At 73.7% G+C, this 55,580-nt stretch carries 54 protein-coding genes, 1 tRNA gene and 2 pseudogenes (1 of these 57 running past the window's edge); 24 read left to right on the top strand and 33 right to left on the bottom strand.

The window, feature by feature from the left end:
• From ACEQ2X_RS06320 to ACEQ2X_RS06300, 5 genes are all read left to right on the top strand, one after another.
• Positions 1-508: the 3' portion of a M23 family metallopeptidase gene (locus ACEQ2X_RS06320; RefSeq protein WP_370324946.1), read on the top strand. The gene continues 575 nt to the left of window position 1, outside the view; only the last 508 of its 1,083 coding nucleotides appear in the window; its start codon lies beyond the left edge, outside the window; the stop codon is at positions 506-508.
• A gap of 86 nt (positions 509-594) precedes the next feature.
• Positions 595-1,935 (top strand): sensor histidine kinase, encoded by a 1,341-nt coding sequence (locus tag ACEQ2X_RS06315; protein ID WP_370324945.1) that lies wholly within the window; start codon positions 595-597, stop codon positions 1,933-1,935.
• Positions 1,932-2,609, top strand: coding sequence for a response regulator (locus ACEQ2X_RS06310; RefSeq protein WP_370324944.1), 678 nt, complete (start codon positions 1,932-1,934; stop codon positions 2,607-2,609). The genes ACEQ2X_RS06315 and ACEQ2X_RS06310 overlap by 4 nt, the downstream gene beginning before the upstream one ends.
• Positions 2,610-2,686: 77 nt before the next feature.
• The gene (locus tag ACEQ2X_RS06305; protein ID WP_370324943.1) at positions 2,687-3,874 is read left to right on the top strand and encodes a YbhN family protein; all 1,188 of its coding nucleotides are present in this window, start codon (positions 2,687-2,689) and stop codon (positions 3,872-3,874) included.
• Positions 3,871-4,617, top strand: coding sequence for a Type 1 glutamine amidotransferase-like domain-containing protein (locus ACEQ2X_RS06300; RefSeq protein WP_370324942.1), 747 nt, complete (start codon positions 3,871-3,873; stop codon positions 4,615-4,617). The genes ACEQ2X_RS06305 and ACEQ2X_RS06300 overlap by 4 nt, the downstream gene beginning before the upstream one ends.
• Positions 4,618-4,642: 25 nt before the next feature.
• Here ACEQ2X_RS06300 and ACEQ2X_RS06295 read toward each other — a convergent pair whose 3' ends face one another.
• From ACEQ2X_RS06295 to ACEQ2X_RS06265, 7 genes are all read right to left on the bottom strand, one after another.
• The gene (locus ACEQ2X_RS06295) at positions 4,643-9,586 is read right to left on the bottom strand and encodes a diguanylate cyclase domain-containing protein (protein WP_370324941.1); all 4,944 of its coding nucleotides are present in this window, start codon (positions 9,584-9,586) and stop codon (positions 4,643-4,645) included.
• A complete protein-coding gene (locus tag ACEQ2X_RS06290) occupies positions 9,579-11,762 on the bottom strand; it encodes an NAD(P)-binding protein (RefSeq protein WP_370324940.1) in 2,184 nt (727 codons plus the stop codon). The genes ACEQ2X_RS06295 and ACEQ2X_RS06290 overlap by 8 nt, the downstream gene beginning before the upstream one ends.
• A 72-nt stretch (positions 11,763-11,834) precedes the next feature.
• Positions 11,835-12,239, bottom strand: a complete 405-nt coding sequence (locus tag ACEQ2X_RS06285) for a heat shock protein transcriptional repressor HspR (RefSeq protein ID WP_370324939.1) — start codon at positions 12,237-12,239, stop codon at positions 11,835-11,837.
• Complete coding sequence (gene dnaJ, locus ACEQ2X_RS06280) at positions 12,239-13,426, bottom strand: molecular chaperone DnaJ (RefSeq protein ID WP_370324938.1); 1,188 nt, start codon at positions 13,424-13,426, stop codon at positions 12,239-12,241. The genes ACEQ2X_RS06285 and dnaJ overlap by 1 nt, the downstream gene beginning before the upstream one ends.
• A 51-nt stretch (positions 13,427-13,477) precedes the next feature.
• On the bottom strand, positions 13,478-14,134 hold the full coding sequence (locus ACEQ2X_RS06275) for a nucleotide exchange factor GrpE (RefSeq protein ID WP_370324937.1): 657 nt from the start codon (positions 14,132-14,134) through the stop codon (positions 13,478-13,480).
• 3 nt (positions 14,135-14,137) lie between these two features.
• Entirely contained in the window at positions 14,138-15,979 is a 1,842-nt protein-coding gene (gene dnaK / locus ACEQ2X_RS06270) for a molecular chaperone DnaK (protein ID WP_370324936.1), read from the bottom strand.
• 143 nt (positions 15,980-16,122) lie between these two features.
• A complete protein-coding gene (locus tag ACEQ2X_RS06265; protein WP_370324935.1) occupies positions 16,123-16,278 on the bottom strand; it encodes a hypothetical protein in 156 nt (51 codons plus the stop codon).
• A gap of 66 nt (positions 16,279-16,344) precedes the next feature.
• Between ACEQ2X_RS06265 and ACEQ2X_RS06260 the strand changes: the two genes are divergently transcribed.
• From ACEQ2X_RS06260 to ACEQ2X_RS06240, 5 genes and pseudogenes are all read left to right on the top strand, one after another.
• Positions 16,345-18,897 carry a M36 family metallopeptidase gene (locus tag ACEQ2X_RS06260; protein ID WP_370324934.1) on the top strand — a complete coding sequence of 851 codons (2,553 nt, stop codon included), beginning with the start codon at positions 16,345-16,347 and terminating at the stop codon, positions 18,895-18,897.
• 97 nt (positions 18,898-18,994) lie between these two features.
• Entirely contained in the window at positions 18,995-20,332 is a 1,338-nt protein-coding gene (locus tag ACEQ2X_RS06255) for a hypothetical protein (RefSeq protein ID WP_370324933.1), read from the top strand.
• A 128-nt stretch (positions 20,333-20,460) separates the two neighbouring features.
• Positions 20,461-21,474, top strand: coding sequence for a glutamine synthetase GlnII (gene glnII, locus ACEQ2X_RS06250; protein ID WP_370324932.1), 1,014 nt, complete (start codon positions 20,461-20,463; stop codon positions 21,472-21,474).
• A 119-nt stretch (positions 21,475-21,593) separates the two neighbouring features.
• Positions 21,594-22,796, top strand: a complete 1,203-nt coding sequence (locus ACEQ2X_RS06245; RefSeq protein ID WP_370324931.1) for an ABC transporter substrate-binding protein — start codon at positions 21,594-21,596, stop codon at positions 22,794-22,796.
• Positions 22,797-23,023: 227 nt separating this feature from the next.
• Positions 23,024-24,421, top strand: a pseudogene (locus tag ACEQ2X_RS06240) (HAMP domain-containing protein); the annotation flags it as partial.
• 18 nt (positions 24,422-24,439) lie between these two features.
• Here ACEQ2X_RS06240 and ACEQ2X_RS06235 read toward each other — a convergent pair.
• On the bottom strand, positions 24,440-25,105 hold the full coding sequence (locus tag ACEQ2X_RS06235) for a response regulator (protein ID WP_370324930.1): 666 nt from the start codon (positions 25,103-25,105) through the stop codon (positions 24,440-24,442).
• 323 nt (positions 25,106-25,428) lie between these two features.
• Here ACEQ2X_RS06235 and ACEQ2X_RS06230 point away from each other — a divergent pair, with 323 nt between their 5' ends.
• Positions 25,429-27,648 (top strand): (Fe-S)-binding protein, encoded by a 2,220-nt coding sequence (locus ACEQ2X_RS06230; RefSeq protein ID WP_370324929.1) that lies wholly within the window; start codon positions 25,429-25,431, stop codon positions 27,646-27,648.
• 11 nt (positions 27,649-27,659) lie between these two features.
• Positions 27,660-28,136 carry a pyridoxamine 5'-phosphate oxidase family protein gene (locus ACEQ2X_RS06225; RefSeq protein ID WP_370324928.1) on the top strand — a complete coding sequence of 159 codons (477 nt, stop codon included), beginning with the start codon at positions 27,660-27,662 and terminating at the stop codon, positions 28,134-28,136.
• A 209-nt stretch (positions 28,137-28,345) separates the two neighbouring features.
• On the opposite strand, the gene dcd is transcribed toward ACEQ2X_RS06225, so the two are convergent.
• Positions 28,346-28,930 carry a dCTP deaminase gene (gene dcd, locus ACEQ2X_RS06220; RefSeq protein ID WP_370324927.1) on the bottom strand — a complete coding sequence of 195 codons (585 nt, stop codon included), beginning with the start codon at positions 28,928-28,930 and terminating at the stop codon, positions 28,346-28,348.
• Between the two features lie 113 nt (positions 28,931-29,043).
• Between dcd and ACEQ2X_RS06215 the strand changes: the two genes are divergently transcribed.
• Positions 29,044-29,117: transfer RNA gene (locus ACEQ2X_RS06215), tRNA-Gly, on the top strand.
• 115 nt (positions 29,118-29,232) lie between these two features.
• On the top strand, positions 29,233-30,357 hold the full coding sequence (locus tag ACEQ2X_RS06210; RefSeq protein WP_370324926.1) for a tyrosine-type recombinase/integrase: 1,125 nt from the start codon (positions 29,233-29,235) through the stop codon (positions 30,355-30,357).
• 8 nt (positions 30,358-30,365) lie between these two features.
• Here ACEQ2X_RS06210 and ACEQ2X_RS06205 read toward each other — a convergent pair whose 3' ends face one another.
• From ACEQ2X_RS06205 to ACEQ2X_RS06195, 3 genes are all read right to left on the bottom strand, one after another.
• Positions 30,366-30,752 (bottom strand): hypothetical protein, encoded by a 387-nt coding sequence (locus tag ACEQ2X_RS06205; RefSeq protein ID WP_370324925.1) that lies wholly within the window; start codon positions 30,750-30,752, stop codon positions 30,366-30,368.
• 11 nt (positions 30,753-30,763) lie between these two features.
• Positions 30,764-31,489, bottom strand: a complete 726-nt coding sequence (locus tag ACEQ2X_RS06200) for a DUF433 domain-containing protein (protein ID WP_370324924.1) — start codon at positions 31,487-31,489, stop codon at positions 30,764-30,766.
• A 426-nt stretch (positions 31,490-31,915) separates the two neighbouring features.
• The gene (locus tag ACEQ2X_RS06195) at positions 31,916-32,476 is read right to left on the bottom strand and encodes a hypothetical protein (RefSeq protein ID WP_370324923.1); all 561 of its coding nucleotides are present in this window, start codon (positions 32,474-32,476) and stop codon (positions 31,916-31,918) included.
• 284 nt (positions 32,477-32,760) lie between these two features.
• On the opposite strand from ACEQ2X_RS06195, the pseudogene ACEQ2X_RS06190 reads away from it, so the two are divergent.
• The 3 genes and pseudogenes from ACEQ2X_RS06190 to ACEQ2X_RS06180 all read left to right on the top strand — a co-directional run bounded on the left by ACEQ2X_RS06190 (position 32,761) and on the right by ACEQ2X_RS06180 (position 33,661).
• Positions 32,761-32,990: pseudogene (locus tag ACEQ2X_RS06190) on the top strand (DUF433 domain-containing protein).
• A gap of 124 nt (positions 32,991-33,114) precedes the next feature.
• The gene (locus tag ACEQ2X_RS06185; RefSeq protein WP_370324922.1) at positions 33,115-33,366 is read left to right on the top strand and encodes a ribbon-helix-helix protein, CopG family; all 252 of its coding nucleotides are present in this window, start codon (positions 33,115-33,117) and stop codon (positions 33,364-33,366) included.
• The gene (locus ACEQ2X_RS06180) at positions 33,353-33,661 is read left to right on the top strand and encodes a type II toxin-antitoxin system PemK/MazF family toxin (RefSeq protein ID WP_370324921.1); all 309 of its coding nucleotides are present in this window, start codon (positions 33,353-33,355) and stop codon (positions 33,659-33,661) included. Before ACEQ2X_RS06185 ends, ACEQ2X_RS06180 begins: the two co-directional genes overlap by 14 nt.
• A gap of 234 nt (positions 33,662-33,895) precedes the next feature.
• On the opposite strand, the gene ACEQ2X_RS06175 is transcribed toward ACEQ2X_RS06180, so the two are convergent.
• The 4 genes from ACEQ2X_RS06175 to ACEQ2X_RS06160 all read right to left on the bottom strand — a co-directional run bounded on the left by ACEQ2X_RS06175 (position 33,896) and on the right by ACEQ2X_RS06160 (position 35,674).
• Positions 33,896-34,387, bottom strand: coding sequence for a VanZ family protein (locus ACEQ2X_RS06175; RefSeq protein ID WP_370324920.1), 492 nt, complete (start codon positions 34,385-34,387; stop codon positions 33,896-33,898).
• 54 nt (positions 34,388-34,441) lie between these two features.
• Positions 34,442-34,903 carry a hypothetical protein gene (locus ACEQ2X_RS06170; protein ID WP_370324919.1) on the bottom strand — a complete coding sequence of 154 codons (462 nt, stop codon included), beginning with the start codon at positions 34,901-34,903 and terminating at the stop codon, positions 34,442-34,444.
• A gap of 340 nt (positions 34,904-35,243) precedes the next feature.
• Positions 35,244-35,420: a hypothetical protein gene (locus ACEQ2X_RS06165; protein ID WP_370324918.1), complete on the bottom strand. Its 177-nt coding sequence runs from the start codon at positions 35,418-35,420 to the stop codon at positions 35,244-35,246.
• Positions 35,420-35,674, bottom strand: a complete 255-nt coding sequence (locus tag ACEQ2X_RS06160) for a helix-turn-helix domain-containing protein (protein WP_370324917.1) — start codon at positions 35,672-35,674, stop codon at positions 35,420-35,422. Before ACEQ2X_RS06160 ends, ACEQ2X_RS06165 begins: the two co-directional genes overlap by 1 nt.
• Before the next feature lie 235 nt (positions 35,675-35,909).
• Here ACEQ2X_RS06160 and ACEQ2X_RS06155 point away from each other — a divergent pair, with 235 nt between their 5' ends.
• Positions 35,910-36,017 (top strand): hypothetical protein, encoded by a 108-nt coding sequence (locus tag ACEQ2X_RS06155; RefSeq protein WP_372530544.1) that lies wholly within the window; start codon positions 35,910-35,912, stop codon positions 36,015-36,017.
• 165 nt (positions 36,018-36,182) lie between these two features.
• Here ACEQ2X_RS06155 and ACEQ2X_RS06150 read toward each other — a convergent pair whose 3' ends face one another.
• Positions 36,183-37,766, bottom strand: coding sequence for a serine/threonine-protein kinase (locus ACEQ2X_RS06150; protein ID WP_370324915.1), 1,584 nt, complete (start codon positions 37,764-37,766; stop codon positions 36,183-36,185).
• A 70-nt stretch (positions 37,767-37,836) separates the two neighbouring features.
• Between ACEQ2X_RS06150 and ACEQ2X_RS06145 the strand changes: the two genes are divergently transcribed.
• Positions 37,837-38,421, top strand: a complete 585-nt coding sequence (locus ACEQ2X_RS06145) for a DUF3105 domain-containing protein (protein WP_370324914.1) — start codon at positions 37,837-37,839, stop codon at positions 38,419-38,421.
• A gap of 11 nt (positions 38,422-38,432) precedes the next feature.
• On the opposite strand, the gene ACEQ2X_RS06140 is transcribed toward ACEQ2X_RS06145, so the two are convergent.
• Complete coding sequence (locus tag ACEQ2X_RS06140) at positions 38,433-39,662, bottom strand: EAL domain-containing protein (RefSeq protein WP_370324913.1); 1,230 nt, start codon at positions 39,660-39,662, stop codon at positions 38,433-38,435.
• Between the two features lie 174 nt (positions 39,663-39,836).
• Here ACEQ2X_RS06140 and ACEQ2X_RS06135 point away from each other — a divergent pair, with 174 nt between their 5' ends.
• The gene (locus ACEQ2X_RS06135; RefSeq protein WP_370324912.1) at positions 39,837-40,706 is read left to right on the top strand and encodes a serine protease; all 870 of its coding nucleotides are present in this window, start codon (positions 39,837-39,839) and stop codon (positions 40,704-40,706) included.
• 72 nt (positions 40,707-40,778) lie between these two features.
• On the opposite strand, the gene ACEQ2X_RS06130 is transcribed toward ACEQ2X_RS06135, so the two are convergent.
• From ACEQ2X_RS06130 to ACEQ2X_RS06075, 12 genes are all read right to left on the bottom strand, one after another.
• The gene (locus tag ACEQ2X_RS06130) at positions 40,779-41,033 is read right to left on the bottom strand and encodes a hypothetical protein (RefSeq protein WP_370324911.1); all 255 of its coding nucleotides are present in this window, start codon (positions 41,031-41,033) and stop codon (positions 40,779-40,781) included.
• Between the two features lie 9 nt (positions 41,034-41,042).
• Positions 41,043-42,119 carry a DUF4349 domain-containing protein gene (locus tag ACEQ2X_RS06125; RefSeq protein WP_370324910.1) on the bottom strand — a complete coding sequence of 359 codons (1,077 nt, stop codon included), beginning with the start codon at positions 42,117-42,119 and terminating at the stop codon, positions 41,043-41,045.
• Positions 42,120-42,192: 73 nt separating this feature from the next.
• Complete coding sequence (dnaB, locus tag ACEQ2X_RS06120; RefSeq protein ID WP_370324909.1) at positions 42,193-43,656, bottom strand: replicative DNA helicase; 1,464 nt, start codon at positions 43,654-43,656, stop codon at positions 42,193-42,195.
• Between the two features lie 356 nt (positions 43,657-44,012).
• A complete protein-coding gene (gene rplI, locus ACEQ2X_RS06115) occupies positions 44,013-44,570 on the bottom strand; it encodes a 50S ribosomal protein L9 (RefSeq protein WP_370324908.1) in 558 nt (185 codons plus the stop codon).
• 15 nt (positions 44,571-44,585) lie between these two features.
• Positions 44,586-44,828: a 30S ribosomal protein S18 gene (gene rpsR, locus ACEQ2X_RS06110; RefSeq protein WP_370324907.1), complete on the bottom strand. Its 243-nt coding sequence runs from the start codon at positions 44,826-44,828 to the stop codon at positions 44,586-44,588.
• A 33-nt stretch (positions 44,829-44,861) separates the two neighbouring features.
• Positions 44,862-45,311, bottom strand: coding sequence for a single-stranded DNA-binding protein (ssb, locus tag ACEQ2X_RS06105; RefSeq protein ID WP_370324906.1), 450 nt, complete (start codon positions 45,309-45,311; stop codon positions 44,862-44,864).
• A 63-nt stretch (positions 45,312-45,374) separates the two neighbouring features.
• On the bottom strand, positions 45,375-45,677 hold the full coding sequence (gene rpsF, locus ACEQ2X_RS06100; protein ID WP_370324905.1) for a 30S ribosomal protein S6: 303 nt from the start codon (positions 45,675-45,677) through the stop codon (positions 45,375-45,377).
• Between the two features lie 155 nt (positions 45,678-45,832).
• Positions 45,833-46,297 (bottom strand): single-stranded DNA-binding protein, encoded by a 465-nt coding sequence (locus ACEQ2X_RS06095; RefSeq protein WP_370324904.1) that lies wholly within the window; start codon positions 46,295-46,297, stop codon positions 45,833-45,835.
• 366 nt (positions 46,298-46,663) lie between these two features.
• A complete protein-coding gene (locus tag ACEQ2X_RS06090) occupies positions 46,664-47,059 on the bottom strand; it encodes a hypothetical protein (protein ID WP_370324903.1) in 396 nt (131 codons plus the stop codon).
• The gene (locus tag ACEQ2X_RS06085) at positions 47,052-47,843 is read right to left on the bottom strand and encodes a class I SAM-dependent methyltransferase (protein WP_370324902.1); all 792 of its coding nucleotides are present in this window, start codon (positions 47,841-47,843) and stop codon (positions 47,052-47,054) included. The genes ACEQ2X_RS06090 and ACEQ2X_RS06085 overlap by 8 nt, the downstream gene beginning before the upstream one ends.
• A gap of 54 nt (positions 47,844-47,897) precedes the next feature.
• Positions 47,898-49,529, bottom strand: a complete 1,632-nt coding sequence (locus ACEQ2X_RS06080; protein WP_370324901.1) for a S8 family serine peptidase — start codon at positions 49,527-49,529, stop codon at positions 47,898-47,900.
• Entirely contained in the window at positions 49,517-50,134 is a 618-nt protein-coding gene (locus tag ACEQ2X_RS06075) for a S8 family serine peptidase (protein ID WP_370324900.1), read from the bottom strand. The genes ACEQ2X_RS06080 and ACEQ2X_RS06075 overlap by 13 nt, the downstream gene beginning before the upstream one ends.
• Positions 50,135-50,495: 361 nt before the next feature.
• Here ACEQ2X_RS06075 and ACEQ2X_RS06070 point away from each other — a divergent pair, with 361 nt between their 5' ends.
• Positions 50,496-51,029, top strand: coding sequence for a hypothetical protein (locus ACEQ2X_RS06070; protein ID WP_370324899.1), 534 nt, complete (start codon positions 50,496-50,498; stop codon positions 51,027-51,029).
• Between the two features lie 20 nt (positions 51,030-51,049).
• Here ACEQ2X_RS06070 and ACEQ2X_RS06065 read toward each other — a convergent pair whose 3' ends face one another.
• Both ACEQ2X_RS06065 and ACEQ2X_RS06060 read right to left on the bottom strand, forming a co-directional pair.
• The gene (locus ACEQ2X_RS06065; protein ID WP_370324898.1) at positions 51,050-52,330 is read right to left on the bottom strand and encodes an ABC transporter permease; all 1,281 of its coding nucleotides are present in this window, start codon (positions 52,328-52,330) and stop codon (positions 51,050-51,052) included.
• A complete protein-coding gene (locus ACEQ2X_RS06060) occupies positions 52,323-53,339 on the bottom strand; it encodes an ATP-binding cassette domain-containing protein (protein ID WP_370324897.1) in 1,017 nt (338 codons plus the stop codon). Before ACEQ2X_RS06060 ends, ACEQ2X_RS06065 begins: the two co-directional genes overlap by 8 nt.
• A gap of 38 nt (positions 53,340-53,377) precedes the next feature.
• Here ACEQ2X_RS06060 and ACEQ2X_RS06055 point away from each other — a divergent pair, with 38 nt between their 5' ends.
• On the top strand, positions 53,378-54,283 hold the full coding sequence (locus tag ACEQ2X_RS06055) for a hypothetical protein (RefSeq protein ID WP_370324896.1): 906 nt from the start codon (positions 53,378-53,380) through the stop codon (positions 54,281-54,283).
• Here ACEQ2X_RS06055 and ACEQ2X_RS06050 read toward each other — a convergent pair.
• Positions 54,222-54,455: a helix-turn-helix domain-containing protein gene (locus ACEQ2X_RS06050; protein ID WP_370324895.1), complete on the bottom strand. Its 234-nt coding sequence runs from the start codon at positions 54,453-54,455 to the stop codon at positions 54,222-54,224. The two genes, ACEQ2X_RS06055 and ACEQ2X_RS06050, sit on opposite strands and share 62 nt — an antisense overlap.
• Positions 54,456-54,628: 173 nt before the next feature.
• Here ACEQ2X_RS06050 and ACEQ2X_RS06045 point away from each other — a divergent pair, with 173 nt between their 5' ends.
• Together ACEQ2X_RS06045 and ACEQ2X_RS06040 are read left to right on the top strand one after the other, a co-directional pair.
• Positions 54,629-55,294, top strand: coding sequence for an RcpC/CpaB family pilus assembly protein (locus ACEQ2X_RS06045; protein WP_370324894.1), 666 nt, complete (start codon positions 54,629-54,631; stop codon positions 55,292-55,294).
• Positions 55,291-55,580 (top strand): hypothetical protein (locus ACEQ2X_RS06040; RefSeq protein WP_370324893.1); only part of this gene is annotated, 290 nt, incomplete at its 3' end. The genes ACEQ2X_RS06045 and ACEQ2X_RS06040, both read left to right, overlap by 4 nt.

The raw sequence follows: 55,580 nt of genomic DNA, 5'->3' as shown, positions 1-55,580 counted from the left end.
CTACGTCACGGCGGTGCTCACCTGGGCCGACCGCTACGCGGCGGAGGCCGCCCCCGCGACCGTGCGCGGCGACCACGGGCCGCTCGCCTGCCCGGTCGTGCCCCCCGTCCACTTCATCGACTCCTGGCACTTCCCCCGATCGGGGGGCCGGGTCCACCTCGGCCAGGACCTGTTCGCCCCCGAGGGCACGCCGCTCCTCGCCGTCGAGGACGGCACGATCGCCGCCGTCCGCACCGGCGCAGGCCTGGGCGGCAACGTCATCTGGCTGGAGGGGAGGGGTGGGCACCACTGGTACTACGCGCACCTGCGGTCCTTCGCGCCCGGCCTCGCCGTCGGCGACCACGTGGTCCGGGGCCAGGTCATCGGCACCGTCGGTCGCACCGGCAACGCCGCCACCACCCCTCCTCACCTGCACATCCAGTGGCGACCCGACGGGCGTCGCGCCGACGACGTCAACCCCTACGCCCTGCTGTCGGCGGCCTGCCCCGGCCACCTCGACCCGCGGTGACCCCGACCCCCTACGGGCGTAGGGGGTCGGAGGATCACTCCGCGGACCGACGCCCGGTCACCCCCGCCGGGCCTACCCTCCGGGCAGTGCCCGACGAGACCGCCCAGGACCGACGGCGCGCGCCCGACCTGCTGCGCGCGGCGGGCGCGCGCGTCGCACGCGCGGCGCGGGTGGTCGCCGGTCAGGTGGCCGATGCCGCGGTGATCGCCGTGGCCGGGCCGCCTCCGCCGACGCGCAGGCGGGAGGGTCGGGTCGGCCGGCTCGTCCACGGGGCCGTCGAGGCGACCCCGGTCGCGGTGGCGTTGCTGCTGCTCCTGATCTCCACCGTCGAGCTGAACTCCCGCAACGATCCGCCGGGACCCGACGTCGGCGGGCCGGTGATCTTCCTGGCCGCCGTCCTGGCCGCCGCACCCGTCGCGCTGGTCCGTCGGGCGCCCCTGTGGGCGTTCCGCGCGGGGCTCGCGGGCGGGGTCCTCGCCGCGGGCCTGGTCGCACCGCTGCTCGACGACCTGCCGATGCTGGCGGCGAGCGCCATCGGGGTTCCCCTGACCGTGTACGCGGCGGTGTCCCGGACCCGGCAGGACATCGCCTACGGGACGGTGGCCTGCGCGGCGGTCGCCCTGGCGATCCTGGGCAGCACCGCGTCCGTCGACCACCCCGACGTGGTCTGGGTCTGGAGCGTCCTCACCGTCGCGGCGGCGGCGACCTACGGCGCGACCGTGCGCGGCCGCCGGCAGGCCCAGGGTGCGCTCCTCGCGGAGGAGGCGCGGTCGGCCGAGCAGCGCGCCGCCCGGGCGGTGCTCGAGGAGCGGACCCGCATCGCCCGGGAGCTCCACGACGTCGTCGCCCACCACATGTCCGCGATCGCGATCCAGGCGGAGGCCGCCCCGCTGACCCACGGCCACGACCCCGATGCGCTGCGCGGCGACCTCGCCCAGATCCGGGCCACGGCCCTCGACAGCCTGGCGGAGATGCGGCGGATCCTGGGGGTCCTCCGCGATCCCTCCACCGGGGCGGCTCTGTCACCCACCCCGGGCCTCGACGACCTGGACGGCCTGCTGACCACCGCCCGCGCAGCCGGCCTGGCGGTCACCGTCGAGGTGCTCGGGACCCCCACCCGCCTGGCGACCGGCGTGGACGTGTCGGCCTACCGGATCCTCCAGGAGGCGCTGTCGAACGTCATGCGCCACGCCCCCGGGTCGGCCGTCGCCATCACCATCGCCCACCGGATCGACCCGCCGGTGCTGTCCCTCGAGGTCCACAACGGCCCCGGCGAGGGCGGACCGCCGGTCGAGGTCGGCAGCACGCCCCACGGGGTGGTCGGCATGCGCGAGCGCGCCGCCGCCCTGGGCGGCGACCTGCACGCCGGCCCGGCCGCCGACGGCGGGTTCCTCGTCCAGGCCCGGCTCCCCCTGGTCCCGGCGTGACGGACCCCATCCGCGTGCTCATCGTCGACGACCAGGGCATGGTCCGCACCGGCTTCGCCGCGTTCCTGTCCGGCCAGGCCGACATCGAGGTGGTCGGCGAGGCCGCCGACGGCCGCCAGGCCATCGAGCGGGCCGCGTCCCTCGCCCCGCACGTCATCCTCATGGACGTGCGCATGCCCGGCCTCGACGGGCTGGCGGCCACCCGCGCCATCCTGTCCGGCGACCCCCCTCCGGGCGGGCACCCGCGCGTCGTGGTGCTGACCACGTTCGACCTCGACGAGTACGTCTACGACGCGCTCAAGGCCGGGGCCAGCGGGTTCCTCCTGAAGGACGCCTCAGCGGTCGAGCTGGCCGACGCCGTCCGGGTGGTCGCCCGCGGCGACGCGGTGATCGCGCCGGCCATCACCCGCCGTCTGATCGCCGACTTCGCCGCCGCCGGGGGCCGTCGGGCGGCGACCCCGGCCAGGGTCGCCGAGCTGACCGACCGCGAGTCCGAGGTGCTGGTCCTGGTCGCCCACGGCATGTCCAACGGCGAGATCGCCGGCGAGCTCGTCCTGGCCGAGCAGACGGTGAAGACCCACGTCAGCCGCATCCTGATGAAGCTCGACCTCCGCGACCGGGCGCAGGCGATCGTGTTCGCCTACGAGTCCGGCCTGGTCGAGCCGGGCCGCTGACCCTACGGCCGTAGGGGGTCCGAGGACCCCTCCGGCGGGGGACGCCGACCACAGCCGGGGCGGTGGACGCTCGACCCATGCACGCACCAACCGCGAACCCGGTCCGCCCCTCCCCCGCGCGCCACCCCTCGCCCGTCCCCCCGTCGAGGCGGACGCGCCGACCACCCCGCTGGCTGCGGCGCACCGCCAAGCTGGCCGGCGCGGGCGCGCTCGCGGCGCTCGCGGTCAGGACCGGCGGCCTGGGCCGCGACGAGCTCGTCCGCGCCTGGCAGCTGCTGACCGGTCTGCCACCACTCGCCGTCGTCGGGCTCGTGACCCTCCAGATCGCCTGGTGCGTCGCGCTGGCCCAGGTCCTGCGGACCGCCGCTGCAGCCGCCGGCGGCCGGATCGGCCACCTGGCCGCGCAGCGGACCTCGATGGCCGCCTTCACCACGAGCCGGGTGGTCCCCGGCGGCGGCTACGCCGGCGGGGTGCTCAGCGGCACCGAGCTGGTCCGCCACGGCAGCTCCCCCGGGGTCGCCGCGGCCGCGATGGTCCTGTCCTGGGCCGTCACCACCCTCACGCTGTCGGTCCTGCTGGTCGGCGGCATCGCGGTGGCCGCGGCGTCGGGAGGCCTGCCGGACGCCGCCATCGGCCTGCTGGCCGCGACCATCCCGCTGGGGGTCGCTGCGCTGATCGCCCTGCTGGGGACGCGCAGCCCGGCCGTCCGCGATCGGCTGGCACGCCTCGCCCGGCGGCTGCCGGGCCGCGTGCGGGACGCCGCGGTGCAGGCGGTCGGGGGACTCGCCGGCGCCAGCGCCCGGACGCCGGCGCGCCGGTCGCTGTGGAGGTGCGCGGCGTGGTCGCTGGCGGCCTGGTCGGTGGACGCCGCCGCGCTCGCGCTCGTCTTCGCGGCCCTCGGCCACCCGCTCGGGCTGCCCGCCCTCGCCATCGGCTACGCCACGATCAACGTGGTCAACACCGCACCCGAGCTGACCCCCGGGTGGATCGGCGTCTTCGAGGCCACCGTCGCGGCGGCGTTCACCGCGCTCGGGGTGCCGGCGGGCGTCGCGATCGCCGGCGTCCTGATCTACCGGCTCGCATCGTTCTGGCTGCCCGTCGCCGCGGGGGTGGTGCCCGCGATCGCGGTGCTCGTCCGCCGCCGGGTCGAGCCGGTGCCCGCGCCGACCGTGCCGCCGGAGGCGGACGGGGTGCCCGACGGCCTGGTACCCGCTGACGTGGCCGCTGGCCTGCCCGCGGACGACCGAGAGCTGGTGGCGGCGTGACCGCCCCGGGGCCCCTGGCGCTGCTCGGCGGCGGTGAGCACCGCGAGCCCTGCCGCCCCGTCGACCGCTGGCTGCTCGAGCGGACCGGCGTCGCCCGCCCCCGCGTGGTCGTCGTGCCGGCCGCGTCGCTGCCCGGCACCCGCCCGGCCACGATCGCCCTGGCCCGGACCTGGTGGGCATCTCTCGGCGCCCGCGCCACCGCGGTCGCGCCGGAGGACGTCACCGCCGCCGTCGACGCGGTCGCCGCCGCCGACGTGGTCGTGCTGACCGGCGGGGTCCCCGCCGCCCTGGTCCGCCGGCTGGGCGCGTCGCCGGTGTGGGACGCGATCGTGGAGCGGTGGCGCGCCGGCGCCGCGCTGTCCGGCTCCTCCGCCGGGGCGATGGCGATGATGGCGTGGCGGCTCCGGCTGGTCCCGCCGTCCCCGTTCGGGCTGACCCCCGGCCTCGGACCGCTCGAGGGGTACGTCGTGGTCCCCCACTTCGACCGGCTCGTCGCCCGCTCCTCGGTCATGCGGCGCGTCGCCGTCCGGCGGCAGCGCAGCTACGACGGCCTCGCCGTCCTCGGCATCGACGAGGGGACCGGCGTGGTCAGCCACGGCGGCGAGCACCTGGTCCTGGGCGCCGGCGCCGCCACCACGATCGACGCCGACGGGTGGCACCAGCACCCCTCCGGCTCGGCCACGCCGGCCCTTCTGGGCCCGCCGGCGCTCGCCGGACCCCTCACCCCCGTCCGAGCGGCCTGACCGGGTCGGGCGCCCCGGCCACCCGTCACGCCCCCGGCGGCGGGTCCTCGGCGCGGCGGGCCCGCACACGGCGTTCGTCGTCGACCACCACCCGGCCGCCGCCCGCGACCTTCGCGGCGTACATCGCCGCGTCGGCCCGTGCGAGCAGGGCCGCGGTGGTCTCGCCGGTGTGGGGCCGGGCGGCGCCGACCGAGACGCCGACACCGATCCCGCCATCCGCCGACGGGACGGTGTGGGTGCACGCCTCCTCGATGGCCTCGGCCAGCGCGGTCAGCTCCTCGGGACCGGGATCGGCCGCCACCAGCACGACGAACTCGTCGCCGCCCACGCGCGCGACCACGTCGTCGGGTCCGACCACGGCGGCCATCCGCCGTGCGAGGTCGATGAGGACCGCGTCGCCCGCCTGGTGCCCGAGCGTGTCGTTCACGGCCTTGAACCCGTCGAGGTCGCAGAACAGCACGGCGGGGGCGGACGTCCCGTCCGCTGCGGCAGCCAGCGCCTCCCCCAGGCGCGCCTCGAGCAGGTGGCGGTTCGGCAGCCCGGTGAGGGGATCGGTCAGGGCCTGCTCGGCCAGGCGGTTGGCGGCCTCCCGGACGTCCTGCAGGTCCCGGCTGAGCCGTTCGGTGTCGGTCGTCAGCCGGTGGTTCTCCACGGCGATCGCCGCCTGGACGCTCAGGACGCGCAGGGCCTCGAGCCGCTCGGCGTCGAAGGCGTGGGTGGTGAGCTCGTTGACCAGGTGGAGCACGCCGGTGAGCCCCGTCGGGGTGGTCAGCGGCAGGCACAGCAGCGACCGCGCGCCGCTCGCGGCGAGGCCCGGGTCGAGCCGGGGTGCCCGGTCCGCGGCGACGTCGTCGATCTGCACCGGCCGTCGGGTCCGGGCGACGTAGCGGACCGTCGCGGTGCTGAGCCCCCGGTGGGCGTCCAGGTCGCCGGCCGGGTCGGGCTCGACGACCACGTCCGCCCCGTCCACGTGGGCGGCAGCCGCCACCGCGAGGCCGCCGTCGGCGGGGAGGACCAGGAAGCCGCGGGTGGCGCCGGAGCGCTCGACCAGCACCTCGATGAGCCGACCCAGCAGCGCCCCGGCGGTCTGGCCGGCCCCCCGGGTCACGCCGCCGTCGGCGAGGCCGGCCTCGCCCCGGCCCCCGCTCGCGATCGCGCGGTCCGCCGCCACCACGTCGGGCCACCGGGCCTCCACCGCGGCGACGAGGGCGTCGGCTCGCCACGACCGGTGGGCGGCCAGGGCCCGCTGCGCGTAGTGCCGAGCCAGCTGGTCCTGCCCGGCCGCTGCGTGGAACGACGCGGCGCGATCGCAGATCACACCGAGATCCGACAGCCAGCCGTGCTGGGCGGCGAGCGCGGCCGCCCGCTCGAACCCGGCCATCGCCTGCGGCCGCCGTCCGGTCGCCGCCGCGATCTCCGCGGTGACCCAGGCCACCCGGTGGGCGTGGTTGGCCGGCGCGTGCGCGCGCCAGCGGCGCAGTCGGGCCAGCGCCGCCGTCGCGCGGGCCAGCCGACGTGCCCGCTCGGCGCGCGCTGCGCCCCGCGACGTGGCGGCCCACACCACCCCCTCGTTGAGGGCCTGCAGGGCGACGACCGCCTGCCCGGGAGCGGTGCGGGACAGGCCGTGCCCGCCCTCGACGGCCGCGAGCGCGTCGTCGAGGCGGCCGTGGCGGAGCGCGACGAAGCCGCGCAGCGCGTGGATCCACAGGCGCAGGTCGGTGGGTCGCGGGTGGTCCTCCAGCCACCGGGTGGAGGAGAACGACGCGCCGTCGACCAGCACGTCCCCGGGCGCGTCGACGAGCTCCTCGGCGACCTGGCGGACGACGACGAGCCGTTCGAGGTTCGCGCCGAGCTGCAGCTCGGCGGTCAGGGCGATGTGCTCGTCGAGGTCCGCGATCACCGTGTCGAGCGGGCGGCCGACCAGCAGGGCGTGGAGGTCGTGCCAGAACAGCCCGGCCACCGGGTAGCCGATGTCCCCTGCGGCCAGCCCGCGGCGGAACGACGCCTCGAGCGGCTCCAGGGTCTCCGCGAGCGGGCGGACCCAGTGCGCGACCATCCCCTGGTGGACGAACGTGGTGCCGCCGAGCGCGGCCGAGCGCGGATCGCGGGACAGCTCGACGCCGACGCGACCGAAGTCGTACCCGGACCGGAGGCGCCCGAGCACCCCCGCCAGCACCATGCCGTACACGGCCACCGCGTATCCGGAATCCGCGGCCACGCCGCGCTCGAGGGTCTGCCTGGTCCCCCGCATCGCGAGGACCGCCAGCGTGAGCGGCTCGTGGACGTAGGCGGCGTTCGACGCGGCGAGTGCCACCCGCATCACCGTGTTCAGGGTGGGGTCCTCGCTCGGGGGCAGGGCGAGGAGGTCCTCCGCCCGCCGTCCGCGGAGGGCGCGCGCGGTGGCCGCGAGCTCGGTGACCACGTCGGTGAGCGAGGTGCGCTCGGGGATCGGCTGGCCGAGCTCCTCGAGGGTGCGGCGCAGCGCCTTCAGCATCTCCCGCGGCAGGTTCTGCTGCCACCACAGGTGGAGCAGCAGCACGTGGACCCGGGCACGGGCGGACGGGTCGGAGGTGACGGCGAGCGCACGGTCGCAGAGGTGCTGGACGAGCTCGGGCTCACCGGCCAGGAGGGCGTTGTGCGCGGCCAGCCTGAGCAGCTGGTCGCCCGCCGGCTCGGGCCCGTGGGCGTCGTGGAGCGCGATCGCGGTCTGCTGCAGCTCGAGGGCGGTGTCGTACCCGCCGGCGCGGTGGGCGCGCGCGGCGGCGACCTCGCAGAGGTCGCGCAGGTCGAGGATCTCCTCGCGGTCGTCGATCAGGTCGACGGCCCGCCGCAGCTGGCCCACCGCGCCGAACAGCGTCGTCGCCCGGACGCGCGCCGGATCGTCGATGCGGGCGCGCAGCTGGCGGCCGATCCGCAGGTGCATGGCGGCCCGGTCGACCTCGGGCACCCGCGCGAGGACGACCTCGCGGATCCGGTCGTGGGCGAAGTGGTGGGTGTGGTCCCGCGGCTCCCGACGCACCAACCCGGAGTCGACCGCGGCCTCGACCAGCGCCGCGACCACCGCCTCGTCGATGCCGAGCACGTCGGCGAGCAGGGGCAGGTCCAGGCTCCCTCCCGCGTGGGCGGCGGTCTCGAGCAGCTCGGCGACCCCCGGCCCGGCACGCTCGACCCGCTCGGCGATGAGGTCCGGTGCCGACGCCGCCAGCAGGTGCCGATCCACCTCCTCGAGGTCCCAGCGCCACCGATCCCGCTGCTCGTCGTAGGTGACCGTCCCGCGTTGGTGCAGCTCGTCGAGGTAGACGCGGGTCAGCAGCGGGTTGCCGCCGGACCGGTCGACGACGGCGTCCGCCAGCGGCCGGGCCACGTCGACGTCGGTACCGGTCGCCTTGGCGACCAGCTCGGCGACGGCGTCCGCCGAGATGGGTGCCAGCGGCACCTGCGTGACCGCGTCGGTGGCCTCCCACCGGGCGAGCGCCTCGTCGAGGCGTGCCCGCACGGCTGCATCCTCGACGTCGCGGGCGGTGGCGATCAGCAGGAGCGGCCCGAGCTCGGGCGCGGTGAGCAGCTGGCCGATCAGCTGGAGGGTCCCCGCGTCGGCGCGCGGGAGGTCGTCGAGGACCACGGCGAGGTCGAGCCCGGCGTCGAGGAACGCCCGCAGCGTCGCGACCACGGCGCGGACGGCGCGGCGGCGCTGGCTCCCGAAGCTGGCGCCGCGGTGCTCACCGTCCTCCGACCCGTCTGCCGGGGCCGGTCCGGTCAGGTCCACGAGCCGGGGCATGAGCGTCGCGGCCAGGGCGTGGTCGTCCCGCAGGTGGCCGAGCACGGCCGACCGCACGCCCTCGAGGACCTCGTCGGGCTCGCCGAGGACGTGGTCGACGACCTCGGCGACGGCCTGGGCGACGGCGGTGAACGGCGTCGCGCCGACCTCGAGCAGGTCGAAGGCGGCGACGCCCGACACGACCCCGGCGGCCGACAGCGCCCGCACGGCCTCGGCCACCAGGGCGGACTTGCCGACGCCCGACTCGCCGCGCACGACCACCAGCCGCGGGGTGCCCGTCGCGCGCGCCTGCCGCCACGCCTGCAGCAGCGCGGAGACCTCGTCGTCGCGACCGACCAGGCGGCCCGACAGGTCGAACCGGGTGGGGACCCGCGGGTCGGCGGCCACCGGCCCGTCGGCTGCCCCGCCCCCGCCGCAGGCCGCGAGGGCGCGACGCAGCGCGGTCCACCCCTGGTACCGCCGGGCCGGGTCGACGGCGATCATGCGGTCGACCACGTCGGACAGCGTGGGGTCTGCCGCTGGGTTGACCTCCCGTGCGGTCGGTGGCCGTCGGGCGACCTGGGAGCCCTCGAGTTCCGGCCCGGCGTGGTCGGCGTGGGGCGCCCGGCCGGTCAGGCACGCGTACACGAGGGCCCCGAGGCCGTACTGGTCGGTCCGGCTGTCGACGTCGAGGCGCAGCCACCCCGACCGCTCCGGCGCCCGGCCGGGGTGGTGCGCCCCGACCGGGTCGGGGAGGGGACCCTCGGCGGGCGCGGCGGCCCCCGTCGAGATGAGCACCGGACCGGCGCCGGTGATCAGGACGTCGGTCGGGTGCAGGTCCAGGTGCCAGCGGCCGGCGGCGTGCAGGGCCTGCAACGCCGCGGCGACGCCGTCCGCCAACGCCACCGCGCGCTCTGCGACCCCGTCCCCCCCGGGATCGAGCAGCACGCCGCCGGGGTCGGTCAGGACGACGGCGACCCGCTGCGGCTCGTCGATGAGTGCCCGGACCCGGGCGACCCCCGGGTGGTCGACGGCGCCGTGGGCGAGGTGCTGGCGGCGGAGCCGGTCCCGGTGCGCCGGGGTGGGCGGCACCTCGGCGTGGGTCCGGACCACGACGGGTGCGCCGTCGTCGCGACGCGTGCCGCGGAGGACCACGTCGACGCCGTCGTCGGCGACGGGGGTCAGCTCGAAGGCGTCGAGCGGATCACGCATCGGGTGGGGGCAGCAGCGGCGGCGGAGGGGTGGGCAGGCGGCGCAGGAACCCGTAGCCGGGGATGTCGTCGAGCGCGGGCTTCCCGGCGACGGCCAGGCTGGCGAGGGCGCCCGACATCACGGCCGCCTCGAAGCTCGGGACGTTCCAGCCGGTGAAGATCCAGTCGCCGGCGAGCGCGAGGCCGCCGATGCCCGACTCCCACGCCTGCGGGCGCACCGCCGCCGATCCGGGCGGAGCCTGGTGGTAGCGCTCGTTCGGGTCGATGTTGGCGCGCCAGTACTGGGCGTCCAGGCGTTGCTCGCCGACCGGTTCCCCGGCCTCGGGCGGGCACCACAGGTGGGCCAGGTCGAACGCGCCGCCCTGGGTGGGGATGCCGCCGGCGTCCGGCAGCACCGCGACGGCGCTCCGCAGCCACTGGAGGAGGATCCCGCGCACCGCGGCGTCCGCCTGGCCGGGGAACGCGTGGTCGTCGAACGGCGGCCAGGTGCCGTGCCGGGCGAAGGTGCCGCAGAGGTACAGCAGCCCGGCGGGTCCGTCGGGTCCCCAGGCCTCCCAGGGGAGGGACTGGGTGAAGTCGGCCACACCCATGGGAGCGACCCCGCCGGTGGCGATCACCCGCTGGGTGCCGTCCAGCTCCGGCCACCCGAGCGCCGACGGCGGCTCGTCCAGCCACAGCTGCGCGGCGAGGGTCGCGACCGCGGGCAGGGCGGCGTCCCAGCTGGCGAACGCCTCCACGTCCGGCGCGACGAGGGGGAGGACGGGGAGCGGCAGGGCGCTGATCACCACGTCGACGTCCTCGCCGACGACGAGCCTGGTCCGGGCCGGTGCCGTCCAGTCGGCCCACCACGACTCGAGGTCGACGTCGCGGGCGGCCAGCTCCTCCCCCTGCACGAGCTGGTCGTAGATCGGCCGGTCGGGCCAGGTCAGCTGACCGCCCTGGACCCCCACGAGGGGGTCGTAGTCCCCCTCGACGGTCTCCGCCTGGACGTCGATGTCCACGCCGACCAGCCGGCCGTCGGCGACCTCGAGCCCGGTGACCTCGTGGAAGAACGCGAACCGGACGCCGCGCTGGAGGAGGGTCCGGTACACGGGTGCGATGACGGTCTCACCGGTCGAGGTCGCGAAGTAGTACGACGCGTGGCCGCGGGCGGTGACCTGTCGGAGGATGAAGGCGAGGTAGGCCGACGCGGACATGGTCGGCGGGGCGGACGTGTCGCCGTCGGCGAAGGCGAAGCACACCAGGACGGGGAGCTGCACGACGTTCGAGTCGAGCGTCATCGCGGTCATGCCGTGCCGGGTGAACCAGTGGCGGTAGTCCTCGTCGTCGACGACGTCGATCCCGTCGACGAGGACGCCGTCCGCCAGCGCGCCGATCAGCAGGCGCCCGTAGAACTCGAGCTGGGTGAACACCGACCTGATGTGGGCGTACCCGTCGTCGTCGGGCGCGACGTGGCCGGCCGCCGCCTCGAGCAGCGCGGCGATCGCGTCGACCAGCCCGTCGACGTCCGCCAGCGGGTCGTGGCCGTGGCGCGCCCGCAGGTGCTCGACGGCCTGGACCAGCCCCGCCTCCGCCAGCCGCTCCCGCCAGCTCCGCCGCGCGGTGTGCGCCTCGGCGTGCACGCCCGCCTGCGCGGCGGCGGGCGGCTCGTGCCGGCCGGTGAGGATCTCCTCCATGGTGACCAGCAGCTCACGGACGATCGTGGCCGGGTCGGCGTAGACCTCCCCGGGGTCCCACGGGTGCTCGGGGTTCGCCGGCAGCCACGCCGGTGACAGGTGCCACCCGCGGCTCCACCAGTCCACCAGCTGGATGTAGTCGCTCGGCAGGAGCGACTCCTCGATCGTGGTGACCGGCGCGTCCGGCGGCCACTCCACCTCCTCGCAGGCCCGCTGCAGCATCCGGGTGGAGTTGACGTACATGTTCCCGAACAGGTGGATGCCGTGCTCCTCGATGCGGGCGTCGCCCTCGAGGTCCCAACCGCCGCCCGGACGGGGCACGGGCGTCCCCCGGCGGCCGGTCGCGCCCTTCCCGCCGAGGCGCCAGCCCATCTGGTGGACGGTGATCTCGAACCGCTCCGCCGCGTCGGGGAACAGGGTCGGGTCGGTCAGGTGGAAGGCGGCCGACAACCCGGCGGGACCGCCGCCGAGGATCGCGATCCGCTGACGCTCGGTGGTCATCCGCTCCGTGCCTCCGGTCGCAGTGCGATCGGCAGGTTACCCCGTGCAGTCCGTCATCGGTGGCGGCGGGTGTCAGCGCCGCCGACCGCGGCCGGAGCGGTGCCGCTCGATCTCCGGCGTCCGGTACAGCACGATCTCGTGGCGACTCGCCGCCTTGACCTCGCGGAGCGCCTCCCGCGCCTCGGCCTTCACCTGCTCGACCTCGTCACGGGCCCGGTCGAGGCGCTCGGACATCTCGTCCAGGCGGTCCTGCAGGTCGAGGATGCGCAGGACGCCGGCCAGGTTGATCCCGTCGCCCTGGGTGAGCTCCTGGATGAGCTGGACCCGCTCGACGTCCTTCGGCGAGTACCGGCGGGTGCCGCCGGAGGTGCGCGCCGGCTTGATCAGCCCCCGCCGCTCGTAGGTGCGGAGGGTCTGGGGGTGCACGCCGGCGAGCTCGGCCGCCACCGAGATGATGTAGACGGCGCGCTCCCGCATCACCGCGCACCCCCACCGGCGAGCAGGCCCTCGAGGTGGGCCCGCGGGTTCGAGTCGTCCATGGCGGCGAAGTCCTCGACCAGCTTCTGCTGGGTCTTGGTCAGCTTCGCGGGCACCGCGACCTGGACGGTGACGAGCAGGTCGCCGTGCCCCTTCCCGCCCGAGCGGGGCGCACCGCGTCCCCGGACCCGCAGGGTGCGGCCCGACTCGGTGCCGGCGGGGACCTTGAGCGTCACCGAGCCCTCGACGGTCGGCACCGTGATGTTCGCCCCGAGCGCAGCCTCGGCGAAGGTGACGGGGACGGTCATCGCCAGGTCGTCGCCGCGCCGGCGCAGGACCGGGTGCTCGTCGACGTGGACCTTGACGAAGAGGTCGCCGGGCTTGCCGCCGCCCTGGCCCGGGCTGCCCTTGCCCTTCAGCCGGACCGTCTGGCCGTCGGCGACCCCGGAGGGCAGCCGTGCCTTGATCGTCCGGGGGCGCTCCTCGACCCCGCTGCCCGCGCAGGTGGGGCACGGGTCGGTGATGACCTCACCGCGGCCGGCGCACTGGGGGCAGGGCTGGGAGAAGCTGAACATCCCCTGGTTCTCGTTGATCACGCCCGCCCCGCTGCACCGCGGGCACCGCTCGGGCATCGTGCCGGGCCGCGCGCCGACGCCGCGGCAGGTGCTGCACACCGCGCTGCCGGTGAGGCGGAGGGTCACGGTCACCCCCGCGAGGGCGTCCTCGAAGGACAGGGTGACCTCCGCGTTGAGGTCGTCACCGCGCCGGGCCCCACCCGCCCGCCGCCGCGCGCCGGCCGCCCCCTGGCCGCCGAAGGTCTGCCCGAAGCCCTGTCCGGCACCCTGCTCGCCGAACAGGTTGCCGAGCAGGTCGTTCAGGTCGAACGCCTGGCCGGCCCCACCGGGGGCACGGCCCTGCCCGAAGCCGCGGAAGCCGCCCAGCCCGCCGCTGGCGGCCAGCTGGCGGATCTGGTCGTACTCCTTGCGCTTGGCGGGGTCGCTGAGGATCCCGTAGGCCTCGCTGATCGCCTTGAACCGCTCCTCGGCCCGCGGGTCGTCCGGGTTGGCGTCCGGGTGGTTCTCCCGCGCCAGGGTCCGGTAGGCCTTGCGGATGTCGTCGGCCGAGGCGTCGGCGGGCACGCCGAGGGCGGCGTAGAAGTCCTTCTCGAGCCAGTCGGCTTGTGACAACGCCGCCTCCTCTCGTGCGCGGGTGGTCGCGGGCTGGTGGGTCCGGTGGGGCTACTCGACCACGCGGACGGACGCGGGGCGGAGCAGCTGGGACTTGAAGCGGTAGCCGGTCCGCAGGACCTCGGCGACCTCGGGCTCGTCGCGGCCGCCGTCGTCGTCGCGCTCGGAGACCAGGGCCTCGTGGTGGGCGGGGTCGAACACCGCGCCCTCGCCCGGCACCGGCGCGAGCCCCGCCTGCTCGAGGACGCCGATCAGCTGGTCGTGCACGAGCTGGACGCCCTTGGCGAGCTGGGTGTCCTCCGACGCCTCGGCGGCCTGCAGCGCGAAGCCGAAGTTGTCGAGGACCTCGAGGAGCGCCTCGACGACCGCGGCAGCGCCCCGGTCACGGGCCTCGGCGACCTCCTTGTGGCGTCGCTTGTTGAGGTTCTCGTAGTCCGCGCGGGCGCGCAGCAGCTGGTCGAGGTAGCTGTCGCGCTCGGCGCGCAGCTCGGCCAGGGGATCGGGGTCGCCGTCGGCGTCCGGGGTGCCGGCGTCCTCGGGGTCGGGGCCGTCGAGGCCGGCGCCGTCGTCGGGCGTCGGACCGCTGACCGGCGCCCCCTCCTCCTCGGGCGGGACGGCCCCGAGGGCGGGGCCGTCCGATGCCTGGGCGGCGTCTGCCGGCGCGTCGGTCCGCGGGTCCGGCTGGGGGGTGTCGTCGGGGTCGGCCACGGGCTACGCAGCCCCCGGCTCGTCGTCCTCGTCCACGACCTCGGCGTCGACGATGTCGTCGTCGTCGTCCGGAGCGGGCCCGCCGGCGGCGGGGCCGGCGTCGGCCTGGGCGGAGGCGGCGTAGAGGGCCTGGCCGATCTCCTGGCTGACGCGCATCAGGGCCTCGGAGGCGTCCTTGACCGCCTCGGTGTCGTCGCCCTTCAGCGCCTCGCGCAGGTCGGTCTGGGCCTGCTCCAGCTTGGCCTTCTGGTCGGCCTCGATCTGCTCGCCGTTGTCCTTCAGCAGCTGCTCGGTCTGGAAGAGCAGGTTGTCGGCGGAGTTGCGGACCTCCGCGGCCTCGCGGGCCCGGCGGTCCTCCTCGGCGTACTGCTCGGCGTCGCGGATCATCTTGTCGATGTCCTCGCGCGGCAGCGCGGACTGCCCCGTGATGGTCATCGACTGCTCCTTGTTCGTGGCCTTGTCCTTCGCCGAGACGCTGACGATGCCGTTCGCGTCGATGTCGAAGGTGACCTCGATCTGGGGCACGCCGCGCGGCGCCGGCGGGATCCCGGTCAGCTGGAACTTGCCGAGGGAGTTGTTGTACGCGGCCATCTCGCGCTCGCCCTGCAGGACGTGGATCTCCACCTGCGGCTGGTTGTCCGCTGCGGTGGTGAACGTCTCGGACTTGCGGGTCGGGATGGTCGTGTTCCGCTCGATCAGCGTGGTCATCACGCCGCCCTTGGTCTCGATGCCGAGGCTCAGCGGGGTCACGTCGAGCAGCAGGACGTCCTTGACCTCGCCCCGCAGCACGCCGGCCTGGAGGGCCGCGCCGACCGCGACGACCTCGTCGGGGTTCACGCCCTTCGACGGCTCCTTGCCGCCGGACAGCTCCTTGACCAGGTCGACGACGGCGGGCATCCGGGTCGAGCCGCCGACCAGGATCACGTTGTCGATGTCGCCCTTGGCGATGCCGGCGTCCTTGATCGCCTGCTCGAACGGCGCCTTGGTCCGGTTCAGCAGGTCCGCGGTCATGTTCTGGAACTGCGCCCGGGTCAGGGTCAGCTCCATGTGGAGGGGCTGGCCGTCCCGCGCGGTGATGAACGGCAGGTTGATCTGGGTGTCCTGCGCCGTGGACAGCTCCTTCTTGGCCTTCTCCGCGGCCTCCTTCAGGCGCTGGCGGGCCATCTTGTCCTGCGCGAGGTCGACGCCCTCGGTGTCCTTGAAGGACTTCACCATCCAGTCGATGACGGCCTGGTCCCAGTCGTCGCCACCCAGCTGGGTGTCGCCGCTGGTGGACTTCACGTCGAACACGCCGTCGGCGATCTCGAGGACCGAGACGTCGAAGGTGCCGCCGCCGAGGTCGTAGACCAGGACGGTCTGCTCGTCCTCCTTGTCGAGGCCGTAGGCCAGCGCGGCCGCGGTCGGCTCGTTGACGATCCGGAGGACGTTGAGGCCGGCGATCTCACCCGCCTCCTTGGTGGCCTGCCGCTCGGCGTCGCCGAAGTAGGCGGGCACGGTGATGACCGCGTCGGTGACGTCCTCGCCCAGGTAGGCCTCGGCGTCGCGCTTCAGCTTCATCAGGATCCGCGCCGAGATCTCCTGCGCGGTGTAGCCCTTGCCGTCGACCTCGGTCTTCCAGTCCGTGCCCATGTGGCGCTTCACGCTGATGATCGTGCGGTCCGGGTTGGTGACGGCCTGCCGCTTGGCGACCTCACCGACCAGGGCCTCGCCGGACTTGGAGAAGCCGACCACCGAGGGGGTGGTGCGGGCGCCCTCGGCGTTGGCGATGACGGTGGGTTCGCCACCCTCGAGGACGGAGACGACGGAGTTGGTCGTCCCCAGGTCGATACCGACTGCCTTGGCCATCGTCTTCGTACCTCCAGAGTCGAAGTCGGGGGAGGGCAGGCACAGCGCCTGCAGGTTCGTGCGTCGGCCACGATCATAGCGGCGCGCAGCGACTGCGCACGAAAACCTGAGTCTGAGAGGCTAAGGTTCTATGGGTGGGGGCCCTACCGGGGCGGGACCAGGTTGCGTCCCCGCCAGCGCCGGCTGACCCGGCGTCCGCGCGCGTCGGCCTGGTTGGTCCCGTGCGTCGCGTACCCGATCACGAACGGGAGGAGGACGATGGCGATGCCGATGACCCACATCACGACCGGGGGGAGCATGTCGGACTCCTTACGCGCGTACTCTTCGCTGGCTCACGTGACCTTACCCGCCACAGGATGGGATGGATGACACACCGCAGTCGGGCGCTCCTCGCGCTCTTCGTCCTCGCACTCGTCGCCGCCGCGTGCACCGGTGCGGAGGACACCCCCACGACGGAGGGGTCCGACAGCCCGGCCGATCCCACCGAGGACGTGGCCGTCGACGGCGCCGGCACCGATGACGGCGACGGCGCCACCTCCACCGAGGTGGCCATCGCCCCCGGCGCGGACGTGGACGTGGAGCCGGAGGTCCTCGACGCCGTCGGCACCTGGATCGCCGAGGAGTCCGGCCTGACCGAGATGCTCCGCGAGGAGATCTTCCTCGAGCGGGTCACCCGCACGCGCGACGTCCTGCACCTGACGTTCGTGCAGCAGCACGACGAGGTCAGCGTCCGCGGCGCGCAGTTCATCGTCCACGTGCGCGAGACCGGTGAGGTGATCGGCGCCAGCCAGTCGCTGACCGAGACCCTCCCCGGCGACGGCATCTCCGAGGAGCTCGGCCCGGAGGAGGCGATCGAGACGGCCGAGAAGGCCGTCCCCGGTCCCGTCGTCGGCGAGCCGACGGTGACCTCCACCTGGCTCGAGGTCGGCACCGAGCTGCGCCTCGGCTGGGAGGTGCACGTCACCACCTCGAACCCGCCGTCGGCCTACGCCGTCGTGGTGGACGCCACCGACGGGACGGTCCTGAGCGTCGACAGCCTGGCCACCAGCCGCGGCGCGACCAGCACCCCGGGGAGCCGCACGCAGGTCGCCCAGGGCGGCTCGACCGCGTGCGACGCCCCGCCCGCGCCCAGCGCCTGCATCTTCGTCGTCGACCCGATCTACGCGAGCGGCAGCCCGACGATCACGCCGGAGCAGGCCAACCAGGTGCTGGTGGGCGTCCCCCTCCCCAACCTCCTCGACCCCGGCAGCGGCGACCTGGTCGGCCGCTACGCCCAGATCGCCGCCCCGATCGCCGACGACTACGCCGATCCGGACGGGGTCTTCGGCCAGCAGGGCCGCGGCGGCCAGGACATCACGTTCGAGGCCGGGATGACCTACTACTGGATCGACTACACCCAGCAGGTCGTCCAGGAGCTCGGCTACGACTACCACGCCGACGACCCCGTCGACTTCGTGCCGATCGAGCCGGAGTTCCCCGACAACGCCTTCTACCTGTTCACCGAGGACCGCATCCACATGGGGCAGGGCCAGGACGGGGTCAACGAGGCCGAGGACGCCCAGGGCATCATCCACGAGTACGGCCACGCGCTGCTGCAGTCCGCGGTGCCGAACATCGTGAGCGAGGAGGGCGGGGCCTTCCACGAGGGGTTCGCCGACCTCGTCAGCGCGTTCACCACGATCGAGTTCCGCAACGGCGACATCGGCTGCCTCTTCCACTGGGCCGAGCGCGGCGACTGCATCCGGCGGCTCGACACCGACCTCGTCTACCCCGACGACCTCCGCTTCGAGGTCCACCTGGACGGCGAGATCTTCACCGGCGCGGTGTGGGACGTCTTCGAGGCGGTCCTCGCCGCGGACACCGGCCTGACGCTCGAGGACTGCCAGGACCGCGCGACCCTCCCCTGCGACGAGACGCGGGACGTCGTGTACGGGACGCTCCTCGGCAGCCTGCCGTTCCTCACCCCCGGCCTGACCCTCAACGACGCCGCGACCGCGTTCGCCGTCAGCGACCAGACCTTCTACGGCGGCGCGAACGCCGACATCATCGCCGAGGTGTTCGCCGCGCACGGGCTCGACGCGACCGGCAGCCCCGCGGTGCAGGTGGAGGGGCTGACCGGCTCGGACCGCAGCGACGCGATCGCGTCGGTCAAGATCTCCCACTCCTACCGCGGGGATCTCGCGCTCCGGCTGGACGTCCTGGACGCGTCGGGGGGCTCGCTGTGCGCCGCGGAGCTGCTCAGCCCCGACGGCGAGGACGACGGCGACAACATCACCGGCCGCTTCCAGCTCGCCGGCACCCCCTGCGAGGAGTTCCTCCCGCCGGGGCCCGACCAGATCTGGGCGCTCACGGCCACCGACAACTTCGCCCAGGACGAGGGGACGCTGTTCCAGTTCGCGATCGGCCACGACGGGCGGCGCTTCCTCGCCACCGGGTTGCCGGCCGTGATCCCCGACGCCGACCCGATCGGCGTCACGGCGACCATCGGCGGGCCCGCCCCCGAGACGATGCCGGGCGGTGACCAGTCGCCGCCCACCCCCGAGCCGGTCGCCGACGGCACGGTCACCGGTGACATCCAGATCGCGCACACCTGGCGCGGCGACCTGCTGGTCCAGGTGGTCGTGGCCGACTCGGCGGACGGGTCGATCCTGTGCCGGGTCGACGTGCTCGAACCGGTGCCGGACGACGACGCCGACGACGTCGCGGTGCAGGCCGACCTGAGCGAGTGCGGCGCCCTGTACCCCCCGAGCCCCTCCCAGGCCTGGGTGCTCCGGGTGGCCGACGTGGCCGCCCAGGACACCGGCGAGATCACCGGGTTCTCGATCACCGGCCCCGACGGGGCGGTCCACGCCGCCGACGTGCCGGTGGCGATCCCGGACGCCGACCAGAGCGGCGTCCTGGCGCCCATCGTCGGGTAGGGGACCCGCGGCGGGTACGATGCGCGACCGTCGGCCCGCCCTGGTCGGCCCGGTGCGGGCTGGCGCACCGCGCAGCTCGCTACCCTGACGGGGGAGGATGAAGGTCGAGTCCGCAGAGGTCGAGCTGGCGTACACCTACGCGTGGTGGCTGACCGGCGATGAGCAGGCAGCGCGGGCCGCGGTCCTGCAGGCGGTGGCGCGACCGGACGTCCAGGGGGCCGACGCGGACCTGCGGACCGAGGTGCTGCTCCGCCGGGTGCGGGCGGCCGCGGTCTCGGCGCCGACGATGTGCCCGGCGGCGGAGCTGGCCCTGCTGCACGATGCCATGGGCGTCGGGCTCGACTCGGCCGCCGGCCTGGCCAGCATCGACGCCCGCGACGCGCGGACCGAGCTGGCGCACGGGCGGTTGGAGGCCCTCGGCCCCGGTGAGCGCTTCGAGATCACCCACCCCGAGCGGCTGGGCGGCCTCGCCGTGGGCAACCCCGCCGACGTGGCGGCGAGCCGGCAGAGCCCCGAGCTCGCCCAGCTGCGGGACCTGATCGCCAGGGGGCGTGATGAGCTGGTCGCGCTGTCGTCCGTCGAGGTCCCCCCGGACCTGATCGCCCAGGCGACCGCCGCCGCCCCGCCGCCCGACGCGATCAGCTTCGACGACATCCCCACGGTCGACCCGCTGTCGGACGACCCCGACGCCGAGATCGCCCCCGCGCCCCGCCGGCCGGAGCCGACCGCCGCCCCCGAGGCGGAGGGGGAGGGGGACGCCACCGGTGCTGCCACCGCGGAAGTCGACGACGAGATCGACCTGAGCGAGGAGGTCGCGGCTGAGCCCGCCGCCTCCGGTCCCCGCCGGCGGACCTGGTGGCCGTGGGTGGTCGCCGCCCTGGTCGTGGCCGGCGCGGTGGCCGCGATCGCCGGCATGGGCGGTGACGACGGCGACGGTGCGGACGACGCCGCGGAGACCGAGGTCGCCGCTCCGGCCGCAGACCCCTCCCCCGCCGACCCCACGCCGACCGGCGAGCCCACCCCGACCGGCGGGGCGACGCCGACCAGCGAGCCCACGCCGACCAGCGAGCCCACCCCGACCGACTCGCCGGCCGAGCCGGAGGCGTTCGCGTTCGGTCGCGCCGGCGTCGCGGTCGGGATCGGCGGCGACCCGGACTTCGACAACCCCGTCGCCACCCCCTTCGAGCCGGTGTCGATCACCGTCGAGTACGACGGCGGGCAGGACGGCGACGCGCTGCTGGCCGACTGGGTCGTCGACGGCCAGCCCTTCGACGTCGAGCGGGCCGACCTCAGCCCCCTGCTCGACAGCACCCGCTTCACCAAGCAGGTCCCCGAGGACGGCTGGCCCGTCGGCCAGCACGTGCTGACCTTCACCCTCGAGCGCACCGGTGAGGTCGTCGGCGAGGCGCGGTTCCAGGTCGTCGCCGAGGGCTGACCCCGCCCGGCGGCGGGATGACGTCCGGTTCGCGATTTTGCGCCGCCGACGTCGAGGGGTAACACCGCCGAAACACCCTGCGGGTTCTCTCTGGGGTTCCGAGTTCCCACCCAACAGGAGCGACCCACATGGCCTATCGGGCTGAGTACCTCTGGATCGACGGCACGGAGCCGACCGCCGAGATCCGGTCGAAGACCAAGATCCTCGCGGACGGCGCGGAGCCGGGGATCTGGGGCTACGACGGTTCGTCGACCAACCAGGCCACGGGCGACAACTCCGACGTCGTCCTGCAGCCGGTCTTCACCTGCCCGGACCCGATCCGCGGCGGTGACGACGTGATCGTGATGTGCGAGACCCTGCTCACCAAGGACCTCTCGCCCCACCCCACCAACACCCGGGCGCGGGCCCGGGCGGTCTATGAGACCTACGCCGACCAGGAGCCGCTCTTCGGGCTCGAGCAGGAGTACACGATGCTCGACCTGACCGGCTGGCCGGCGGGCTTCCCGTCCAACGGGTTCCCCGGCCCCCAGGGCCCCTACTACTGCGGCGTGGGTGCGTTGAAGATCCACGGGCGCGAGATCGTCGAGCAGCACACCACGATGTGCATCGAGGCAGGCCTCGCCATCTCCGGCACCAACGCCGAGGTCATGCCCGGGCAGTGGGAGTTCCAGATCGGCCCGGCCGACACCCTGGCCGTCGCCGACCACCTCTGGGTCGCCCGCTACCTGCTCTTCCGCCTGGGAGAGGCCCACGACATCGAGATTTCGCTGGCCGCCAAGCCCATGAAGGGCGACTGGAACGGCGCGGGGATGCACACGAACTTCTCCACCAACGCGATGCGTGAGGGGTACGACGCGATCATCGCGGCATGTGACGCGCTCGGGCAGCCCGAGGCGGTCGAGGCGCACCTGGCCGGCTACGGCGTGGGCATCGAGGACCGGCTGACCGGTCAGCACGAGACCCAGCGCTACGACCAGTTCAGCTACGGGGTGTCGGACCGCGGCGCGTCCATCCGCATCCCCTGGCAGGTGGAGCAGGACAAGAAGGGCTACATCGAGGACCGGCGCCCGAACGCCAACGCGGACCCCTACGTCATCACGGCCCTGATGACCGAGACGGTCTGCTCGGCGCTGGCGGACTGACCACCGCTGCACCGCGTCCACGTCCGTGACGACGGCCCCCGCCCCCTCGGGCGGGGGCCGTCCCACGTGGAACCGCCGCGGCGGTTCCGACGCGCCGGTGCGCCGTGCACACTGGTGACGTGCGAGGCGTCCTGGCCCTGATCGCCGTGGCGGTGGTGACCGCGGCCTGCGGCGCCGACGTGTCCGGCGCCCCGACCACGCTGCGGGTCCTCATGGCCGACGACTGGGCCGGCACCCAGGCGGTGGTCGACGTCGTGCGGACCTTCGAGGCCGACAACCCCGGGGTCACCGTCCAGGTCGTCGGACGGCCGTTCCACCAGATCCTCGACGGCCTCCGCGAGTCGATCGCCGGCGGCAGGCCGCCGGACGTGGTGCACCACCACGCCTTCGCGGCAGGTGCGACGGGCCTCGCCGAGCCCATCGACGACGCGTGGGGTCCGGACGGGCGCTTCGACGCCGACTCCTACGTCGCGGGAGCGCTCGAGGACGTGCGGTGGGGCGACGCCGTCTACGGGGTGCCACTCGACGTCAACGCCCTGTTCATGGTCGTCGACGCCGATCTCGGCGAGGTGCCGGAGACCTTCGCCGACGTGCGCCGGCTCGCGGCCCTCGCCACGGCCGGGGGACGTCGCGGCCTGACGGTGTCCTCGAACTCCTGGGAGGTCTACGGCTGGATCCGCGCGAACGGCGGCGAGCTCGTCGAGGTCGCCGCCGACGGGACCCCCACGTTCACCCTGGACAGCCCCCGGGTCGTCGAGGCCGTCGACTTCCTCGCGGGGCTGGTGGTCGACGGGATCGCGCACGGCCCGGTGAGCCGGAACCTCTCCCTCGACGCCGTCGAGCTCTTCCGCGCCGGCGACACCGCCATGCTGACCACCGGCACCTGGACCGTGGCGGAGCTGGAGCGGAGCCAGTCGTCACCGGCGCACCTCCTCGCGCCGCTCCCCGTCGGGCGGGAGGGGGATGCGCCCGGGTCGGTGCTGGGCGGCTCCAGCCTGTTCGTCGCCCGCGGGTCCGAGAACGGCGACCTCGCCCTCGACTTCATCGCCGCGTTGACCGACGACGAGGTCGCGGTGCGCCTCGCACTCGAGGAGGGACGGTTCCCCCCGCGTCCCGCGCTGTACGACGCGCTCGCCGAGGCCCCGGGCGCCGAGGTGCTGGCCGCGCAGCTGCCGTCCGCGCACCCGATGCGGCTGATCGCGTTCCCCGAGGCCGACACGGCGTTCCTCGCCGCCCTCGACCGGGTGCTGACCGGCCGGGCCGACGCGGCCACCGCGCTGGCGGACGCACAGGCGCACGTCGAGGAGGTGGTGGGGCGCTGACCGCACCCGCCGCGACGCCCCGCCGCCGCTGGCGGCCGACCAGCCTGCGGGTCAAGGCGTTCCTCGGGCTGGTGGCCGTCCTGGCGGTCGCGACCGGGGTCGGCGTCGTCATCGACGTGCGCACCACGGGCGACCGGCTGGACGAGCAGGCGGAGGCGCTGCTGGCCGACAACCTGCGCGTGGCGACCGCGCTGGTGGTCGACGAGCGGGACCAGCTGCGGACGGCGATGCGCTTCAACGTCCAGAACCTGCAGCTCCGCACCGCGGGCGGCATCGAGGTCGACGCCGAGCTGCGGCGCCAGATCAGCCTCGTCCAGCGGAACCTCGGCACCGACGGGATGGCCCTCGTCGACCGCGACGGCGCCGTGCTGGCCGCCGCCGGCCGCGCCCCGGCGGACGGCGCGTTCCGCGGTGACCCGCAGGACCCCGCCGCGGTGACGCTCGGCCGCACCCCGACCGGCACGCCGGCCGAGCTGGTCGGGGTGCCCCTCGACGCGGGCGCCTGGCTGGTCGCGGTGACCACCACGACCGACGCACGGGCCTTCGACCTGCGCCGGAAGCTAGTCGGCAACGAGGTCGTGCTCGTCCAGGACGGCATGATCCTCGGGTCCACCGCCGCCGACCCGGCGGTCCTGGCCGACGCGGCGCAGCGCCCCGAGGCCATCCACCCGCTGACCATCGACTCCCAGCCCGCGCTGCTGGGCTTCGCCCCGCTCGGCGACGACAGCTGGATCGGGGTCGCCACACCGCGCCTGCTGAGCGGGCTCGAGGGGGACCTCGCGGTCACGCGGCTGTGGGTCTTCCTCGGGCTCGTCGCCGTGACGCTGCTGGGCGGGAACGTGCTGATCCGCATGGCGACCCGTCCGCTCGCCGAGCTGACCGAGACCGCCGAGGCCGTGCGCCGCGGCGATCGGACCCGTCCCTTCACCGCCCGGTCGGACGACGAGGTCGGGCAGCTCGCGGAGACCCTCGAGGCGATGCGGACCGCCCTCGACGACCAGCTGACCGTGATCAGCGTCCAGGCCGACGCCATCCGCCGCGCCACCCAGCGCATCGTCACCGCCCGGGACGCCGAACGCCGTCGCATGGCCCAGGACCTGCACGACGGCGTCCAGCAGCAGCTCGTGATGCTGCGGCTGCGCGTCGGGATGCTCGACCCGACGACGACGGCGGAGGAGCTCGAGGACCTCGGCCGCGAGGTCGAGCGGGTGATCCAGGGGCTGCGGGAGACCGCCCGGGCCATCTTCCCGTCGATCCTCGCCGACCGCGGGCTGACCGGCGCGCTGTACTCGGTCGCCGCCGCGTCGCGCGTGCCCATCACCCTCCGGATGGACCCCGATCCCCTGCCCCGCCTGAGCGAAGCCATCGAGGCCGGCGCCTACTTCATCATCTCCGAGGCGGTGGCCAACGCCGCCAAGCACGCCGGCGCGTCGCGGGTGCGGGTCCGGGCGCTCCTCGACCACGAGCGGGTCGCGGTCGTCGTCGCCGACGACGGGCGGGGGTTCGACGTCGGCGTCGAGGCGGACGGGTCCGGCCTCCAGAACCTCCACGACCGCGCGGTCGCGCTCGGGGGCATCGCCCACGTCCACTCCGTGCCGGGGGACGGCACCGCGGTCGCGGCCTGGATCCCCCTCCGCCGCCCGTCAGTCGGGGGTGCGCTGCAGAAAGAAGAGCACCGCGGCCACGCGGCGGTTGAGGTCGTCCGCCTCGCGGAGGCCGAGCTTGCCGAAGATGGCGTTGGAGTGCTTCTCGACGGCCCGCTCGCTGATGACCAGGGCGTCGGCGATCGCTGAGTTGCCCTTGCCGGAGGCCATCAGGCCGAGGACCTCCATCTCCCGCGGCGTCAGCCCGGCGACCCGCGAGTTGGCCCTGCGGCGTCGCGCGGTCAGCAGCGCGTCGACGATCTTCGGGTCGAGCACCGACCCGCCCCGGTGCACCTCTGCGATCGCGCTGACCAGCTCGTCGGCGTCCCCCAGGCGCTCCTTCAGCAGGTAGGCCTTGCCCTCGGATCCGTCGCCGAGCAGCTCGAGGGCGTACTCCGGGTCGTGGTGCTGGCTGAGGATCACCACGCCGATCCCCGGGTCGCGCTCGCGCAGCCGGCGGGCGAGGGCGATCCCCTCGGTGGTGTGGGTCGGCGGCATCCGGACGTCGAGGACGGCGACGTCGACGTGGTGGTCGGCCACCACCGCCTCGAAGCCGTCGGGGTCCGTGGCGGTCCCCACCACCACGATGTCGTCCGAGCGCCGCAGCACCGTCTGGATCCCCTGGCTGACCAGGTAGTCGTCCTCGGCGATCGCGACCGAGATCACTCCTCCCCCTCCTCCGCACCTGCACCCGATGGTGGTGCCAGCACCACCATCGACAGCGACTTGCTAGCCGTATCGACCCGGCCCGGACCATCGCCGATGCTACTGGGTGTCACGGGGGCCATCGCCCAGGACGCGATGACCCGGTGGTGGTACCGCAGCGCATACCTTGGGGGGTGGCGCTGTGGTGCCGCCCCGTGCGCGCGGTCGGTGGTCTGCGCGGGGGGCTGCCGTACAGGGGGCGACCGTCGAATCGCCACCCGGACAGGTCTGTCGATACGATGCCGGACGCCCCAGCCGCAGTACGGGAAGGTCTGGTCAGTTCCATGGAGGCCCTCGACATCATCCGCATCGTCGGCGGAGTGGTGCTGTTCGCCGCCGCGTTCGCCATCGCCGCCCGACGGGTGAAGTACCTCGTCGACCTGGTCCGCGTCGCCCAGCCGATGCCCGACCGGGTCAAGGGCAGCGTGTGGCAGACCATCTGGTGGGAGGTCAAGCACGTCCTCGGCCAGCAGAAGCTGCTGAAGTGGACGGTGCCCGGCGTGCTGCACGCCTTCATCTTCTACGCGTTCATCGTCCACCAGACGCTGACGCTCGAGGCGATGATCGAGGTGTTCGACCCCGACGGGCACATCCCGTTCTTCGGGCCGGACCGCTGGTGGAGCGACCTCCTGGGGTTCGCCCAGGACTTCGTCGCCCTCCTGGTGCTGGTGGCGATCGTCGGGTTCGCCTTCATCCGGCTGGCCCAGGCCCCGCAACGGCGCGGCCGCCAGTCCCGGTTCAGCGGGTCGAACCTGGACCAGGGCTGGTACACGCTGTACTTCGAGTTCTTCCTCGTCTACTCCGTGCTGATCCTGCGCGGGGCACGGGTCGAGGAGGGCACGCTCCCCTACTCCGAGGGCGCGGCGTTCGTGTCGAGCTGGTTCGGGACGCAGCTGGCCGGCCTGTCGACCGACACGATCCACGTGGTCGCGGTCGTCGCCCTGCTGGTGCACATCGGGGTGTTCGGCGGGTTCCTGGTCTTCACGCTCTACTCGAAGCACCTGCACGTCCTGTCGATCGTCCCCCAGGTGGCCTTCAGCCGGACGCCGAAGGCCCTCGGGAAGCTCGAGGCCGAGAAGATCGACGTCGAGAACATGGGCGAGGACGACATCCTCGGCGTCGGCCAGATCGAGCAGTTCGGCTTCAAGCGCTTCCTCGACTTCTACTCCTGCACCGAGTGCGGTCGCTGCCAGTCCCAGTGCCCGGCGTGGAACACGGCCAAGCCGCTGTCGCCCAAGCTGCTGATCATGGACCTGCGCGACCACCTGTGGGAGGCGGGGCCCTACCTGCTCGACGGCGGCCGCGATGCCCACAGCGACGTCGACGTCCTGGGCATGATGCTGGTCGGCGACGAGCCCGGCCAGGACGACGCGGTCATCGACTTCGACGTGCTGTGGAGCTGCACGACCTGCGGGGCCTGCGTCGAGGAGTGCCCGGTCGACATCGAGCACGTCGACCACATCGTCGACCTGCGCCGCTACAAGGCCCAGATGGAGTCGAGCTTCCCGGCCGAGGCGGGGGCGATGCTCCGCAACATCGAGAACTCCGGCGACCCGTGGGGCGCCGGTGCGTCCAAGCGCCTGGAGTGGGCGCAGGGGCTCGAGATCCCCGTGCTCGGCCAGGACGTAGAGTCCCTCGCGGACGTCGACTACCTGTTCTGGGTCGGCTGCGCGATGGCGTTCGAGGACCGGTCGAAGAAGACGACCGTCTCGACCGCGCAGCTGCTCAAGGCCGCCGGCGTGTCCTTCGCGGTGCTGGGTGAGGGAGAGGCCTGCACCGGCGACCCCGCCCGCCGCCTGGGCATGGAGTACCTGTTCCAGATGATGGCCGAGATGAACGTCGAGACGTTCAAGGAGGCGGGGGCGGACCTCGGCGAGCCGGGGCGGCCGGGCACCAAGATCATCACCGCCTGCCCGCACTGCCTGAACACCCTGAAGAACGAGTACCCCGACTTCGGCGCCCACTTCGAGGTGATCCACCACTCCGAGATCCTGGCCCAGCTGATCGTCGACGGGAAGCTGTCGCCCCAGCGCACGGGCGTCGCGGGTCAGCGCATCACCTACCACGACCCCTGCTACCTGGGCCGCCACAACGAGATCTACGAGCAGCCGCGGTCGCTGCTCAGCTCCGTCGGCGACGTCGAGACCGTCGAGATGGAGCGGTCCCGCAACCACGGGTTCTGCTGCGGCGCGGGTGGGGCGAAGTTCTTCATGGAAGAGGTCGGCGAGCGCGTCAACCTCAACCGCGTCGACGAGGCCATCGCCACCCTGCGCGGCGACGGCCCGCCGGCGCCGGAGGACCGCCAGGACGTCCTGGCCGTCGCCTGCCCGTTCTGCAAGAACATGCTCGACGACGGCGCGAACGACCGGGTGTCGGACGGGACCCTCGCCGAGGGGCAGATGGCCGTGCTGGACGTCTCCCAGGTGCTGGCGCAGACGTTCCTGCCGGACGAGGGCGGGGCGCTCAGCGATTCGGAGGACCCCGAGTACGAGCCGGCTGAGTAGGGGGTCGTGCCGTGCCCAGCCGTCGTGAGCAGATCGTCATGTCGGACGAGGAGGTCCTCGGGTTCCTGTCCGAGGAGCGCACGGTCGCGTGCGCATCCAACGGGCCCGAGGGGTGGCCCCACGTCGTGCCGCTCTGGTACGTGGTGCGGGGGCCGGCGTCGGCGGCGACGGTCTGGGCCTGGACGTTCGCCAAGTCCCGGAAGGTCGTGAACCTCGAGTCGGACCCGCGGGCGACGCTGCAGGTGGAGGCCGGCGAGACCTATGACCAGCTGCGCGGGGTGATGCTCGAGACCGAGGTGGTCATCCACCGGGATCTCGAGGTTGTGACCGCGCTCGGGTTGGAGATCATGGCCCGCTACGCCGGCGGGTCGGTGCCCGAGGGGGCGGAGGAGGGGGTGCGTCGGCAGGCGGAGAAGCGGGTCGGGTTGGAGTTCGTGGAGCGCTCCCGGGCGTCGTGGGACCACCGCAAGCTCGGCGGTACGTACTAGGTCGTCGGGACGCGGGCGGGGCGCCTCGCCGCAGTTCCTCGGTCTGTCATCTTTGTCTCGCGTGCCGCAACGAAGGTCACAGGCCTACACCGAGGGACCCTCCCCGCCACAGAGGTCCGTCATGTTCGTTGCGCGGGGCGGCACGAACGTGACAGACCTTGCCGGGCTTGATGTGCAGCCGACCGCGTCGCGCCGGGTGCGCTGACGCCTCAGCTGCCGGGCACGGCCGGGTTGTCGAAGTTCCGGAAGTACTGGCTGGCGGTCGGCCCGCGCTGGCCCTGGTACTTGCTGCCGAGCTCGGCGTCGCCGTAGGCGTGGGCCGCCTCGCGGTCCAGCTGGAAGAACGCGAGCTGGCCGATCTTCATCTGGGGGTAGATCGCGATGGGCAGGTTCGCGACGTTCGAGAGCTCGAGGGTCAGCCAGCCCGAGAACCCGGCGTCGACGAACCCCGCGGTGGCGTGCACGAGCAGGCCGAGGCGTCCGAGGGAGCTCTTGCCCTCGATCCTCGCGACCAGGTCGCGGGGCAGGGTGACCTTCTCGTACGTCGACCCGAGCACGAACTCGCCGGGATGGAGGATGAACGGCTGGTCGTCGGCGACGGTGACCGGGTCGGTCAGGCCCGGCTGCTCCTGGCGCACGTCGATGTAGGGGTACAGGTGGTTGTTGAACACCCGGAACTCGGCGTCCACCCGCAGGTCCACGCTCGACGGCTGGATGGCGTTCGCACCCAGCGGGTCGATGATGATGCGCCCCTGGTCGAGGGCCTCGCGGATGGACTGGTCGGACAGGATCACGCCGGTTCCCCTGGCTCGCGGGCAGGACGGTGACGGATCCTACGCGGCGCCCGTCCACACCCACATCCGCCGATTGCCCCCACCCCCGCACCCGCCTATCATCAGCCCCTCCCGCGGGTGTAGTTCAATGGTAGAACACCAGCTTCCCAAGCTGGATACGGGGGTTCGATTCCCCTCACCCGCTCCAGTCAAAAGCCCAGGTCAGAGGCCATTTCGAGCCTCATGGGCCGCAGTCCAAGACGCGCCGCGTGCCAACTTCGTGCCATAACTGCTGGCACAGAGGGCCTAGACTTCGCTGCGCGATGGCTGGGCGTGCCAGGCGACAGAGCGGCGGCTCGATCCGCCGGCTCAAGAGCGGTCGCTGGCAGGCGCGGGTCCGCGAGCGGGCGACCGGGCGGTACGTGACCCTCGGCACCTTCGTGACCAAGGCCGACGCGGACGCGGCGCTGACCACGGCGAAGCGCGACGTCCTGCACGGCGGTTTCGTCGCGCCCGAGCGCGGTCGGGTCACCCTTGCCGAGTACGCCGACGACTGGCTCGAGCACCACCCCACCCTCGCGCCGAGCACCCGGAACCTGTACCGCAACCTGCTGGACCGCCACCTGCTCCCCCATCTCGGCGGCGCTGCTCTCGGGGACATCGAGCCGACCACCATCGAGCGGTGGTACGGCACCCTGGGCACGACGACCACGCCGGGCCAGCGGGCGAAGGCGTACCGGCTGATGCGGACGGTCCTGAACCACGCGGTGAAGAACCAGCGGATCGTCCGCAACCCCTGCATGATCGACAAGGGCGGGCACGAGTCCACGCCCGAGCGGCCCGTCGCGACCATCCCGCAGGTGCTCGCCCTCGCCGAGGCGATGCCCGAGCGGTTGCGCGCGGCGGTGCTGATCGCGGCGTTCGGCAGCCTGCGGGTCGGCGAGGTGGCCGGGTTGCGTCGCGAGGACGTCGAGATGGCGACCGGCCGGGTGCGGGTGGTCCGCCAGGTCCAGCGCCTGGGCGACGGACGGATGGTGGTGAAGGAGCCGAAGGCGGGCAGCCAGCGGACGGTGACGCTGCCGCCCCAGGTGATGGAGGTGCTGGCCGAGCACCTGAAGACCTTCACCGGTCCGGATCCCGAGGACTACGTCTTCACCCGGCCGCGCGGCTCGCCCTTGCACCACCTGTACGTCAACCGGTTCTGGAGGGATGCCCGGACGGCTGTGGCGGCCGAGGACCCGACCCTCCCGAAGGACCTCCACTTCCACGACCTCCGCGGGACGGGGGCGACCCTGGCCACCGCTGAGGGGGCGTCGCTGAAGGAGGTCATGAACCGGCTCGGGCACCGCAGCACCCGGGCGGCGCTGATCTACCAGCACGCCACCGAGGACCGGGACAAGGCCATCGCCGGCCTGCTGGGGAAGGCGATCGACCAGGCGAAGGGCTGAGCCGGCGCTCATGGGTGGCGCCGCTCGATGCGCTGCGGCAAGAGGACGTAGATGGCCGGTCCTGGCCGCGTCGCCGCGCGCAGGATGGCCTCGAGGTTGTCGATGACCCTCGCGACCTGCTCGGGTCCGGTGAGGTTGCCGTGCGGCAGCGTGAAGATCTTGACCTGCCAGCGGTCGACGACCGCACGTTCCAGGGCACGCCGACGGATGCGCGCGTCGGCGGTGATGACTGCCCATTCCTCCTCACCCGCTCGTGTGAGCCACTCGACGTCGGTGATGAACTGCTCACGCTCTCCATACACATCGAAGAGCGTCCGGACGACGAGGTCGTGCTCCTGAAGAGCGGCCGACACCTGGTAGCGCCCGATGTCGCGGTCGAGCAGGAAGTCGACCACGGTGCGGGCGACTAGTTGGAAGCGACGCGGATGGCGTCCTCGAGGTCATCACGGGGGATCTGGAAGTCCTTCGCGATGTCGGCCATCCGCTCGCCCGCGCGCCACCGGGCGAGCACGGCGTCCAGCGGTGCGCGGCCGCGGACGAAGAGCGGGCGCCCGCCGGCCTGCTCGGGCCGGATCCGGAGTAGGTCGTCATCGCCGTACGGAAGGGAGAGAGCCGAGGCCAAGCCGTCGTCGCCGTACGTGATCCGCCGCAGGTAGTCACGGACGACGTCCGCAAACACCAGCTGGTTGTCGACAACCCGGGTCAGCCCAGCGAGGTCCTCAGCTGCCTCGGTGTCGACGGCGCCTGAGACCACGTAGTCGTAGAGGATCACCGCTCCATCCGAGTACAACCGACGAGAGGCGAGCGCGTGGTCGAGCCCCACCTCCTCCTCCAGGACCGGGACGGCCTGGCGGATGTGCTGCAGCGACACGCCGGCCTTGCGGAACGCCGCGAGCACCATGCCCTCCGCCAACCCGATGAACGGGATCGAAGGATGCCCACGGTCGGCCGGCAGCGCCGTGATGACAGGGTCGCCGGATACCCGTCGTCCGGGCTCGGCGTTCACCTCGTAGCCCATGGCCCACGCGCGGAACGTGCTGGAGGGCACGCGCACGTAGCGGGCCGCTTCCGCCACCGTGTACAGCGGCACGACGAACCGGACGTCGTTCACGACCTGCGACCGTGCCTCCACGGTGACCATGCTACGACCGTCCTCGCTGCGGCCAACCGGTATCCACAGGAGCTGACTGCCCGCTAGAGGTGACGGGTGGGAGGTCACCCGAAGGAGAACCGGCCGCGCGCCTCTCGAACCGAATGGGGGCCCGGTCGGGCTCAACGGGGAACAGGCTTGCGACGGTTGGCGTCGAGCCAGGTCTCGATGTCGTCGGGGTTTCGTGCTCTCGCGTCATGTACCCGCGCGTCGCGGGGAACGAGCGACCTCAGTCTTCGTGGCGCTCCCGTCCGCACCCAAGCCGCACATCCGACCGGCTCCCGCGACTGCGGCGACCGGCTGCCTGTGCATCCAGGCACGCGGTATCGGCTGATCTTCGAGGGCTCGTGTACTGCGAGGGACGTGTCCAGGTGGCGACGGTCCTGTGGGGACGCCCGGTACGTGGGTCTACCCGCCCACGCCTCGTCGCGATGGGTGGATCGGGAACAGGTCGTCGGGCATCTCCTCGTCGACGGACTCGATGCGGACGTCGTGCCCTCGACCGGGGCGGCTGCCGCCGATCTCCTCGATCAGCACGCACACCCCGGTCTGGATGTCGAGGCGGACGCGGGTGGCGGCGGGGTGGACGAAGCCGTCCGGATGACGGAGCCGCATGCCATCCGCGGCCAGGCGTTCGTCGATGAGCGCGCCGTACAGCAGCGTGCAGCAGTCACATCGCGGGTGGTACTCGCGGGTTGGTCTGAGGACGGCCTGGAGGGACTGGCGACCGTGGTGGGTGACGGAGGTGACGTCGTCGACGTCCGCCCCAACGCCGTCGTGGCCGTCGGCGAGCTCGACGGGGTCCAGCAGCGCCACCCACGTGTAGTTGTTGAACATCGGTGCGTCGTAGGCGGTCCGGGACCGGTACCCCCGCGGTGAGCGGACCAGTCCGTCGGCGTCGATCTCGATGTCGCGGTCAGCCGGTGGGGGTGGGACGGAGGACGGCTGGCCGGTCGAGGTGAGCAGCACACCGTGGTCAGGGGCCTCCTGGATGACGCGGATGAGGTCGCCGTCCAGCGTCTCGACTCTGACGAGGTCGGGGCGACGCAGCCATGCTCGGATCCCGTCGTCGTGGCGCTGGACCGTTGGGGTGCGGGTCAGCGTGAAGCGCAGCGTCGTCCACCGCCAGGGGGAGGACCTGGCGAGCGCGCGGAAGTCATCGACGGTGGGATCGATGCATCCAGGCTACGGCCCGTACGCCATGGTGGATCTCGACGGCCCGCTCTGATGGGCTGTGGGCCTAGGATTGCCCCATGGCGTTCGAGCGCATCACGGTCAGCCCGGATCGCATGGGTGGACGGCCGTGCATCCGTGACCTGCGGGTCACCGTGTCGATGGTGCTGGGGCAGTTGGCGGCTGGCCGTCCACGGAACAGCTCCTCGCCGACTACCCGTACCTCGAGCGCGAGGACGTGAGGGCCGCGCTGGAGTACGCGGCTGCGGTCGTGGACCAGCGCGACCTCCCGGTGTCCAAGCCGGCGTGAAGCTGCTGCTCGACGCCAACCTCTCGCCGAGCGTCGGACGAGTTCGCCGACGCCCTCGCGGGGGCGTGATCACCGAGGGACCGATCCTGCTGGTCCGCATGTCATACGGTGATACGCTCACCGTATGACGATGTTGAGCTTCCGGATCGACGATGCGGTCGCGCAGGACGCGCAAGCGTGGGCGGACCGGCTTGGCGTGGACCGCTCCGAGGTGCTGCGCGAAGCGCTGCGACGACACCTGCACCGACTCGCCAGTGAGGCGGACGCGCGCACCTGGGAGCAGCAGCCGTTGGGGGAGGGCGAGCGTTCCCTGGGCGAGGTCGCCGATTGGGGTCCGGCGGAGGACTGGTCGGACTGGGCCGATGCAGCGCGGTGAGATCTGGTTCGCCGCCACACCGGGCGGTGATCGACCAGTGCTGGTGCTGACCAGAGATCCCGTTGCCGACCGCATCGGGTCCGTGGTCGTGGCGGCGCTGACTCGAACCCGTCGCGGGTTGGTGTCGGAGTTGAACCTGTCCGCGGCCGACGACGGTGTGCCGAGCGACTGCGCCGTCAACTTCGACAACATCCACACGTTGCCGCGGGGGTCGCTGCGCCGTCGGGTCACCCAGCTGTCCCCGATGCGGATGGCTGAGGCGTGCGGGGCACTGGCCGCCGCGACCGGCTGCTGAGCGACCCCCAACGACGGATCGCAGAGGTGCGGTCGTCCCCCGCTTCTACACCTCCATGCTCGAGATCCTCGAGAACGGTCTGTTGGACACGCCGTACTCGGTGACCGAGGCGCCGGTGATCTTCGAGCTCGCGCAGCGGACGTCGATGGCCGGCGCCAGGTGCTCCGGCTGACCGATCAGGGCAGGGCGGTGTTCGAGATCCTCGATCGCCGTTCGGCCGAGCAGGTCGCAGCCCTACCTGCCCGGTTCCCAGGGCTGCCGGCGGCGCACCACGAGGACCAGAGCCGCGACCCCCGCGCCGAGTGCTGCCCCGATGGTGTTGGCGAGCCAATCGCCGGTCGAGCACGATCGCCCGAGGGCCGGGACGACGGCTTGGATCAGCTCGATCAGGCATGAGAGGGCGCTCGCGCCGAGCGCGACGCGCAGGGGTCGTCGGCTGGCGACGCCGAAGATGAGCCCTGCCGGGACGACGAGGACCACGTTCGCCATGAGCTCGACGGCCCCCAGCGTCGGCAACGCCCACTCGATCGCGCAGCCGACCGCGAGGTCGCGGTCCGTGGGGACGAGGGTGAGGGCGAGGACGGGGAGGGTGCTCGCCAGGCCGAGCCACACCGCCAGCCGGGGTCGCCCGACGAGCGCGTACCCGACGAGAGGGCCGATGACGATCAGCGCGCCGAGCGCAGCGGTCGTGAGCCAGGGGTGCTCGACCAGGAACGTGGTGATCACCCGGTCACGCTAGTACCCGAGCCCGGCTACCCCTGTCACCCGGAGGGGCGCAGCTCAGCGCGCCACGACGGTGCCCTCCATCCCGGCGGTGCGGTGGCCCCCGATCCCGCACCAGTAGCGGTAGGTGCCGGGCTCGAGGTCGATGACCGCGACGTACCGACCCGGGGACGACGCCTGCAGGACGGGGCGTCCGTCGTCGTGCCCCTCCAGGACCACGTTGTGCGCAGGACCGTCGGATGGCATCTCCAGCGCGACGGATGCCGATCCAGCAGGGAGGACCCGCGGGGCTCGGGTGAAGGCGACCCCCTCGGCCGTCCAGGTGCCGTCCACCTCGGTGGCGGGGTCCTCGGTGCCGATGACCTCGGACAGGGGCGACGTGACGTCGGCGAATCCCCCGCCGCCGACGAACCACCCCGTCAGCAGTGCGCCGACGACGAGCAGGGCGAGGCCCTGGGCTACGCGCTGGGGGCGTCGACCACGATCAGCCGCACCCGCCTGCCGGTCGTCCCCCTCCATCCGCGCTCCCTCGGATCGTCTGCACGCAGGCTACCGACGGTCTCGGGCACGGGAGCCAGACCTCCAGGCGCCCCAGCACGACCGCCTGACCCACGCCGTCGAACGCCCACCCCGCCCACGTCGCGGCACCGACCCGACCGCGAGGACGGCCACCAGCCAGGCCGGCCGGCCCGCAGCGTCCGGCCCCGTCGCGACGCCACGATCCGTCCCGTCACCGCGCACGCGCCGCCGCCACCGCGGCGGTCTGCAGGTCGTGCGAGTCCACCCCCGAGATGGTCGAGCATGCGCGGGATCGTGCCCTCCCGCAGCTCGCAGGCGGCGGCGACCACGTCCGCGCCGGTCAGGGACCCGCCCCGGCGGCGAGACCCACCCCGTCGCCCACCCCGTCCGGGGCGTCGAGGGCCGCGAGCAGCTGGTGCTCGGCATCTGGTTCGTCCAAGCCGAGGGCCACGGCCTCCTGCTCGGCGGCCTCCAACAGATCCTTCACCGCCCGCATGCGCTGCAGCAGTCGTCGCATCACCCATCGACCTCCTCATCGTGACGGGCCGCCCGTCTGAGCCGCGTCGCGTGCTTCCGGTGTGCCGCCTGGGCGCTGACGCCCAGGGCCTCGCCCACCTGCGCCCAGGTCCAGCCCCGCTGGACCGCGACGCGCACCGCGCGGACCTCGAGCGTTCCCGCGAGCCGACGCAGGGCCACGACGGCGGCCAGCGCGGCCACGGGGTCGTCCGGTGCCGGGACGGTGATCCTGGTCGGGAGCTTCGACGTCAACATGTGTTGATGCCGGACGTGTGGGTGCGTGGGGGCCGTGGATCCACGACCCGGACGGTGGGGGGTCACCGTCCGGGCGGGCTGACCGCTACGCGCTCGCGGCTGCGGCGAGCGTGGCGTCGCAGATCGCGCCCTCGCCTCCCAGCGCGATGACCTCGGCGGGGTCCAGCCGGGCGATCTCGTCCAGGACGACGGTCGGCACGTACTGGTCGTCCCCGGGGCCGATCCGGGCGCGGAGGTGGCGCGGCTGGGCGCAGTGGGCGCGCGCCCCCTCGCCCCCTCCGCCGATGGCGCACCGGTCCTCGCCGACCCGGACGGCGGGGAGTTCGCGCTGCGGACGACCTGACCCGCGTCAGGTTGGGCCGGCGACGAGGCACGGCGCACCGGCCAGCGACCCGCTGGGTGCGACCCGACGCTGCCACGGCTGGTTCACCCCGCGGTCCGCCACGAGGCCGTGCCCTCAGATGGCCGGCGTCCGCCTCGCCGGCTGTGTGGGGGAAGGCTGAGCGGGTCAGGACAGGCCGGCCAGGTTCGTCAGCATCACCGCGAGCAGGTGGTCGCGATCGGCGTCGTCGATCCGGTCGTCGTCGACCTGGAGGGTCAGCCACACCCCGTCGACCAGGACGCGGGTCTCCGACAGGACCTGCCCGTCGCTCGGGAACCGGATGCGCGTCCGCAACCCGGTGTACGGGCCGACCGGTACCTCCTCGACCGACACGACCTCGGTGCGCTCCGACCCGCCGTCCCGGAGGGAGTTCTCGTAGGTCGTGCACGCCCGGTAGGCGTCGACGACCTGGCGCTCTAGCGCCTCACCGTCCCCGACGACCTCGACGGCCGACGCGCCGATGGCGTTCCCCGACCCGCTCTCGTCGAAGTGGAACCGCTGGGCGGCCGCGCCGAACAGCGCCGGGTCCAGCTCGCGCTGGCACACGTCGAACAGGGCGGCGGGGTGCCCGAGGGAGTCCGGGCGTGCGAAGCCGGTGTCCTCCGTCTCGATCCAGCCGCCGTCGTCCGGCAGGTCGCCGACGTCGAACAGGGCACCGGCCAGCACGTCGGGATCGGACAGGTCCACCGACTCCGGGAGCTCGGCGGCCGCCACCTCCTCGAGCGGGGGCACCGCGCCGCCCTCGTCCCCCAGCGCCAGGACCGCGCCGACCGCTCCGAGGACGAGCACGGCGAGGCCGAGCGCCGCCCACGCCACCCGTCGTCCCCGGCCGATCCGCGTCGCGACGGCGGGACCCCCGGAGGGGCCGACGGCCGGTGCGGCTCCGCCGCCCGCGAGGCGGTCGGCCACCTGCCGCAGGTGCGCGGCGACGAGGGCCAGATCCTGCGGGCGCGCGGCGGGGTCCTTCTGCATCAGCGCGGCGACGACCTCGGCGACCTCGGGCGGATGCCCGGCGGCGCGCAGGTCCGGGGGCGGCTGCAGGGCGATCCGGGACAGCAGCGCCATCACGTTGTCCTCGGCACCCGGCAGGTACGGCGGGTGCCCGAGCGCCAGCGTCGCCAGGGTCGAGCCCAGGCTGTAGGCGTCCCCCGCCGGGGTCGCGGGCTTGCCGTCGATCTGCTCGGGCGGGGCGTGCAGCAGGCTGGCGGTGACCTTGCCGCCCGTCGCGGTCTCGTCGACCAGCCGCGCGATGCCGAAGTCCGACAGCTTCGGCACGCCGGTCGACGACACCAGCACGTTGGCCGGCTTGACGTCCCGGTGCAGGACGCCCGACCGGTGCGCCGTGGCCAGCGCGTCGGCCAGGTCGGCACCGAGGCGCAGCAGGGCGACGGGGTCCGGTCGCTCGCCCGCGTCCAGCCGATCCTGGAGGGTGCCGCCGGACTCGTGGCTCATCACCAGGTACGGCCGCCCGTCGTCGGTGGTCCCCGCGGAGTGGACGGTCACGATGTTCGGGTGCCCGTCGACCTGCCCCAGCGCACGGCACTCCCGCTCGAAGGCCCGCACGGCATCGGCGTCCCCGTGCAGCGTGGTGAGCACCTTCACCGCCACCACGCGGTCGAAGGGGTCCTCGACGGCGCGGAAGACCTCGGCGAAGCCGCCGACGCCGATCCGCTGGAGGTCCCTCAGTCCGGGGATCGACGGTGCGGGCATCAGGCGGGAGTCTCCCCCGTCCCGTCACCTCTCGATCCGTCCACCTGGCCGGGTCGTTAGCCTCGGGTCGATGCGACTGCCTCACGACGGTCAGCGGCGACGACCGGTCCTGCTGGCCGTCCTCCTCGCCGTCCTACTGGGCGCGTGCGGGTCGTCCGGGGCGACGAGCGCGCCGAACGCCACCGCGCGCTGCGACGCACCCGAGCTCCCCCCGGTGCAGTTCGGCAGCCACCTGATCGGCGACGCCGAGCCGCCGGTCCCCTACTCCTCGGTGCCACCGTCGTCGGGGTGGCATGCCTCGGGCGCCCTCGACATCACCGCCTACCCGCCGTCGAACCCGCTCAGCGAGCCGCAGCAGGTCAGCGTCCTCGAGGCCGGGGCGGTCGTGGTCACCTACCGCGGGCTCACCGACGACGACGTGGCGACCCTGGTCGAGCACGTCCAGACCGCGCACCCCGGACAAGCCGCGACGACGCCGTACGACCGGCTCGACGACGGGCAGGTCGCGCTCGCCGGCTGGGGCGTGGTGCAGCGCTGCCACGGGGTCGACCTCGACTCCATCGACGCGTTCGTCGCCGCCTACGCCGTGGAGGACCCGTTCGTGCCCGGCACCGACCGCACACCGCGACCGCGGGTCAGTCCCGGGGCCGACTGACCCGCCCGCGCTCAGCTGGAGGGTGCGCTCGTGGGATCGAGGAGCGCCCGCGTGGCGACGGTGAACGGGACGGGATCGGCGAGGATCGCGGTGAGGTCCGCCGCGGGGACCGGGCGGCCGAACAGGAACCCCTGGCCCAGGTCGCAGCCGAAGCTGCGGACCTGTCGGGCCTGCCCGCTGGTCTCGATGCCCTCGGCCACCGTGGCGAGGGCCAGGGCCCGGGCGATGCCGACGACCCCCCGGGCGATCACGTCAGCGCGGTCATCGTCGCCGAACCGCTCGACGAACACCCGGTCGATCTTCAACAGGTCGACCCGGAAGCGGTGCAGGTGGCCGAGGGAGGACTCACCGGTGCCGAAGTCGTCGATCGCGAGGCGGACGCCCATCTCGCGGAGCGTCGCGAGGTGGTCGGCCACCGCGTCGATGTCGGCGACGAGCGCCGTCTCGGTGATCTCCAGGTGGACCGACCTGGCCGGCACGCCCGTCCGCGCCAGCAGCACGCGCAGGTGGTCGACCACCCCTGGGTCGCCCAGGTCGAGCGCCGACACGTTCACGGCCAGCACGAAGTCGTCGTCGGCCTGGCCCGCCGACCGCCAGCCCGCAAGCTGGTCGCACGCCTCGGCCAGCACCCACCGGGTGATCACCTGGATGCAGCCGTAGGCCTCGGCCGCGGCGATGAACTCCGCCGGCGGCACGGTGCCGCGGGCCGGGTGCTCCCAGCGGACCAGCGCCTCGACGCCGGCGAGGTGGCCGCTCCGCAGGTCGACGACCGGCTGGTACACGAGCCGCAGCTGCCCCCCCTCCACCGCGGCGGCCATCTCGGCGCAGAACCGCCGCGAGGTGCGCTGGTGGCGGACCGAGGCGAGGGAGTGGCCGGACAGGTAGGCGGTCAGCTGGCCGATCAGCACGAAGCCCACCAGGCGGGTCACCCAGTTCGCGGCGGCCTGCCCAGCGCCGGTCGCAGCCTCCAGCGGCGTGAGCGGACCGGCGAGGAGACCGGCGAGCAGGGCGACGGCGAGCGCGCCACGCGCGCGGAACCGGAACGCGGCCAGGATCACGGGGACGTAGAACAGGTGCGGGACGGCGGTCTTCGATCCCCCGGCCGCGTACGTGCCCACCCAGGCGACCGCGACCACCCCGAGGATGACGGTCCACGCCACCCCGGTGTCGCCGGTCGTGACGGCGTCGGAGGTGCCGGGATCGCGCACCCGTGGTGCGCGGGTCGGGCGGGGTCCGGGCATGGCACCTCTCGATCGGCACGTGCAGGGCCTGGCTGAGCGGCCACGCTGCGGCGACATGTCCGGATGGCCAGGCCAACACTGGAAGAACGGGTCGCGTCGTGCAGGAGCGAGGCCTCGCAGGGGCGAACTGCACCGGTGGACACCGTGTTCGCCACCGACCCCGAGGAGCCGTCGATGTCCCCAACCCTCCGCCGCCCCGTGCCGCTCGTGGCACTGCTCGTCCTGTGCCTGGCCGCCGCCCTGGCGCTGACCGCCCCACCCGCCGACGCCCAGCCCGCGTGGGCGCCGGCCGACTCGGCCACCATCCACCCCGGCACCCAGACCTACACCGAGGGTGCGCAGTGCACCGCCAACTTCGTGTTCACCGGCGGCGGTGAGGTCTACATCGGCCAGGCCGCCCACTGCTCTGGCACCGGCGGGCAGACCGAGACCGACGGCTGCCTGGCCGGGTCCCTCCCCCTCGGGACGCCCGTGGAGATCGACGGCGCGTCGCGGCCCGGCACGTTGGCCTACAACTCCTGGCTCGCCATGCAGCAGGCGGGCGAGACCGATCCGGACGCCTGCGCGTACAACGACTTCGCGCTCGTCCGCGTCCACCCGGACGACCACGACCTGGTCAACCCCTCCCTCCCCGTCATCGGTGGTCCGGTCGGCCTCAACACCGACGGCACCGCCGCCGGCGAGCTGATGCACTCCTTCGGCAACTCGAGCCTGCGCCTCGGCATCGAGACCCTGAGCCCCAAGCTGGCGGTGTCCCTCGGCACCTCCGGCGGCGGCTGGACCCACACCCACTACGCGGTCAGCCCCGGCATCCCCGGTGACTCCGGGTCCGGCTTCCTCGACGACGAGGGGAACGCCGTCGGCGTGCTGTCCACCCTGGCCATCGCGCCCCTCCCCGCCTCGAACAACGCGAGCGACCTGAGCCGCTCGGTCAGCTACATGGAGGCCCACGGTGGCCCGCAGGTCGACCTCGCCCTCGGGACCGAGCCGTTCACCCCGCTGATCGTCGGCGGTGGCCTGCCAGCCCTCCCCGGACTCGGCTAGCAGCCCTCCGCCAGCCGACCGACGACGTCCCGACCCACGACCTGGGTCGGGACGTCGCACGTGCGGGGCCGATCAGATCCCGATGACGCTGCCGGTCGTCAGCCCCGCCAGCCCCCAGACCCCGAGGGCCAGGCCGAGCACCACCTTCACGTACGCCGACCGGATGGCCGGGGCCTTCTCCGGGGTGCCGTCCTCGTCGACCGGCTGGCCGGGGAACACCCCGTCACGTCGGTAGGCGAGGAGCGCCAGGCCGGTGCCGAACGCCATGGCGGCACCGACGGCGAGCAGCACCCAGTTGGCCACGTCGGCCCAGGTCTCCGGGGTCATGCCCCCACGCTAACCGTCCTCGTCGGGACCGGCCGTCCCCACGCCGACCCCGACGGGCTCGCGCGGTGCGGGCTGGGCGGGGGGAGGGGTGGGCACGGTCCGGCGCGACCGGACGACCGCCCGCCAGATCCCGAAGGCGACCAGACCGATCACCAGGAACGGGGCGATGAACGTGGCGGCGATGATGAGCGCGCCGACGGTGGTGATGAAGGTGTCGACCGCGTCCTCGATGTAGGGCGTCAACCCGCCGGGCTCCTCGATCGGCTCGACGTCGGTGGGCTCCGCACCGCGCTCGTGGATCTGGACGGTCAGGGTCGAGAAGGCGCTCCGGTCCCCCAGCAGGTTGAGGCGGCCGGTGATCTGCTCGATCTGGGCCTGGATGTCGTCGAGCTGCTGCTGCACGGCGATCGCGTCGGTGACGCCGGCGGCCTCCTCGAGCAGCCCGAGGTAGAAGCGCTCCTGGGCCTGCAGGTTGCGGCGGCGCGACTCGAGGTCGGTGTACTCCGCGGTGACGTCCTGGCTGGTGATGTTCCGGTCGACGACGGTGCCGGCGTCGCCGAGGGAGGTGAGGAGGTCCTCGAAGTTCCGGACTGGGATGCGGATCGTGACCTGGCCGCGGGTGAGGGTCTCGTCGTCCGGCCCCTCTTCGGTGGAGGACGACGTCCCGGACACGTGGCCGCCGAGGGCCTGGGCGCGGGCGACGATCTGGCCGAAGGCGCTGTCGAAGTCGCCGGGCTCGACCTCGACGGTGACCGTCCCCTCCTTGATGATCCTCTCGCCGGTCGTGGCCGTGTCCGGCGGCAGGACGGGCGCCGCGTCGGCCCCGTCGTCACCCTCTGCGGTGGGCGCCGGGGCATCCTGGCCGTCGGCTGCCTCGCCGGCGGCGAGCCCCACCTCGCGGTCCTCGGCGGCGTCGTCGCCGTCGGCTGCCTGCTCGACCGCGGTGGCGGCCGCCTCGACCTCGTCGGTCGCGGCGCTGTCATCGCCGGAGTCGCTCGCGCTGCAGGCGGCCACGGCGAGCGCCAGCAGCAGGGCCACGACGAGCAGCCGCCGGGCGGGTGGGGCGGGGCGGGGGTGCGCGGTCATGTCGGATCCCTTCGGGCGTCGGTGCGGATGTGCGCGGTCCGACGCCGTCGGGGACTCGAGGGTTGCACCCCGCTCAGAGAGCGCCCGGCGGTGGACCTGGCGGGGCACCCACCGCACCGGGGGCCGGTGCGCCGCGCGGACCGGGCGTGCGGGCCAGGTTCGCGAAGCGGGAGTGGTGGCCGAGGAAGGACAGCCGGATGTTGTCGAGGCGGCCCGAGCGGTGCTTGGCGATGATCAGCTCGGCCTCACCCTTCGCCTCGGTCTCGGGGTTGTAGACCTCGTCGCGGTAGATGAACCCGACGATGTCGGCGTCCTGCTCGATCGCGCCGGACTCGCGCAGGTCGCTCAGCATCGGTCGCCGGTCGGTGCGGTCCTCGGGCTTGCGGGACAGCTGCGACAGGGCGATGACCGGGCAGCCGAGCTCCTTCGCGAGGACCTTCAAGCCACGGGAGAACTCAGCGACCTCCTGCACGCGGCCGTCGGACTTCGACTTGTGGGACTCCATCAGCTGGAGGTAGTCGACGACGACCAGGCTGAGGCCGTGGCGCTGGTGGATGCGGCGGCACTTCGAGCGGATCTCCATCATCGACACGCCAGGGGTGTCGTCGATGAACAGCGGCGCCTCGGCCAGCTTCCCCATCGCCTTGCTCAGCTTCGGCCAGTCGTCGGCCTTGAGCTTGCCGGTCCGCATCCGGTCGGAGTCGATGCGCGCCTCGGCGCTCAACATGCGGTTGACGATCTCCATCTGGCTCATCTCGAGGCTGAAGATCACCGCGGGCTTTCGCTGCGACGCGGTCACGTGGCTGATGATGTTCGTGACCAGCGTCGACTTCCCCATCGCCGGACGCGCCGCGAGGATCACCAGCTGGCCCGGCTGCAGGCCGCTGGTCAGCTCGTCGAAGTCGGTGAAGCCCGTCTCGAGCCCGGTGATCGTGGAGTCGGAGTCGTGCAGCTTCTCGATCAGGTCGAACGCCTCGAGCAGCAGGTCCCGCATGGGGACGAACTCCCCGCCGCGCTGGTTGTTGGCCAGCTCGAAGACGAGCGCCTCCGCCTCGTCGACGGCGTCGACACCGGTCTTCTCGAGGTCGAAGCCCAGCCGCGTCATCGTGCTGCCGGCCTCGATCAGGCGCCGCTTGAGGGCCCGGTCGTTGACGATGCGGGCGTAGTAGACGGCGTTCGCGGGCGTCGGGACCTGCGCGGAGATGTCGGTGATCGCGAGCGCCCCGCCGACGTCCTCGAGCTTGCCGCGGTGCTGCAGCTCGTCGGCCAGCGTGACCGAGTCGACCGGCTCTCCCTTGTCGTAGAGGTCCCGCATCGCCTCGAACATCGTGCGGTGCGCGCCCCGGTAGAAGTCCTCGGGCCGGACCAGCTCGGACACCTCGGCGATCGCGTCGGCGCTGAGCAGCATGCTGCCGAGGACGCTGACCTCCGCCTCCAGCGAGTACGGCGGGGTCCGGTCGAAGCCCCGCGTCGCCCCGGCACCCGGACCGACCCCCGACGGAGGGGGGCCGGCGTCGTAGTCGGGTGGCGAGGACATGGGCGCGACGTCTCCTTGGGGCGGGCAGCGTGGGGGCCAGCGACGGACTGTGCCAGGGGGGTGTGACGTCGTCACGCAGCTGCCGGAGATCGGAACACCTCGCCACCCCCTCTGCGGCCACCCACAGACGGGCGTGGGTTGTCCCCAGGGATCACACGGGTGCTCAACAGGTCCCGACGGGTCATCCACACCTCATCCACAGACCGGCCGAACCCCGCGGACAGATCGTCTCATCACTGCGAGCGACGTCGCTGCGAGGGTGGATCAGGACGTGTCGGCGCACGCCCCCGGACGCGGACGACCCCCGCAGCCCGGGTGGGCGGCGGGGGTCGTCTCGACGGTGTGGGGAGGGTCGCTCAGACCTCGTCGTCCTCGGTGTCCGCCGGGTCGGTCGCGGGGACGTCGGCCTCGTCGACCGCGTCCTCGGCGAGGGCCTCCTCGAGGACCTCCGAGCCGGACTCGATGACCTCGTCGGCGACCACGTCGACGGTGACGGTGGCCACGACCTCGCGGTGCAGGCGCACCCCGACCTCGTGCTGGCCGACGGCCTTGATCGGCCGGTCCAGGTCGATCTTCTTCGAGTCGACGGTGACGCCGGTCGCGCTGGCCAGCGCGTCGGCGACGTCGCGCTTGCCGACCGACCCGTACAAGGTGCCGTCCTCGCCGGCGGTGGCCTGGATGACCAGCACGCGGCCGGACAGCCCCTTCGCCTGCTCCTCGGCCTGGGCGATCTCGACGGCCTCCCGCTTCTGGCGGGAGCGCATCAGCGCCTCGGAGTCCGCGACGGCGCCCTTGGTGGCGCGCATCGCCAGGTTCTGGGGGATCAGGAAGTTGTTGGCGTAGCCGTTGGCGACCTCGACGATGTCCCCGGCGTCACCGAGGTTGTCGACGTATCCCTTCAGGATGACCTTCATGGGTGATGGTCCTCTCTAGCGGCTGGTGTACGGCAGCAGGGCCATCTCGCGGGCGTTCTTGATCGCCTGCGCGAGGAGGCGCTGCTGCTGCGGGTTCACGCCGGTGACCCGGGCGGACCGGATCTTCCCGCGTTCGGAGATGAAGCGCTGGAGGAGCTCCACGTCCTTGTAGTCGATGTACTCGATCTTGTTCTTGCGGAAGAAGTCCTCCTTCCGCTTGCCGGGGCGCTGCTGGCGCTGGGGCTGGGGACGTGCCATGTCTTTGGTACCTCGTGGTCTCTCGAGAGCTGGTCAGAAGGGGACGTCGTCGGGGGTGGGGGGCTCGCTCGGAGCCGGGGCGCTGCCGCCCGGTGAGGGTCGTCGACCCCAGCCGCCACCGCTGACCTTCTCGATGCTGACCCGCGCCCACTTGAGGCTGGGGCAGATCTCGTCGGCCTCGATCTCGGTGACCCACTTCTCCTGGCCGTCCCGGTCGGTGTAGGACCGCGAGCGCAGGTAGCCCTGGATCAGGACCCGATCGCCCTTGTGGAGGGACTCGGCCACGTTCTCGGCCTGCTCACGCCAGATGTTGGCGTTGAAGAAGCCGTCGAGGCGGTCCTCCCAGTCGTTGGTCTGGGGGTTCCGGACCCGGCGGTTCACCGCGACCCGGACGTTGGTCACGGCCACACCCGACTGGGTGTAGCGCAGCTCGGGCTCCGCCGCCAGGTTGCCGATGACGGTGATGACGTTGTCGTTCGCCACGTCTGTGCTCCTCTCGTGTGTCGAGCGCGTCCGCTGCGTGCGGACGCTCGTCGCGTCGGAGGGTCAGACCCGCTTGGTGCGGATCGGCGGGCGGACGAACTTGTGGCGCACGACCTCGTCGGTGATGCCCAACTGGCGATCGAGCTCGGTCAAGCCCTCGGAGGAGATCTCCAGGTCGATGACCGTGTAGAAGCCCTCGTTCATGTGGTTGATCTCGTAGGCGAACTGGCGCTTGCCCCAGTGGTCCACGTTGATCACGTTGCCGCCCTGCTCACCGATCAGGCCGGTGAAGCGGCGGATGTTCGTGTCGACGGCGACGTCGTCGAGATCGCCGCGCGAGATCATCATCAGTTCGTACGTTCGCATTGACCATCCTTCGGTCTTGGCGGCCCTCACGCTCGTGCGGTTGCACCCGTGGAGGGCAGGACGGACGGACCAGCGTACCCGTCGGCCCGTCCGCGGCCCACGACCGTCCGGAGGGGAACCCGTACACGTGGTCGCCCTCCGACGCGTGGCCGATCCTAGGCAGCGGGTGCGACAACGCGCTCGGCCGGCGCGTCGTCGTCATCCGGAGCGGGCACCGAGGCGTCGCCGGCGTCGACCAGCAGCGGGCGCGGCTCCATCCGCGTCCACGGGTACCAGCGGAACGAGCCGCCGACCTCCTCTGCGACGATCTCCGTCGCGTGGCGGGTCTCGGTGCCCCCGTCGGTCGTCACCTCGTACTCCCGGCCGGTCAGGTGGCCGGTGACCACGACGCGGTCCCCCTTGCGGAGGCACGCACGGACGTGGACGGCCATGTCCCGCCAGCACACGACGGTGAAGAACCCGTCGAGGCGGTCCTCCCACTCGTCCTGGGTGCCCGCGACCTTCACGCGCCGGTTGACGGCGACGCGCAGCCGTGAGCGGGGCACCTCCCCGCTGGTAGTGCGCAGGTCCGGGTCGGCGGTCAGGTTGCCGGCGATGGTGATCTGGTTGTGGCTTGACATCGGGGTCGACCTCCGGGTCGTTCGGGATGGGCGTGCCGGCTCCAGGGAACCCGGTCCGCCGACGTCCGCGCGGAGGAATCCGCCACACCTGTGGACAACGTGATCGCCGTGCGGTGGTCGTGAGCAGCGCCGGGCTGAGCCCCAGCCGGACGGCGCGACTGGTCTCAGGGCGCGAGCCTGGTCTCAGATCTGAGACCTGTGCTCGTGGGCAGAGCCAACTCCCAGATCTGCGGTCACGCTCGCGCGACCTTGCGCCCAGATCTGGGGATCCGGTCCGTGGGCGGAGGACCCGCTCAGATCTGAGCACCGCGCCCAGGCGCCACGCCCAGGCGCCACGCCCAGGCACCGCGCCCACGCCCCGCCCCCTCAGCCGAGCTCTGCGAGCAGTGCGGCCGCGTGACGGCCGCTGCGCGGGTCGGGTCGGACCTCGCCGGTGGCCACCCACCACAGCCGGGCCAGCACGTCGGCGTCCGCGGGAAGGCCCTCGAGCCAGCCCAGCGCGGCGGTGGCCTCGTCGACGTGCCCGTCGCACCACCCCTCAACCCCGAGCGCGGCGGCGCACCGCCGTCCGAGCGCCCAGTCCGGCGTGGCACCCCGCAGCTCCGCGGGAGGGGGACCGCACGGCTGGACCAGCCTGGCCTCCTCCCCGCAGAGGTCGCACTCACCCGCCGTCACCGCCCGCGGACCCCACTCGGTGTGATCCACCCACGGGTGGCGGGCGCGCAGCGCCTCGCGCAGCGCGGCCCGGTCGAGGTCAGGCATCGACGTCCCACCACAGCGTGACCTGGTCGACCGGCGGCATCTGCACCCCGCCGCCCGGCAGGTCCGCCAGGTCCGCACGGACTGCCTCGTCGAGCGCGGCCGCCTGCGGGTGCGACGCGTCGATGCACACCATCCGGCGGGTGTGGTCGAGGACCTCCTCCACGTCATCGGCGATCCCGCCCGGGCGCTGCCACGCCTCGGTCCGGGGGCGCGTCCCGACGACGTCCGCGACGACGTCGGCGAGCAGCTCGGCGCTCGGCCCTGTCGGCCGGTCGATGCCGTGCACCAGCCGGTAGAGCGGCCCCACGCGCACCCACGGGTGGACGGCGGTGACCTCGATCACCACCCGGCGCGCCGCGGCGCGGTGCAGGGCGGCCAGGAACGGACCCGGGTCCTGGACGTCGTACAGCACGTGGCTCGACAGCACGACCGGCGCGCGGCCGGCGGAGTCGGCGACGTCGGGCCAGCGGCCGGGGATGACCGTGATCCCGACCTCGCGCGCGGTGGCCGCCAGGCCCTCGCGGGGCTCGACGCCGAGCACGTCGTGGTCACCGGCGAAGGCGCCTGCGATCCGCCCCGCCCCGACGCCGACGTCGAGGAGCCGCTCCCCGGCCGCGAGCCGCTCGGCGACCACCCGGCCGGTCGGGGTGCCCCGCGGGTCGACGGCGGGACGACGGATCTGGGAGGGGCAGAAGGCGTACGGGTCGCGGGGGGCTGCGGAGAGGATCTCGGTCGGGATCTCCCAGGCCCGCAGCTCGGCGGTCCACTGCTCGGCGGCGGTCATCTGCAACCGATCATGGCCGCCGCCGAGGTGCCCGCGCCACTCGCGCCGGCCACCTCACCCGGCGGCTGGGGTCTCCACCAGCGCCTCGAGCGCGGTCGCGGTGTCCGGGACGATCACGTCGGTCCCGCCCATGATCGCGAGCGGGAGCCCGAGCCCTCGGGCGTAGCCCACGGCCTGGTCGCTGACGACGTCGCCGGCATCCCCCTCGACGGGGATGAACACGCCGGTCGCCGCGCCGGCGGGCACGGTGGCGCTGAGCACGTGGGCGTAGGCGTCGGCCCGGCGGACGTTCACCGCCAGGGCGGTCTGCGGACGGCCCAGCGCGGTCTCGCTGAGCAGCTCCTCCACCGCTGCGGACACCGCGACGACGGTGCCGTTGCGCTCCTCCCCGGCCAGGCGGACCGCGGTCGTGACGCCGCTCAGGTCCGCGGCCGAGTTCATCGCCGCGTCGCTGACCCGGACGGTGCCGCCGACGACGAGGAGCTGGTTGAGGTCGCGGGCCGCGAGGGCCTCGGCGGTGACCGCCGCGACCTCGTCGGGCGGGGTGAGCAGGATCGGGTAGCCGAACTGGGCACCGAGCAGGCCGGCGGCGACGGCGTCGGGCCAGTCGTCCCGGTTGACCAGCAGCGCCATGGGGGCAGGGCCGATCCCGAGCTCGACCAGCACGCGGTCGACCTCGTCGGCGATCGCGACGGCGGTGGCTTCCCGGACCGGACCGGCCAGGCGGACCGGCGTCAGCCCCAGGGCGCGGATGTCGTCCTCGACCGCCGCGGGCACCGCGGCGGGACCGCCCAGCAGGTAGACGGGCGATCCAGCCGCCAGGACCCGCTGCAGCTCCGTCGCGGTGGGCCCGGCCAGCCGGCCGTCGGAGGGGGTGAACAGCAGCGGCGCGGCGCCGAGCGTCAGCGTCGATCCGGCCAACGCGTCGGCGTAGTCGTCGCTGCGGGCCACGACCGCCCAGGCGGCGGGGACCCGTGCCTCCTCGGTGGCGCCCGCGTCGGCGAACAGCGTCGCGGACACGGCGACGGCCTGCGTGATGGGCTCGGTCGGCACCTCGCCGGCGGACACCCGCACCACCGGGACGTCGCCGCCGGGGCGGAGCGGACCGGCATCGCCGACGGGGAAGTCGGGGTCGGGGGCGGGGTCGGCCACCGGCTCACCGGCGGCTGCGGCGATGACCGCCGCACCGGTCGCGAGGCCCCAGCCGCTGTCGTCGTCCCGGCCGGCAGGGCCGAGATCGGTGGCGGTCGACTCGAGCAGGGACTCGAGCTGGGCCGGGGTCAGCTCCGGTGCCACGGCCCGCACCAGGCCGAGGAGCCCGGCCACGTAGGGGGTGGCGAAGGACGTGCCGGTGACCGGCATCAGCGGCTCGGTCCGCGCACCGGACAGCCACCAGCTGGTGGTGAGGACCTCGGTGGCGGCCGTCAGGCCCTCCGCCGCCGCGCCGCCCGGGGCGACCACGTCGACGTAGTCGTTGGTCGTCGAGTACCGCGCCACCGACGCGTCCGGCCCGACCGCGCCGACCGAGATCACGCCGTTGCAGCTCGCGGGGATGTTCGGGGTGGCGTCACCGGCGTTGCCGGCGGAGGACACCACCGCGGTGCCCGCCTCGATCGCCGCGTCGATGACGGCCTGCAAGGCGGTCGGGCAGCTCGCGGCCGGTCCGCCGAGGCTCAGGTTGACCACGTCGGCGCCGCGCTCGGTGGCGTGCGCGATCGCGGCGATGGTGCCGAGGTCCGTCGGCCCGCACAGCTGATCTCCGGGTCGGCGGTGTTGATGTCGAGGATGTCAGCACCCCAATCGACGCCGGCCACGCCGCGCGCGTTCTGTCCGGTCGCGCCCAGGACCCCGGCGACCCAGGTGCCGTGGCCGACCTGGCAGGGGTCGTTGTCGGACGCGCCGGGCTCGATCTGCCCGGAGGAGGCGTCGACCTGCTCGACCACCCGGTCGAGCTCGGGGTGGTCGGCCACCACGCCGGAGTCGGCGATCGCGATCAGCACGTCTCCCGATCCGGTGGTGACGTCCCACGCCTCCTCGATGCCCGTGAGCTGGTGGGCCCACTGCTGGCCGTACGCCGGATCGTCGGGGACGGCGTGGAACTGCCGCACGCGGTTGGGCTCGACGGCGACGACGGAGGGGTCGGCGGCCAGGCGGGCGACGGTGGCGGCCAGGTCGCCGGGCGCCACGTCCACCGCGATGACCCCATCGGCCACCGCGCGGGCGGAGGGATCGACGTCCGCGAACGCTGCGGGTGCACCGGTCGTGGTGACGAGCAGCGAGCCCTCGACCACGTCGGCGCCGTCCGCCCACCCGGGTCCGGTGGGGGGGACCGGACGCGAACGCGCCGGCCGGGCCGTCCGCCCGCCACGCCGCGAGGGCGCGCGCGTGCGCCCCGACCGCGTCGGCGGTGTCGGGACCTGCCGCGGTGGCGGGGGTCGTGGCGCTCAGCGCGGCGCTCGACAGGGCGATGGCGCACGCGACGGCGACGACCACCGCGCGGGGACGGGCCTGGCTCATCCGTTGCTCCTCGATCGTGACGACGACGAGGTCCCCCCCGCCCCGCGGCAGCCGCCGCGGACCGGCACCCTACCGCCTGCGACGACCGGGCTGCGGAGGGTGTGGCTCGCGGGGCGGATGTGCTTGGCTGGGCCGGTGGTCACCGAGGATCCCGCCGGCGCGGAGCACCTGGAGCGGCTCGCGGCGCGGATGGACGCCGAGGTCCGGGCCGAGCAGGCTGCCTACGAGGCCATGGCGCTGCAGGCGGAGCGGCGCGCCCGGACCCTCGCCGACGTCGCCGCCGAGCTGGTCGTCCGGGGCGACGTGGTCGAGGTCGTCGCGGGGCGCGAGGTCATGACCGGCACGGCGGTCCACGCCGGCCGCGACCACATGACCCTGCGGGCCGCGCGGGGCGACGTCGACCTCCCCCTCGCGGGCCTCACCCGGCTCCGGGTCGTCGACCGCGTCCGCGCCGGCGGGCAGTCGCCGCGGCGTGGGGCGAAGACGTTCCGGGCGCGGATGACCGAGCACGAGACGGCGGGCGTCGTCGTCGTGGTCGCCCTGGACGACGGCGAGCAGGTGCGCGGGGTGATCGCCGCGGCCGCCGAGGACCACCTGCTGATCGCCTCGCGCCACGGCGACGTCGTGGTCCCCCACCCCTCCGTGCGGGCGGTGTGGGTCCCCCGCTGACCGTCCGCGGCGCTCCAGGGCTAGGTGGCCCGGTCCCCGCGGGTCGACATCCACGCACCCACTGCGATCGTCCCCGCCGCGACGGCGCCGAGGACGGCCAGCGGCGTGGTCGCGAGGTCGTTGCCGCGCAGCATCGAGTCGCGCAGCAGGTTGATCGCGTGGGTCATCGGCAGCGCCCAGCCGATCGGCTGCGCCCAGTCGAGCAGCCGCTGCGGGCTGAGCAGCAGGTTGCCGAAGAAGACGCTCAGGAGGAGGAGCAGCATCGCGCCCTGGACCACCTGGGTCGTGCTGCGGGCGATCCCGGCCAGCAGGAACCCGATGCCGATGCTCGCCGCCAGCTCGAGGGCGAGGACGATCGCCACCGGCGCGACGCCGGCGCGGATGGGCGCGCCGAGCAGCGTCACGACGGCGAGCAGCATGGCCGCACCCAGGACCAAGCCGATCAACAGGTACGCGACGACCTTGCCGAGCACCCGCTCGATCGGGCGGAGGGGTGAGACGGCCATCAGCTCGGTGGTCCGCTGGATGCGCTCGCGGCTGACCGACAGGGCGATGAACGTGATCGTGAGGTGCTGGAGGATCAGCGCGACCACCGCCGGCGCGTAGAACGCCGAGGTGCTGACCGCACCGCCGAGCGGCTCGGAGTCCCCCTCCAACGGGCTCGCGAGCACGTCGGGATCGCGGTTCAGGAGTGCCTCGACCTCGGCGCGGACCTGTGCCTGGTCCGCGTCGTCGGGCGCCTCGACGCCGGCGGCCTCCGCGGCCCGGGCGACGTCCTCGTCCGACACGTCGCCCAGCACCTCGCGGGCGACGCCCTGCGTGCTCTCGATCGCCGTCGCCACCAGCAGCACGTTGATGTCGTCGACGGCGGTCTGGGTGAACAGGTTGATCGCCTGCGCCTCGAGCGGGTCGAGGAAGCGGTGGCGGACCCGCACGACCGCGCGCTCCTCCTGCTCGACCAGCCCCTCCGCGGTGATGTCGGGCACCTCCACGACGACGTCCACCTCCCCGTCGCGCAGCCGCTCCTCCGCGCTCGCGGCGTCCGTCGTCACGTCCACGATGGTGAGGCGCTCGTCCTGGGAGTCCGCATACCCCTCCACCAGCTCCTGGACGTCGGGGTTGTCCGGCGGGGCGACGAAGATCGTCGGGACGGCCGGATCGGTCGCCCGCACGCCCGACCCGAACAGCAGGAGGATGGCGAGGGGCCCCACGACGAGGATGGCCAGCAGGCCCGGCTGGCGGACCAGCTCGACGATCTCCTTGCGGATGACGCCGAACAGGCGCCGCAGCAGGTCACGCACCGCGGGTCCCCCCCTCGTCCGGGGTGTCGTCGAGCTGGAGCAGCCCGACGAAGACGTCGTCGAAGGGTGTGGTGTAGCGCTCCGCGAGGCGGACCTCGACGCCGTGGTCGGCGAGGAAGGGCACCAGGTCGGCGATGGCCTGCTCGGCGTCGTCCACCACCACCCGGACGGTCCGGCCGCCCGGTCCGGTCCGCTCGGCCGAGACCACGTCGGGGCGGTCGGCCAGGGCCTCGAGGGCGGTGGTGCCGACCAGCTCGGGGGTGTGCAGGTCGACGACGTCGCCGCCGACGGCGCGACGCCTGAGCTCCTCGGGCGGACCGTCGGCCTGCAGCCGGCCCGAGGCGATCAACCCGACGGTGTCGCACATCGTGGCCTCGGACACGATCTGGGTGGTCACGACGACCGTCCGCCCCTCGTCGCGGAGCTCCTGCAGCCACTCCCACACCCGTTGGCGCAGCACCGGGTCGAGGCCGCTGGTCGGCTCGTCGAGGAACAGCAGGTGCGGGTCGTGCAGCATCGCCGCCGCCAGCGCGACGCGCCGCTGCATGCCGCCGGAGGTGTGCTCGAGCCGCGTGCCGCCGGCGTCGCCGAGGTCGAGCATCCCCAGCACCTCGGCGATGCGCTGCTTGGGCTTGCGGACCCCGTAGAGGGACGCGGCGAAGCGGAGGTTCTCGTTCACGCTCAGCTCGGGGTACAGCACGCCGAGCTGGGGCATGTAGCCGATGTCCTGGCGCTGCTCGGTCGTCAGCTGCCGCGGGTCGGTGTCGAACACCGTCACCGACCCCTCGGAGGGCGCGAGGATGCCGGTGAGGATCCGCACGGTCGTGGTCTTGCCGCTGCCGCTCGGGCCGATCAGCGCGTGGATCGACCCCTGCGGCACGGTGAGGTCGAGGTCGTGCAGCACCTCCGTGCTGCCGAAGCGGCGGCTGACCGAGCGGGCGCGCACGACCGGACCGGCGCGGTCCGGCGCGCCGGTGTCGTCGACCGCCGCGGCGGGGAGGGTCGGCATGGACGCCCCCCTATCCGGTTAGGGTCGTCCGCGAACCCATGGCCGTGTTCCCCCTGCCGCCGCGCAGGCTGGCGATCGTCCTGCGGACGGTGGCGGGCCTGGGTCTGGCTGCGGCCGTGCTCGGGCTGATCGCCGGCTGGCTGCTGCTCGGGCGCACCGGGGACGCGCTCGCCGCGTCCCTCGAGCTGACCGACGAGACGCTGACCGCCCTCGACGCCTCGGCCGGGGTGGCCGAGGAGACGGTGGCCGCCCTCGCGGTCAGCCTCCGGACGCTCGAGGCGACGTCGACGGACCTCGACACCGCGTTCGACGACGGCGAGCTCCTCATGCGCGAGCTGGCCGACCTGGTGCGCGACGACGTGGCCAGCTCCGTCGGGGCGGTGGAGGACAGCCTGCCGGGGTTGATCACCGTCGCCGGGACGATCGATTCGACCCTGCAGGCGCTCAGCTCCCTGCCGATCGGGCCGGACTACGACCCCGCGCAGTCCTTCGCCGACTCGCTGCGGACCCTCCAGGGCTCCGTCGACGGGCTGGACAGCCAGCTGGTCGACCAGGCCGACGTGATCGAGCAGACCGCGGGCAGCCTCGCCGATGTGGGTGCGGGGGTCGGTGACCTGGCAGGGGAGATCGCGTCGTTCGACGCCGCCCTGACCGACACCGCCGAGCTGCTCGGCACCTACGACGCGACGATCGCCGAGGGCCGGGACCTGGTGGCGCAGGCGACCGACGACCTCGGGTCCCAGCTGGTGGTCACCCGGATGGCGCTGGTGCTGCTCGCGGTCGCCTTCGCCGCGATGCAGGTCGTCCCGCTGCAGATGGCCGCGATGGTGGACCGGGTCGATGCGCGCGGCGGTCCCGACCGCCGGCGGCGGCGCCGGTCGATCAGACCGAGCCGGACCGTGCGCCCTGCTGGTCGTGGGACGGGAGGTCCCGGAGCCACGTGACGATCTCGTCCTTGAAGTACCGGAACACCCGGCCGCCCGGCATCTTGTGGGCCGGGATCGTCCCCTCGCGCGACAGCTTCCGGACGTAGTCGAGGTTCATGTCCAGCATCTCGGCGACCAGCGCCGCGGTCAGGATGTCGGGGTAGTCGTCGAGGGACTTGCTGCCTGCCATGCCGGCCTCCGGGGGTGCGTGGTTGGACAGGCTACGACGGTTCATCGCGGTCGGACGGGGGGTTTCCACAGCCGGCGGGAAGGTGGGGGTTGAGCGGGTCGAACGCGCCGGTCTAGGGTGACCCGGCAAGCGGCGGGACGTCCGCCGAGGAGCACGGGGAAGCGGGGCTCACGATGCGTCGTGAGGACTTCATCGACGCCACGTCCGACGATGTCGACGCGGCCATACCGGATGCGGCGCCGGGGCGGGCACGGCGACCGCTCCACGGCGGGTGGGTGCTGATGGTCGCCGCCGGCCTCATCGCCGCCGTGGCGAACTACGCGCTGCTGACCGGGGACGACCCGACGACGGCGGTGGTCGTCGTGGAGGTGGCGGCGCCGGCGGGCACGCCGGTGGAGGACCTGGCGGTCGCCGCGCGACCTGTGCCGATCGACGACCCCGCGGCGAACCTCCTCGTCGTCGAGTCCCAGATGGCGTCGCTGGCGGGCACGGTCACGACCGCGCGGCTCGAGGCGGGGACCATGCTGCGGATCACGGACCTGCGCGTCCCCGCGGGCGAGGGGCGCGGGGCCATGAGCCTGCCCGTCGACCCCGCCCGCGCGGCCGGTGGGCTGATCGTGCCGGGCGACGTCGTGGACGTGATCGCCGGTGACGACGAGGAGGTCGACTACGTGGTCACCGCCGTGGAGGTCCTCGACGTCCGCGAGCCGGGCAGCGGCGTCGGGCAGATCGGCGGGTCGCACGCGATCACCGTGTCGGTCGACGCCGACCAGGCCCTCGCCCTCGCCGCGGCCCTGCGCGCAGGGGACATCGACGTGGTGCGGGCGGCGAGCCCATGACGGGCGGGTTACGGGACGACCCCGTCGTGGTGATCGCGGCCACCCCCCGGTCCTGGGCCGGCCGGTTGCGCGCCCACGCCGCCGACCACGGCGGGGTCGTGGTGCGGGCCTCGGTGCTGACCCCGGAGGACGCCCTCGCCGAGCAGTGCGACGTCGTCGTCCTCGACGACATCACCTCGTTCCTGACCGCCGCGTTCGTGCAGGCGCTCCAGCGCCGCGGGCGGGCGGTGCTCGGCATGTACGACCCCGGCGATCCGCTCGGCAAGGGCCAGCTCATCGACGCCGG

Source organism: Euzebya sp., assembly GCF_964222135.1.
GTDB lineage: Bacteria > Actinomycetota > Nitriliruptoria > Euzebyales > Euzebyaceae > Euzebya.
This window is presented reverse-complemented; position numbering and strand designations above follow the sequence as displayed.

Excerpts from the sequence above, each read along its gene's own strand:
- ACEQ2X_RS06305 (WP_370324943.1), top strand. The coding sequence starts at position 2,687 with ATGCACGCACCAACCGCGAACCCGGTCCGCCCCTCCCCCGCGCGCCAC.
- ACEQ2X_RS06295 (WP_370324941.1), bottom strand. The coding sequence starts at position 9,586 with ATGCGTGATCCGCTCGACGCCTTCGAGCTGACCCCCGTCGCCGACGAC.
- ACEQ2X_RS06290 (WP_370324940.1), bottom strand. The coding sequence starts at position 11,762 with ATGACCACCGAGCGTCAGCGGATCGCGATCCTCGGCGGCGGTCCCGCC.
- ACEQ2X_RS06285 (WP_370324939.1), bottom strand. The coding sequence starts at position 12,239 with ATGCGGGAGCGCGCCGTCTACATCATCTCGGTGGCGGCCGAGCTCGCC.
- dnaK (WP_370324936.1), bottom strand. The coding sequence starts at position 15,979 with ATGGCCAAGGCAGTCGGTATCGACCTGGGGACGACCAACTCCGTCGTC.
- ACEQ2X_RS06265 (WP_370324935.1), bottom strand. The coding sequence starts at position 16,278 with ATGCTCCCCCCGGTCGTGATGTGGGTCATCGGCATCGCCATCGTCCTC.
- ACEQ2X_RS06260 (WP_370324934.1), top strand. The coding sequence starts at position 16,345 with ATGACACACCGCAGTCGGGCGCTCCTCGCGCTCTTCGTCCTCGCACTC.
- ACEQ2X_RS06255 (WP_370324933.1), top strand. The coding sequence starts at position 18,995 with ATGAAGGTCGAGTCCGCAGAGGTCGAGCTGGCGTACACCTACGCGTGG.
- glnII (WP_370324932.1), top strand. The coding sequence starts at position 20,461 with ATGGCCTATCGGGCTGAGTACCTCTGGATCGACGGCACGGAGCCGACC.
- ACEQ2X_RS06230 (WP_370324929.1), top strand. The coding sequence starts at position 25,429 with ATGGAGGCCCTCGACATCATCCGCATCGTCGGCGGAGTGGTGCTGTTC.
- ACEQ2X_RS06210 (WP_370324926.1), top strand. The coding sequence starts at position 29,233 with ATGGCTGGGCGTGCCAGGCGACAGAGCGGCGGCTCGATCCGCCGGCTC.
- ACEQ2X_RS06185 (WP_370324922.1), top strand. The coding sequence starts at position 33,115 with ATGACGATGTTGAGCTTCCGGATCGACGATGCGGTCGCGCAGGACGCG.
- ACEQ2X_RS06180 (WP_370324921.1), top strand. The coding sequence starts at position 33,353 with ATGCAGCGCGGTGAGATCTGGTTCGCCGCCACACCGGGCGGTGATCGA.
- ACEQ2X_RS06170 (WP_370324919.1), bottom strand. The coding sequence starts at position 34,903 with ATGGAGGGGGACGACCGGCAGGCGGGTGCGGCTGATCGTGGTCGACGC.
- ACEQ2X_RS06165 (WP_370324918.1), bottom strand. The coding sequence starts at position 35,420 with ATGCGACGACTGCTGCAGCGCATGCGGGCGGTGAAGGATCTGTTGGAG.
- ACEQ2X_RS06160 (WP_370324917.1), bottom strand. The coding sequence starts at position 35,674 with ATGTTGACGTCGAAGCTCCCGACCAGGATCACCGTCCCGGCACCGGAC.
- ACEQ2X_RS06150 (WP_370324915.1), bottom strand. The coding sequence starts at position 37,766 with ATGCCCGCACCGTCGATCCCCGGACTGAGGGACCTCCAGCGGATCGGC.
- ACEQ2X_RS06145 (WP_370324914.1), top strand. The coding sequence starts at position 37,837 with ATGCGACTGCCTCACGACGGTCAGCGGCGACGACCGGTCCTGCTGGCC.
- ACEQ2X_RS06140 (WP_370324913.1), bottom strand. The coding sequence starts at position 39,662 with ATGCCCGGACCCCGCCCGACCCGCGCACCACGGGTGCGCGATCCCGGC.
- ACEQ2X_RS06135 (WP_370324912.1), top strand. The coding sequence starts at position 39,837 with ATGTCCCCAACCCTCCGCCGCCCCGTGCCGCTCGTGGCACTGCTCGTC.
- ACEQ2X_RS06130 (WP_370324911.1), bottom strand. The coding sequence starts at position 41,033 with ATGACCCCGGAGACCTGGGCCGACGTGGCCAACTGGGTGCTGCTCGCC.
- ACEQ2X_RS06125 (WP_370324910.1), bottom strand. The coding sequence starts at position 42,119 with ATGACCGCGCACCCCCGCCCCGCCCCACCCGCCCGGCGGCTGCTCGTC.
- dnaB (WP_370324909.1), bottom strand. The coding sequence starts at position 43,656 with ATGTCCTCGCCACCCGACTACGACGCCGGCCCCCCTCCGTCGGGGGTC.
- rplI (WP_370324908.1), bottom strand. The coding sequence starts at position 44,570 with ATGAAGGTCATCCTGAAGGGATACGTCGACAACCTCGGTGACGCCGGG.
- rpsR (WP_370324907.1), bottom strand. The coding sequence starts at position 44,828 with ATGGCACGTCCCCAGCCCCAGCGCCAGCAGCGCCCCGGCAAGCGGAAG.
- rpsF (WP_370324905.1), bottom strand. The coding sequence starts at position 45,677 with ATGCGAACGTACGAACTGATGATGATCTCGCGCGGCGATCTCGACGAC.
- ACEQ2X_RS06095 (WP_370324904.1), bottom strand. The coding sequence starts at position 46,297 with ATGTCAAGCCACAACCAGATCACCATCGCCGGCAACCTGACCGCCGAC.
- ACEQ2X_RS06090 (WP_370324903.1), bottom strand. The coding sequence starts at position 47,059 with ATGCCTGACCTCGACCGGGCCGCGCTGCGCGAGGCGCTGCGCGCCCGC.
- ACEQ2X_RS06085 (WP_370324902.1), bottom strand. The coding sequence starts at position 47,843 with ATGACCGCCGCCGAGCAGTGGACCGCCGAGCTGCGGGCCTGGGAGATC.
- ACEQ2X_RS06060 (WP_370324897.1), bottom strand. The coding sequence starts at position 53,339 with ATGCCGACCCTCCCCGCCGCGGCGGTCGACGACACCGGCGCGCCGGAC.
- ACEQ2X_RS06055 (WP_370324896.1), top strand. The coding sequence starts at position 53,378 with ATGGCCGTGTTCCCCCTGCCGCCGCGCAGGCTGGCGATCGTCCTGCGG.
- ACEQ2X_RS06050 (WP_370324895.1), bottom strand. The coding sequence starts at position 54,455 with ATGGCAGGCAGCAAGTCCCTCGACGACTACCCCGACATCCTGACCGCG.
- ACEQ2X_RS06045 (WP_370324894.1), top strand. The coding sequence starts at position 54,629 with ATGCGTCGTGAGGACTTCATCGACGCCACGTCCGACGATGTCGACGCG.